Origin of the sequence: Nocardioides caeni (assembly GCF_004912195.1) — a bacterium.
Classification (GTDB): domain Bacteria; phylum Actinomycetota; class Actinomycetes; order Propionibacteriales; family Nocardioidaceae; genus Nocardioides; species Nocardioides caeni.
In genome coordinates this window covers 55880-113550 of record NZ_STGW01000010.1, presented here as the reverse complement: position 1 = coordinate 113550, position 57671 = coordinate 55880, and the positions used below count along the sequence as shown (strand labels likewise).

The 57671-nt window shown below is 71.5% G+C and carries 49 protein-coding genes (2 of these 49 running past the window's edge); 18 read left to right on the top strand and 31 right to left on the bottom strand.

The features are described from left to right. Window positions 1-1468 carry the 5' portion of a hypothetical protein gene (locus E9934_RS14470; protein ID WP_136563601.1) on the bottom strand. Its footprint begins 272 nt before the window's first position, so 1468 of the gene's 1740 nt are visible here — the first part of the coding sequence; its start codon is at window positions 1466-1468; the stop codon falls past the left edge of the window. Window positions 1469-1618: 150 nt separating this feature from the next. On the opposite strand from E9934_RS14470, the gene E9934_RS14465 reads away from it, so the two are divergent. The 6 genes from E9934_RS14465 (at window position 1619) to E9934_RS14435 (ending at window position 9068) form a co-directional block, all read left to right on the top strand. Further along, on the top strand, window positions 1619-1885 hold the full coding sequence (locus tag E9934_RS14465) for an LPXTG cell wall anchor domain-containing protein (RefSeq protein ID WP_136563600.1): 267 nt from the start codon (window positions 1619-1621) through the stop codon (window positions 1883-1885). Window positions 1886-1888: 3 nt separating this feature from the next. Continuing rightward, window positions 1889-3250, top strand: coding sequence for a glycosyltransferase family 2 protein (locus E9934_RS14460; RefSeq protein WP_136563599.1), 1362 nt, complete (start codon window positions 1889-1891; stop codon window positions 3248-3250). 2 nt (window positions 3251-3252) lie between these two features. Beyond that, complete coding sequence (locus E9934_RS14455; protein ID WP_136563598.1) at window positions 3253-3831, top strand: exosortase/archaeosortase family protein; 579 nt, start codon at window positions 3253-3255, stop codon at window positions 3829-3831. Next, window positions 3828-4937, top strand: a complete 1110-nt coding sequence (wecB, locus tag E9934_RS14450) for a non-hydrolyzing UDP-N-acetylglucosamine 2-epimerase (RefSeq protein WP_202977317.1) — start codon at window positions 3828-3830, stop codon at window positions 4935-4937. Before E9934_RS14455 ends, wecB begins: the two co-directional genes overlap by 4 nt. Before the next feature lie 1369 nt (window positions 4938-6306). Continuing rightward, window positions 6307-7842, top strand: a complete 1536-nt coding sequence (locus tag E9934_RS20545; protein ID WP_158295013.1) for a LuxR C-terminal-related transcriptional regulator — start codon at window positions 6307-6309, stop codon at window positions 7840-7842. Continuing rightward, complete coding sequence (locus E9934_RS14435) at window positions 7839-9068, top strand: MFS transporter (RefSeq protein ID WP_136563595.1); 1230 nt, start codon at window positions 7839-7841, stop codon at window positions 9066-9068. The genes E9934_RS20545 and E9934_RS14435 overlap by 4 nt, the downstream gene beginning before the upstream one ends. Window positions 9069-9204: 136 nt before the next feature. Here E9934_RS14435 and E9934_RS14430 read toward each other — a convergent pair whose 3' ends face one another. Both E9934_RS14430 and E9934_RS14425 read right to left on the bottom strand, forming a co-directional pair. Then, on the bottom strand, window positions 9205-11406 hold the full coding sequence (locus tag E9934_RS14430; RefSeq protein WP_136563594.1) for a 3-hydroxyacyl-CoA dehydrogenase NAD-binding domain-containing protein: 2202 nt from the start codon (window positions 11404-11406) through the stop codon (window positions 9205-9207). Between the two features lie 130 nt (window positions 11407-11536). Continuing rightward, on the bottom strand, window positions 11537-12748 hold the full coding sequence (locus tag E9934_RS14425) for an acetyl-CoA C-acetyltransferase (protein ID WP_136563593.1): 1212 nt from the start codon (window positions 12746-12748) through the stop codon (window positions 11537-11539). Window positions 12749-12879: 131 nt separating this feature from the next. On the opposite strand from E9934_RS14425, the gene E9934_RS14420 reads away from it, so the two are divergent. After that, window positions 12880-13629 carry a MerR family transcriptional regulator gene (locus E9934_RS14420; protein ID WP_158295012.1) on the top strand — a complete coding sequence of 250 codons (750 nt, stop codon included), beginning with the start codon at window positions 12880-12882 and terminating at the stop codon, window positions 13627-13629. A gap of 81 nt (window positions 13630-13710) precedes the next feature. Here the strand turns inward: E9934_RS14420 and E9934_RS14415 are convergent, their stop codons facing one another. The 9 genes from E9934_RS14415 to E9934_RS14375 form a co-directional block, all read right to left on the bottom strand. Next, window positions 13711-15222 carry a DEAD/DEAH box helicase gene (locus tag E9934_RS14415; RefSeq protein WP_136563591.1) on the bottom strand — a complete coding sequence of 504 codons (1512 nt, stop codon included), beginning with the start codon at window positions 15220-15222 and terminating at the stop codon, window positions 13711-13713. 433 nt (window positions 15223-15655) lie between these two features. After that, complete coding sequence (locus E9934_RS14410) at window positions 15656-16819, bottom strand: CaiB/BaiF CoA transferase family protein (RefSeq protein WP_136563590.1); 1164 nt, start codon at window positions 16817-16819, stop codon at window positions 15656-15658. A 220-nt stretch (window positions 16820-17039) separates the two neighbouring features. Further along, entirely contained in the window at window positions 17040-18242 is a 1203-nt protein-coding gene (locus tag E9934_RS14405; protein ID WP_238694967.1) for a M15 family metallopeptidase, read from the bottom strand. A gap of 154 nt (window positions 18243-18396) precedes the next feature. Continuing rightward, window positions 18397-18969, bottom strand: coding sequence for a TetR/AcrR family transcriptional regulator (locus tag E9934_RS14400; RefSeq protein WP_238694966.1), 573 nt, complete (start codon window positions 18967-18969; stop codon window positions 18397-18399). Between the two features lie 103 nt (window positions 18970-19072). Continuing rightward, on the bottom strand, window positions 19073-19267 hold the full coding sequence (locus tag E9934_RS14395; protein ID WP_136563588.1) for a ferredoxin: 195 nt from the start codon (window positions 19265-19267) through the stop codon (window positions 19073-19075). 3 nt (window positions 19268-19270) lie between these two features. After that, window positions 19271-20779, bottom strand: a complete 1509-nt coding sequence (locus E9934_RS20580; RefSeq protein ID WP_136563587.1) for a fatty acid desaturase — start codon at window positions 20777-20779, stop codon at window positions 19271-19273. A 106-nt stretch (window positions 20780-20885) separates the two neighbouring features. Beyond that, window positions 20886-22040 carry an alkaline phosphatase family protein gene (locus E9934_RS14385; RefSeq protein ID WP_136563586.1) on the bottom strand — a complete coding sequence of 385 codons (1155 nt, stop codon included), beginning with the start codon at window positions 22038-22040 and terminating at the stop codon, window positions 20886-20888. 21 nt (window positions 22041-22061) lie between these two features. Next, complete coding sequence (locus E9934_RS14380; protein ID WP_238694965.1) at window positions 22062-23456, bottom strand: cytochrome P450; 1395 nt, start codon at window positions 23454-23456, stop codon at window positions 22062-22064. Then, window positions 23443-23763 (bottom strand): hypothetical protein, encoded by a 321-nt coding sequence (locus tag E9934_RS14375; protein WP_136563585.1) that lies wholly within the window; start codon window positions 23761-23763, stop codon window positions 23443-23445. Before E9934_RS14375 ends, E9934_RS14380 begins: the two co-directional genes overlap by 14 nt. A 185-nt stretch (window positions 23764-23948) precedes the next feature. Here E9934_RS14375 and E9934_RS14370 point away from each other — a divergent pair, with 185 nt between their 5' ends. After that, a complete protein-coding gene (locus E9934_RS14370) occupies window positions 23949-25223 on the top strand; it encodes a sensor histidine kinase (protein ID WP_136563584.1) in 1275 nt (424 codons plus the stop codon). Next, on the top strand, window positions 25220-25921 hold the full coding sequence (locus tag E9934_RS14365) for a response regulator transcription factor (protein WP_136563583.1): 702 nt from the start codon (window positions 25220-25222) through the stop codon (window positions 25919-25921). The genes E9934_RS14370 and E9934_RS14365 overlap by 4 nt, the downstream gene beginning before the upstream one ends. Window positions 25922-26091: 170 nt before the next feature. On the opposite strand, the gene E9934_RS14360 is transcribed toward E9934_RS14365, so the two are convergent. Together E9934_RS14360 and E9934_RS14355 are read right to left on the bottom strand one after the other, a co-directional pair. Next, window positions 26092-27615 (bottom strand): flotillin family protein, encoded by a 1524-nt coding sequence (locus E9934_RS14360; RefSeq protein ID WP_136563582.1) that lies wholly within the window; start codon window positions 27613-27615, stop codon window positions 26092-26094. Between the two features lie 69 nt (window positions 27616-27684). Continuing rightward, the gene (locus tag E9934_RS14355; RefSeq protein WP_136563581.1) at window positions 27685-28182 is read right to left on the bottom strand and encodes a hypothetical protein; all 498 of its coding nucleotides are present in this window, start codon (window positions 28180-28182) and stop codon (window positions 27685-27687) included. A 109-nt stretch (window positions 28183-28291) separates the two neighbouring features. On the opposite strand from E9934_RS14355, the gene E9934_RS14350 reads away from it, so the two are divergent. Together E9934_RS14350 and E9934_RS14345 are read left to right on the top strand one after the other, a co-directional pair. After that, window positions 28292-28891 carry a TetR/AcrR family transcriptional regulator gene (locus E9934_RS14350; protein ID WP_136563580.1) on the top strand — a complete coding sequence of 200 codons (600 nt, stop codon included), beginning with the start codon at window positions 28292-28294 and terminating at the stop codon, window positions 28889-28891. 54 nt (window positions 28892-28945) lie between these two features. Next, complete coding sequence (locus tag E9934_RS14345; RefSeq protein ID WP_136563579.1) at window positions 28946-31318, top strand: MMPL family transporter; 2373 nt, start codon at window positions 28946-28948, stop codon at window positions 31316-31318. 301 nt (window positions 31319-31619) lie between these two features. Here the strand turns inward: E9934_RS14345 and E9934_RS14340 are convergent, their stop codons facing one another. The 4 genes from E9934_RS14340 to E9934_RS14325 form a co-directional block, all read right to left on the bottom strand. Then, on the bottom strand, window positions 31620-32099 hold the full coding sequence (locus tag E9934_RS14340) for a glutathione peroxidase (protein WP_136563578.1): 480 nt from the start codon (window positions 32097-32099) through the stop codon (window positions 31620-31622). Then, complete coding sequence (locus E9934_RS14335; protein WP_136563577.1) at window positions 32096-32581, bottom strand: DUF3592 domain-containing protein; 486 nt, start codon at window positions 32579-32581, stop codon at window positions 32096-32098. Before E9934_RS14335 ends, E9934_RS14340 begins: the two co-directional genes overlap by 4 nt. Then, on the bottom strand, window positions 32571-33218 hold the full coding sequence (locus tag E9934_RS14330; RefSeq protein ID WP_136563576.1) for a nitroreductase family protein: 648 nt from the start codon (window positions 33216-33218) through the stop codon (window positions 32571-32573). Before E9934_RS14330 ends, E9934_RS14335 begins: the two co-directional genes overlap by 11 nt. 498 nt (window positions 33219-33716) lie before the next feature. Then, window positions 33717-35327 carry an RNA polymerase sigma factor gene (locus E9934_RS14325; RefSeq protein ID WP_158295011.1) on the bottom strand — a complete coding sequence of 537 codons (1611 nt, stop codon included), beginning with the start codon at window positions 35325-35327 and terminating at the stop codon, window positions 33717-33719. Between the two features lie 201 nt (window positions 35328-35528). Here E9934_RS14325 and E9934_RS14320 point away from each other — a divergent pair, with 201 nt between their 5' ends. Beyond that, a complete protein-coding gene (locus tag E9934_RS14320) occupies window positions 35529-36305 on the top strand; it encodes a hypothetical protein (protein ID WP_136563574.1) in 777 nt (258 codons plus the stop codon). Window positions 36306-36339: 34 nt separating this feature from the next. Here the strand turns inward: E9934_RS14320 and E9934_RS14315 are convergent, their stop codons facing one another. Both E9934_RS14315 and E9934_RS14310 read right to left on the bottom strand, forming a co-directional pair. Then, complete coding sequence (locus E9934_RS14315) at window positions 36340-37002, bottom strand: LuxR C-terminal-related transcriptional regulator (RefSeq protein ID WP_136563573.1); 663 nt, start codon at window positions 37000-37002, stop codon at window positions 36340-36342. Next, the gene (locus E9934_RS14310) at window positions 36933-38105 is read right to left on the bottom strand and encodes a sensor histidine kinase (protein ID WP_202977316.1); all 1173 of its coding nucleotides are present in this window, start codon (window positions 38103-38105) and stop codon (window positions 36933-36935) included. Before E9934_RS14310 ends, E9934_RS14315 begins: the two co-directional genes overlap by 70 nt. 148 nt (window positions 38106-38253) lie before the next feature. Between E9934_RS14310 and E9934_RS14305 the strand changes: the two genes are divergently transcribed. Then, window positions 38254-40434, top strand: a complete 2181-nt coding sequence (locus E9934_RS14305; protein WP_238694963.1) for an MMPL family transporter — start codon at window positions 38254-38256, stop codon at window positions 40432-40434. Window positions 40435-40511: 77 nt separating this feature from the next. Here the strand turns inward: E9934_RS14305 and E9934_RS14300 are convergent, their stop codons facing one another. The 6 genes from E9934_RS14300 to E9934_RS14275 all read right to left on the bottom strand — a co-directional run bounded on the left by E9934_RS14300 (window position 40512) and on the right by E9934_RS14275 (window position 48383). Further along, window positions 40512-41147, bottom strand: coding sequence for a TetR/AcrR family transcriptional regulator (locus tag E9934_RS14300; RefSeq protein WP_136563572.1), 636 nt, complete (start codon window positions 41145-41147; stop codon window positions 40512-40514). A 13-nt stretch (window positions 41148-41160) separates the two neighbouring features. Further along, window positions 41161-43338: a 3-hydroxyacyl-CoA dehydrogenase NAD-binding domain-containing protein gene (locus tag E9934_RS14295; protein ID WP_136563571.1), complete on the bottom strand. Its 2178-nt coding sequence runs from the start codon at window positions 43336-43338 to the stop codon at window positions 41161-41163. A 32-nt stretch (window positions 43339-43370) separates the two neighbouring features. Then, the gene (locus tag E9934_RS14290; RefSeq protein WP_136563570.1) at window positions 43371-44582 is read right to left on the bottom strand and encodes an acetyl-CoA C-acetyltransferase; all 1212 of its coding nucleotides are present in this window, start codon (window positions 44580-44582) and stop codon (window positions 43371-43373) included. 35 nt (window positions 44583-44617) lie between these two features. Then, the gene (locus tag E9934_RS14285) at window positions 44618-45796 is read right to left on the bottom strand and encodes an acyl-CoA dehydrogenase family protein (protein ID WP_136563569.1); all 1179 of its coding nucleotides are present in this window, start codon (window positions 45794-45796) and stop codon (window positions 44618-44620) included. A gap of 7 nt (window positions 45797-45803) precedes the next feature. Beyond that, a complete protein-coding gene (locus tag E9934_RS14280; protein ID WP_136563568.1) occupies window positions 45804-47591 on the bottom strand; it encodes an AMP-dependent synthetase/ligase in 1788 nt (595 codons plus the stop codon). 159 nt (window positions 47592-47750) lie between these two features. Further along, window positions 47751-48383: a TetR/AcrR family transcriptional regulator gene (locus tag E9934_RS14275; protein WP_158295010.1), complete on the bottom strand. Its 633-nt coding sequence runs from the start codon at window positions 48381-48383 to the stop codon at window positions 47751-47753. A gap of 87 nt (window positions 48384-48470) precedes the next feature. On the opposite strand from E9934_RS14275, the gene E9934_RS14270 reads away from it, so the two are divergent. The 5 genes from E9934_RS14270 to E9934_RS14250 are packed head-to-tail and all read left to right on the top strand — an operon-like array spanning window position 48471 to window position 54390. Further along, complete coding sequence (locus E9934_RS14270; protein WP_202977315.1) at window positions 48471-49382, top strand: metal-dependent hydrolase; 912 nt, start codon at window positions 48471-48473, stop codon at window positions 49380-49382. Further along, a complete protein-coding gene (locus E9934_RS14265) occupies window positions 49382-50455 on the top strand; it encodes a PDR/VanB family oxidoreductase (RefSeq protein ID WP_136563566.1) in 1074 nt (357 codons plus the stop codon). The genes E9934_RS14270 and E9934_RS14265 overlap by 1 nt, the downstream gene beginning before the upstream one ends. 19 nt (window positions 50456-50474) lie before the next feature. Beyond that, entirely contained in the window at window positions 50475-51965 is a 1491-nt protein-coding gene (locus E9934_RS14260; protein ID WP_136563565.1) for a flavin-containing monooxygenase, read from the top strand. Continuing rightward, window positions 51962-52837 carry an SDR family NAD(P)-dependent oxidoreductase gene (locus E9934_RS14255; protein WP_136563564.1) on the top strand — a complete coding sequence of 292 codons (876 nt, stop codon included), beginning with the start codon at window positions 51962-51964 and terminating at the stop codon, window positions 52835-52837. The genes E9934_RS14260 and E9934_RS14255 overlap by 4 nt, the downstream gene beginning before the upstream one ends. After that, window positions 52834-54390, top strand: coding sequence for an aldehyde dehydrogenase family protein (locus E9934_RS14250; RefSeq protein ID WP_136563563.1), 1557 nt, complete (start codon window positions 52834-52836; stop codon window positions 54388-54390). The genes E9934_RS14255 and E9934_RS14250 overlap by 4 nt, the downstream gene beginning before the upstream one ends. A gap of 19 nt (window positions 54391-54409) precedes the next feature. On the opposite strand, the gene E9934_RS14245 is transcribed toward E9934_RS14250, so the two are convergent. The 5 genes from E9934_RS14245 to E9934_RS14225 all read right to left on the bottom strand — a co-directional run. Beyond that, window positions 54410-54679: a DUF7218 family protein gene (locus E9934_RS14245; RefSeq protein ID WP_136563562.1), complete on the bottom strand. Its 270-nt coding sequence runs from the start codon at window positions 54677-54679 to the stop codon at window positions 54410-54412. 77 nt (window positions 54680-54756) lie between these two features. Further along, a complete protein-coding gene (locus E9934_RS14240) occupies window positions 54757-55620 on the bottom strand; it encodes an SDR family oxidoreductase (RefSeq protein ID WP_136563561.1) in 864 nt (287 codons plus the stop codon). A 192-nt stretch (window positions 55621-55812) separates the two neighbouring features. Beyond that, window positions 55813-56682 (bottom strand): sigma-70 family RNA polymerase sigma factor, encoded by an 870-nt coding sequence (locus tag E9934_RS14235; RefSeq protein ID WP_136563560.1) that lies wholly within the window; start codon window positions 56680-56682, stop codon window positions 55813-55815. Between the two features lie 211 nt (window positions 56683-56893). Then, a complete protein-coding gene (locus E9934_RS14230; RefSeq protein ID WP_136563559.1) occupies window positions 56894-57622 on the bottom strand; it encodes a GAF and ANTAR domain-containing protein in 729 nt (242 codons plus the stop codon). Next, window positions 57619-57671, bottom strand: the 3' end of a protein-coding gene (locus tag E9934_RS14225) for a hypothetical protein (protein ID WP_136563558.1). Its footprint extends 181 nt past the window's final position; 53 of the gene's 234 nt are visible here — the last part of the coding sequence; its start codon lies beyond the right edge, outside the window — the gene reads right to left on this strand; its stop codon occupies window positions 57619-57621. Before E9934_RS14225 ends, E9934_RS14230 begins: the two co-directional genes overlap by 4 nt.

Below are 57671 nucleotides of genomic sequence, written 5' to 3'. Positions count from 1 at the left end.
GGACCACCACGCCGACGCCGGCGGCCTCGAGGTCGCTCGCGCCAAAGGTCCCCTGCACGACACGAAGGTTGGTCCGGCCTTGGAGCTCGACGACATCGGTGTCCTGGGCGAACGAGAGGGCGCCGGCGTCGGCGACAGCGACCGTGGCGCCCGCTTCGTGGATCGCCACCCCGATGGCCTCGTGGGCTGCCGCGAGACGGTGCCGATAGGTCGCGACCGAGATCAGGTGGTCGACAGGCATCCACGACACGATCACGACCAGACCGAGGGCCGCGATGCCGGTCGCGCCGTGGTCCTTGCTGACCAGCCGGGTGCCGGCACCCACGATCACCATCACCATGCCGGCGAGGACGACGGTCTGCGACGCGGCAGCGGAGCCGAGCGACTGCATGCTCGCCACAGCTGTCACGGCAACGGCGCCCAGGGCCCAGCCGTCGCCGCCTCGCAGGCTGCGTTGCAACAGGTCGGTCCGCACGGGCCGCGACAACACGACTGCGGCGACCGGGAAGGCCGCCTGCCACAGGTAGCGGTTCGCAAAGTCGGTGGTGAGATCGAAGACGCCGTAACCGAGGAGGACGCCGGCACTCGTCAACGCCAGCACGAGCGGGGTCATGTCCTGCCGTGAGGTCCGAGCATCTGGCGTCTGGTCGTCCGCGGTCGCGGACGTGGATCCCCTGCTGAGCACCAGCACCAACACGAGGAGAGCGACCAGCACGACCCCCGTCAGCGCTGCGACCAACGGCGTCTCGACCTGGTCGGCGATCGATCCGCCGGAGGTCGCCGCGCGGAGGCTGTCGGGCCACAACGACCCATAGAAAGCCCCCCGCGCCGTCCAGTACGCCGCCGCGAAGCCCCCCACGGTCAGCACACCGACCGCTCGTGCGCGCCCGCGTCGGACCGCCAGTGCCCAGGCCACGGCTGCCAGAGCGAAGACGAGACCCTCGGGGCGCAGCAGGACGAGCAGGCAACAGAGCAGGTGCCCCAGCGGCCCGAGTCCTCCGCGCACATAGAGACGCGCGAACACCACCGCGATCACGACCGCGAACGGAACTGACTCGATCCCGGAGAAGAGCTGGATGAAGAACACGGGGCTGAGCAGTGCTGCTCCGCGCAGCACAAGGAGCTGCCGCCGACCCAGTCCGAGCTGTCTGGTCCAGAGGAGATAGCCCGCGAGAGTCAGGACGCCGACCAGCTTGAAGAAGAGTTCGGTCGAGATGCCGACCAGAGCCGGCACCGCAGCGAGCAAGGCGTGGACCGGACTGGTGTAGCCCTCGGTGCGCGGCCCGTTCGGGTTCCAGCACCAACAACCCCGCTCGACCAGCTGTTCGCCGTAGCGCCAGGTGATGAAGGCAGTGTCGTCGGTGAACCTGACGAACACGAACGCCAGCACCAGTCCGACGAGTGCGACCAGCCAGCCGGCGGGCGATCCCGCGCTGAGCCGTCTCAGGCGAGGGCGAGGCATCTTCACCGCAGCACGCTGGCATCCGCGGATGGCAGTGTCCGTCGAAGGGGATCGCGTTCATCCCGAGCTTCATCCTCCCGCCCCTCGGGATGAAACCCGGCTGAAAGCCTGACCGAGGCAGTCACCCCCACCCCGGGGCGCTGTTTGCCTCGGTGGGTGCGGCGTTACCCCGGGACGCCCGACGACGTGGGAAGCAGGGACATCGGCATGTACGGCGGCAAGGGGCCACTCGGCGCGGTCGGAGGCGTGGCAGCACTGCCGGCGACGGGTGTCGGCTTCTCCCCGGTCCTCTTCATCGCACTGGCGCTCGCCTTGATCCTGGCAGGACTGCTGATCGTGCGCTCCCACCGCATCGCCATCGCGAATGCGGCCGCATCGAGCGCGACCGTCGAACTGTCGGCAAGGCCCTGGCGCAAGGGGTAGAGGATGCAGCTGTTCCGGTCGGCCGAGGCCACGTCGCTGTTGCTGGTGGTCATCTTCCTCACCTACTTGACGTCGATCGTCGTGTCCTACTTCCGGCAGGGCCGCAACCTGCCGGGCAACGTCGAGGACTTCGACTTCCACATGTTCGTCCCGGCACGCGACGAGGAGGCCGTGATCGGCCAGACCATCGACCGCCTACGTGAGGACTTCGAGACAGCCCACGTGTGGATCGTCGATGACGCGAGCGACGACCGGACCGGGGACATCGTGCGCGGGCGGGCCGCTCACGACCCACAGGTGCACCTGGTCTCCCGCGTGCGACCCGATGCCCGCACCGGCAAGGGCGACGCGCTCAATGCCGCCTACGCCCGGCTGGACGAATTCCTGCCGGCCGACACCGACCGCACCGCGCTGGTGGTCTGCGTCGTCGACGCCGACGGCCACCTCGCGCCGGACATCCTCCATCACGTCGCCTCCGACGCCGTGATGGGCGATCCGAGCGTCGGCGCGGCCCAGGTCTCGGTGCGGATGCGCAATCGTGATGACCGCACTCCGCTGCCGGGCCGCGGGCGGGTTGCCAACTTCCTGTCCCGCTATCTCGTGCGGATGCAGGACGTCGAGTTCCGTACGGCGATCGCGGCCATGCAGGCGCTGCGGGCTCGCACTCGATCGGTCGGTCTGGGCGGCAACGGCCAGTTCACCAGGCTCTCGGTGCTCGACGAGATCAAGCAGCACTACGGCGAGCCGTGGCACGGGTCGCTGCTCGAGGACTATGAGCTCGGCGTGCACGTGATGCTCGCGGGCTACGAGAACAAGTACATCAACGACACCTACGTCAGCCAGGAGGGCCTCACGGACTTCCGCCGGCTGGTGACCCAGCGGACCCGCTGGTCGCAGGGCAACATCCAGTGCATCAAGTACTTGCCCGAGATCGTCCGTTCGCGGCACTTCACCTCGGCTGCGGTGCTCGAGGCCGGCTACTACCTGCTGCTGCCGCTGATCCAGCTCCTCGGCATGGTCGTCTGGCCGATCGTTGCCTGGTTCCTGGTGCAAGGCACCCTCGATCAGGGCTCCACGGGGATCGTCGAGTGGGGCCGTGACTCGTGGCCGCTGATCCTGCTGATGGTCGTTCTCGGTGTGCTGCCGTTCGCGATGTGGGGCCCCGTCTACAAGGTGCGGTGCGAGCCCGACGCGAGCTGGCTCAAGGCCTGTGCCTGGGGCATCGGCATGTTCGTCTACATCTACTACCTCTACCTGACCGTGCCCCGTGCGATGTATCGGGTGATGCGCGGCAGGTCGGGCTGGGCGAAGACCCGCCGCAACGCCGAGGACCTGACCGTGGGTGTCACGGCCCTGGAGGCCTGACCATGGCTGAGCGCTACCGCCGTCCCGCGTCAGCCGAGGTCCACGAGGTCGGTCCTCTCGCACGCGCCGGTCGCTGGGTGTTCGCGCTGAGCCTGGTGGGCGCCGCCGTCTTCGGCGCACTCCAGGAGGCCCGCTTCCGAGTGCTGGAGGCGACGATCGCCCAACAGTGGATGGGCGGGCCGCTCGAGGGCAGCGTGCGCCGGTTCGAGGACCTCCTCTACTTCCCGTGGGTCAATGGCCCGGCCGTCGGCCTGCAGATCACCTCCGAGTGCACCGTCATCCTCCTGATCGCCCCCGTGGTCGTCGTCGCCGCGGTGCTGTGCGCCCTCACCCGCTTCCAACTGCTCCGCGTGGCGGGCGGCCTCATCGCCGGAGTCGCCCTGCTGATGATCGCCAACCAGATCCGGCTCCTCGTGATCGCCTTCTCGGTCCAGACGTGGGGCTGGGCCGGCTACGACGTCAGCCACAAGTTCGTCGGCACGGTCATCGGGCTCGTCGGCTTCACCCTCGCCGTGCTCCTGATGCTCCGCGTCGCCGCCGGATCAGATCGCTCTCGTCGCCGCGATCGGAGCCTGGCGTGAGCGGCGACCTGGCCGGTCGGGTGGCCGTGGTCCTCGGCACCCGCCCCGAGATCATCAAGCTCGCCGGTATCGTGCGCGCGCTCGGAGATCGAGGCTACGTCGCTCACACCCAGCAGCACTACGACCCGGGCCTGTCGAACGTCTTCCTCGACGGCTTCGACCTGCCGCGACCCGAGATCACGGTCACCGGCGTCGGCGGATCCGGACGCGCCAGCCAGTTCGCGCGGATCCTCGACCAGCTCACTGCGGCGTTCGAGCACCAGCCACCGGCGGCAGTGATCGTCCAGGGCGACACCAACACGGCTGCAGCCGCCGCGCAGGCGGCGCACTTCCTCGCCATCCCTGTCGTCCATGTCGAGGCAGGCCTGAGGTCGTTCGACCGGGCCATGCCCGAGGAGATCAACCGGATGTTGATCGGTGTCATGGCCGACCTGCACTGCGCTCCGACGGATCAGGCGCGGGTCCACCTGCTCGCCGAGGGAGTCGACCCCGCGCGGATCGTCGTCACCGGCAACACCGTCATCGAGGCCACCCTCGAGATGCTCCCCGACGCCGCGGAGAGGGCGAAGGTGCTGTCCCGTGTGGGCGTCGCGGACGAGGGGTTCGTGCTCGCCACCATCCACCGCCCCGAGAACACCGACTCACCCGAGCACCTCGCAACGATCCTCGGCGCGCTGCAGGGCATCGGCCTTCCGGTCGTCATGCCCCTGCACCCCCGCACGCTCGCACGGGTCAACTCCTTCGGTCTGCGTGACCTGCTCGGCGGCATCAACGTGATCGAGCCCACCGACAGCGCGACCTTCCTCGCACTTGCTGCACACGCTCGCCTCCTCGTCTCCGACTCCGGCGGCGTGCAGGAGGAATGCACCGTGGTGAAGCGTCCGCTCATCGTGATCCGCAACAGCACCGAACGACCTGAGGCCATCGATGCCGGGTTCGCCCGGCGCCTGCTGCCCGACGGCTCCCTTGCCACCGGCCTGCGCGAGGCCGCGAGTGATCCGGAGTGGATCCGGTCACTGGCCGACCTGGAATCGCCGTACGGCGACGGGACGGCAAGCGCGCAGGTCGTGGCGGCCCTCGACGCCTTGCTGCGCCAGCGCGCCTGACGCGTCTCCGCCCCGACCAGACCGGGTGGAGGGGCAGCGGGACCGAGCCGCGATGAAGGCCGGGATGAAAGCCAGGATGAAAGCCGGGCCATCATCCGCGTTTTCACCCTTTACTTTCCCTTGCGCGCGAAGATGGTCCGGTCGGCCGCGCCCAGACGGTCCCCGCGCACGAAGGCAACGCCCTCCCCCATGCTCGCTCTCAGCCCCGTTCCGGCGGACCGCCCGGCTCGCTCCAGTGGGAGCCGACCGTGAGCGACCAGACCCTGCGGCGCAACCGTCTTCTCGACCGCCTCGAGGACACCTCGTGGCAGATGTACGTGCTGTCCGCGCCGAGCGGATTCGGAAAGACGACGCTGCTGCGCTCATGGGTCGGCGACATCGGTTCCTCCGTGCCGGTGGCGTGGGTGTCCCTCGCCGCCGACTCCGACAATGTGGCTGGCTTCTGGCGCCGTGTGGTGAGCACTGCCCGACGGCTGGGGCAGTTCGAGGATCGCGAACTCGCGGAACTCATCGACAGCACCGAGGACCCGGTGCCCGCGGTCGGTCGCTTCATCGACGCGGCCGGGCCCCGCGTGCTCGTGCTCGACAGCTACGAGAACCTCCGCGGAGCCACCGCCCAGATCGACGTGGACCTGCTGCGGTTGCTCGATCATGCGCCCGAACTTCGGGTCGTCATCACCACCCGCGGCCGCACCGGACTCGCCGACGGGGGTGCGGCACTGGACTCGCGGCTCCGGCTGCTGACCGAGCGCGAGCTCGCCTTCACTGCCGACGAGACCGCGGCCTTTCTGAGGTCGGCCGTGAGCCCCGAGGACAGCGAGAGTCGGATCCTGCGAGCCCATCTCGACACCAACGGATACCCCCTCGCCCTGAGAGCCACGCGCCTCGCGTTGACGCGACGCGCGGACCTGCCGACGACGGAGACCGTCGACTGGCGAGCAATGGTCGCCGACTATCTCAAGCAGCAGCTCGCCGGATCACCGGCCCACGAGTTCGTGCGACGCACGTCGGTGCCGCCGTACGTCGACGCGGAGCTCGCCGAGCATCTCGGCGGCGCCGACGCGGCAGCCCTGATCGCCGACCTCGAGTGGAACGGGTTCGGCCGATGGATCCCCTACGCGCGGGGGAGGTCGGTGTTCCAATACGTCGAGTCGGTGCGCGACGTCTTCCTGACCGACCTGCGCGAGAACGACCCGAGGACCTTCTACCGCTCGGCCAGCATCTCCGCCTCGTGGCTGCTTGCCAACGACGAGCACGAGTTGGCCCTGTCACTGGCCATCGACGCCACGAACTACGCCTTGGCCGAGTCGATCTTCTTTTTTAATGATACGGCGACCACCGAGATNCCATCGACGCCACGAACTACGCCTTGGCCGAGTCGATCTTCCGCACGGTCGTGGTGGCGAACCCCGAGAGCTACACGACGGATCGTCTCGGCGCCCACCTCAGCCGGATTCCGCGCTCGGTCCTGCTCCGATCTCCGGTTCTCGCCTTTGCCTACGGTCTGGCGCAGCTGAGCAATGTCGGGACACGAGCGGGAGCGGCCGAGGCATTGCGGACCCCGGCGCTGCACTCCGTGGAGCGTCAGGCGGGCCTCTCCGCCACTGAGGTCGCACTGCACCACGTCTTCAAGGCAGGCAGCCTGCGTTGGATCGGTCGTTTCGCGGACTCCGCCGCTGCGGCGGACGTGGGCATGGCTCACTTCCATTCGCTGGGACGTGATGATCGCGACGCGCTCGGCGAGGTGGGGCCGGTGGCGCTGCGCCACCACGCCTACTCGCTTTTCCAGGTCGGCCGTTTCGCCGAGGCGCAGCGGATCGTCGACCTCGCCATCAGTGCAGCCGGCCGCCCGTGGAGCCGCAACTACACGTTGGTCTACGGCCTCGGGCTCAGCGCGTTCGAGGGCCGTGTTCCCGCCGCTCGCGCCACCGCGAGCCTGATCGATCCCGACAAGTGGCCGCACGATCACGCCCACTCCTACATGAACGCGCTCGGCCGGATCGGGCAGGCCACGCTCCTCCTCGACGACTTCGACTTCGACGGCGCCCTCGCTCAGTTCGACGACTGTGAGGCGTTCCTCCACACGGCCGAGTTCTGGCCGCTCATCAACTGGGTCTTCGCCCACGCCCGGCTCGGTCTCGGCGCCGTCGGCACCGAGACTCACCGCCTCCACGAAGCGGTCTTCGCCGCACAGCCCCCTCCCGGGATCGGTGACAGCGTCGCCACGGCTGCCCTGCTCAACATTCTCGCGATCTCCTGGTTCGCGGCCGGCAACCGCAAGCAGGCACTCGACGTGCTGAAGCAGCGCCAGACCCACAACGGCCAGCTCGCGCCGGCCGAGGCCCTGTCCCGGATGACAACGGGCAACCCTGATGCCGTGCTTCGCGACCTGCCCGCGCTCGAAGCCAGGACCGGCCACACCGTCCGCTCCACACTGGCCACCCTCACCGTGGCCGCGGCGGCCGCCGTGCAGACCGAGCGCGCGGAAGTGGCCGCCACGCTGCTGCGTCGCATTGCCGCGCTGCACGAGTGCCATGGCCCGCGCCTGCAGTTGATGTACCTGTCCTCGGACGACCTCGCGGCCCTGCGTGCGTTCGCCAGCGACCTGGGCGAGCCGGCTGCGGTGGCCCACTTCGCGGGCCGGGTCTCTCCGGGCATCGCTCGGTGGCAGCTGGTCGAGCCGGCCACCGCGGCATTGAGCCGGCGCGAGCAGATCGTGCTCGAGGCGATGTTGCGGTTCGACTCCCGGGCCGATCTCGCTGAAGCGCTCCACGTCTCCGAGCACACGGTCAAGAGCCAGCTCCGCTCGATCTACAAGAAGCTGGGCGTCAACAACCGCGACGCGGCCATCGAACGCGCGATCACCCTCGGTCTCTTCGGCGACCGTCGCCGGGAACTGCGGTGACGGACCCGTCACAGCGACAGCTGGTCCTCACTCTCTGCGTCGCTGAAGTCTTCCTGCTCGGCTGCTCCTTCTCCGGCGCCACTGTCGCGCTGCCGGTGCGCATCGACGACATCAGATCGTCGATGCGAGCGGAGTCGATCCTGGGCCTGACGCTCGCGGTCGGCGGCCTGGCCGCCATCCTGTCCGCTCCGATCTTCGGGTGGCTCAGCGACCGGACCTATCGCACTACGGGGCGACGCACGCCATGGATCGTCGGCGGCACCGCTGCGGCGACCCTCGCCCAGGCCGCCCTGATCGCCGCGGACTCCCCCGCCGCGATGGTCCTTGCCTGGACCGCGACCCAACTCGGCATCACCGCCGCCGTCTCAGCGCTCTACGGCGCTGTCCCCGACCTTCTCGGCAGGGCCGCGTGGCCCCAGGTGGCAGCGTGGTTCGCGGGCTCGGCGACCGGTTCGATCGCGCTCGGCGCGGGTGTCGCGGCCGTGCTGCCGAAGGAGCCCGTCGTGCTGTTCACGGCTCTTCCGATGGTCTCCCTGGTCGTGGTCGCGGCGTGCGCGCTTCGCCTGGGACGCGTCTCCCGTGCACGCCGGCGCTCGCTTCCGGCCCGCGTGCGCGGCAAGATCAGCGCTCCGGACGGCTTCTGGCGACTGTGGGTCCAACGCCTCGTCGCCCAGAGCGGGTGGGCCGCGACGGCTCTGTTCGGCGTCCACCTGTTGGAGAGGCGTGCCGGCCTGGACACCGACAGCTCGGCGACGATCGTCGGGATCGCGGGCATCATCGCTGCCCTGCTCGGGCTGCTGGCTGCGGGCCTCCTCGCCCGGTGGATCGTCGCTCACGTCGGCTACCGTCCCGCGCTCGTGACCGGACTCAGCGTCATCGTCCTGGCGTGCATCGCGCTGTCCTTCACGACGTCGGCGCCCGGCTACATCGCGGCGACGTCACTGGCCGGGATCGGCGTCGGGATCTTCAACGCCCTCGATCTCACCCTGGTGCTCCACGTGCTCCGGGCCGGCGAGGAAGGACGGTTCCTCGGAATCTTCAGCGTCGCGCGCACCCTGCCGCAGTCGCTCGTCACTGCCGGCGCGCCCGTCGTGCTCTCCATCGGACCGGACCTGGTGGGCCACGACCGCAGCCAGAACTACTGGCTGCTCTACACGGCCTGCGCGGTGCTCACCGCCTGCGCCATCCTGCTCGTACGACGGCTACCGGTGCCCGAACGGACCTGACCGCCGTGACGACCAGGACGCCATCGGCACAGCGCGGGAACCCGGCACGATGTTCCCGGCCCGGGAGACGCCGCACGGCCCGGCTCGCCGAGGCGAGCCGGGCCGTGCAGGTGGAACGGGTGGAGCAGAGCAGAGATCAGGCAGGGAAGCCCTTGCCCGAGGCAGCGAGCTCGCGCAGCCACGGCGTGGCCTGGAAGCGCTCGCCGTAGGCCGCGGCCAGCTCGTCGGCACGCGCGAGGAAGGCGTTGAGGCCGATCTCGCCGGACTCCTTGTCCTCGTAGCCCGTCATGAACTGGGCCGCACCACCGGTCATCGGCGGGAAGCCGATGCCCATGATCGAGCCGATGTTGGCGGCCGCGGCGGAGGTGATGACACCCTCCTCGAAGCACTTCGCGGTCTCGAGCGCCTCGGCGAAGAGCATCCGGTCGCGGATGTCCTCGATCGGGATCTGCGTCTCCGACACCGGGAAGAGGTCGGCCAGACCGGCCCAGATCGAGCCGCGCTTGCCGTCGACGTACTCGTAGAAGCCGGCGCCACGGAGACGACCGGGACGACCGGCCTCCACCATCTTGTCGACGACGGACGAGCCCGGGTGATCGGCGTACGACGTGCCGTCGCGCTCGGCGGCGTCGCGGGTGGCCTTGGCGATCTTCTGCATCAGCTCCATGTTGAGCTCGTCGGTCAGCTGCAGCACCGGAGCCGGGTAGCCGGCCGAGGTGGTGCCCCGCTCGATGCTCCACGGGTGGATGCCCTCGGCGAGCATCGCCAGGCCCTCGTTGACCATGTAGCCGATGACGCGCGAGGTGTAGAACCCACGGCTGTCGTTGACCACGATCGGCGTCTTGCGCATCTGCAGGACGACGTCGTAGGCCTTGGCGAGCGCCTCGTCCGAGGTCTCCTTGCCGGCGATGATCTCGACCAGCGGCATCTTGTCGACGGGGCTGAAGAAGTGCAGGCCGATGAACCGCGGACGGTCGGCCTCGTTCTCCAGACCGGCGGCGAGCTCGGTGATCGGCAGCGTCGACGTGTTGGAGCACAGGACGGCGTCGGGCGCGAGGTGCGGGAGGACCTCCGCGAACACCTTGGCCTTGAGGGCCGGGTCCTCGAACACGGCCTCGATGACGATGTCGGCACCCGCGGCGTCCGCCGGGTTGTCCGTCGCGGTGATCCGGCCGAGCAGCTCGGCCTTCTTCTCCTCGGTGGACTTGCCCCGGCTGATCGCCTTGTCGAGCAGACCGGCGGAGTAGGACTTGCCCTTCTCGGCGGCCTCGACCGAGATGTCCTTGAGGACGACCTCGGCACCGGACTTGGCCATGACGTAGGCGATGCCCGCGCCCATCATGCCGGCGCCCAGCACGACGACCTTCTTGGCGGTGTACTTCTCGGGGCCCTGCGGACGCAGCGAGCCGGAGTTGATCGCCTGCAGGTCGAAGAAGAACGCCTGGATCATGTCCTTCGAGCCCTGGTTGACGATCAGGTTCGCCAGGTAGCGGGACTCGATGCGCGAGGCGGTGTCGAAGTCCACCTGCGCACCCTCGACCGCGGCCGCGAGGATCGCGCGGGCGGCGGGATAGACGGCACCCTTGGTCTGCTTGCGCAGCAGGGCCGGGAAGGCCGGGAGGAAGGCGGCCAGGGCGGGCGACTTCGGCGTACCGCCGGGCATCTTGTAGCCCGGGGCGTCCCACGGGTTGAGGGCCGACTCGGGGTTGGCCTTGATCCATGCCTTCGCCGCGGGGACGAGCTCCTCGCGGGTGGCGACGACCTCGTCGATCAGGCCCTTCTTGAGAGCGGCCTGCGGGTTGAACTGCGCGCCCTGCAGCAGGATGTCCATCAGCGCGGTCTGGATGCCGAACATGCGGACGGTGCGGGTCACGCCGCCGCCGCCGGGCAGCAGGCCCAGGCTCGCCTCGGGCAGGCCGATCTTGACGGAGTTGTCGTCGACGGCGATCCGGTGCTGGGTCGCCAGGGTGATCTCGCAGCCACCGCCGAGGGCGGCGCCGTTGATCGCGGAGACGACGGGCTTGGGGAACAGCTCGAGGCGGCGGAGGTCGGCCTTGACGTTCTCGCTCATCGACATCACGTCGGCGGCGTCGTCCCGGGTCGCGGTGACCATGCCCTTGAGGTTGCCGCCGGCGAAGAAGGTCTTCTTGGCCGAGGCGATGACGACGCCGGTGACGTCGTCCTGCTCGTCGTAGAGACGGTCGACAGCGGCCTTCATCGAGCTGATGTAGAGCTCGTTCATCGTGTTGGCGCTGGCGTTGGGGTCGTCAAGGGTCAGGGTGACGATGCCGTCGGCGTCACGCTCGTAGCGCACGGCGGTCTGGGTGTCGGTGCTCAATGTTGTGTCCTGTTCAGTGAAGTCTGGTTCGAAGACGACTGGGTCTCGATACGCGCCGTCGCGGCTTCGTTCCTCAGCCGCGGGCGCTACTCGACCTGGCTCGTTCCTGAGTTCTGCGCAAGCGCAGAGCTCAGACGAGCTCAACGATCGTGGCGATGCCCATGCCGCCGCCGACGCAGAGCGTGGCGAGGCCGCGGCGCAGCTCGCGACGCGCGAGCTCGTCGATCAGCGTGCCGAGGATCATCGCGCCGGTCGCACCGAGCGGGTGGCCCATGGCGATGGCGCCACCGTTGACGTTGGTGATCTCGTGGCTGATGCCCATGTCGCGCATGAAGCGCATCGCGACGGCGGCGAAGGCCTCGTTGATCTCGAACAGGTCGATGTCCTCGACGCCGAGGCCAGCGACGGCGAGCGCCTTGCGGGCGGCCGGCGCGGGTCCGGTGAGCATGATGATCGGGTCGGCGCCGGACACCGCGGTCGCGATGATGCGGGCGCGCGGGGTCAGGCCGAGGTCCTTGCCGACCTGCTCGTTGCCGATCAGGGTCAGGGCCGAGCCGTCCACGATGCCCGAGCTGTTGCCGGCGTGGTGGACGTGGTTGATCTTCTCGAGCCAGTGGTACTTCTCGAGCGCCACGTCGTCGAAGCCGGCGTCGGCGCCGAGCTGGGCGAAGGACGGCTTGAGGCCGGCGAGACCCTCGACCGAGGTGTCGGGGCGGACGGTCTCGTCCCGGTCGAGGATGGTGACACCGTTGAGGTCCGTGACGGGCACGATCGCGCCGTCGAAGTAGCCGTTGGCCTGGGCCTTGGCGGCCCGGTGGTGCGCCTCGGCGGCATAGGCGTCGACGTCCTCGCGGTTCCAGCCCTCGATCGTGGCGATCAGGTCGGCGCCGATGCCCTGGGGCACGAAGCCGGCCTTGAAAGCGGTCGCCGGGTCGGAGGCCCAGGCGCCGCCGTCGGAGCCCATCGGCACCCGGCTCATGGACTCCACGCCACCGGCGATGATGAGCGACTCGAAGCCACCGCGGACCCGGCCCGCGGCCTGGTTGACGGCCTCGAGGCCGGAGGCGCAGAAGCGGTTGAGCTGGACACCGGCGACGGTGTCAGGCAGACCGGCAGCGATCGCGGCGGTCTTGGCGATGTCGCCGCCCTGGTCGCCGATCGGCGAGACGACACCGAGGATGACGTCGTCGATCCGGTTGGTGTCGAGACCCGGGTTGCGCTCCTGCACGGCGTCGAGCAGACCGACGGCGAGGTCGACGGGCTTCACCTCGTGGAGGGATCCGTTGGCCTTGCCGCGTCCACGCGGGGTGCGGAGGTGGTCGTACACGAATGCTTCTGCCATGACCGTCCTTGTTTCGGATGACTGGTGCGGTGCCAGTGGAGTGGCGGTGGAGTCCGGCGAGGATCCGGCCGGAGGCCGGGCGCGCCGTTCGGGGGAAGTGTCCCTGCTCCGATTGTGACACTATTACTGTCATGGTCAAGAGCGAGGGTCCAACTGGTGACGTGCACCACACCGGCCGAGACGCAGGCGGGGACCATCTGCTCACCCTCGACGAGCTGACGCAGCGCGTCGGGCTGAGCGTCCGGACGGTGCGCTTCTACACGACCAAGGGCCTGGTGCCACCGCCGATCCGCCGCGGCCGGTCGGGCTACTACTCCGCGATCCACATCGCGCGCATCGAGCTGGTCCTCGAGCTCGCCAACCACGGTTTCACGCTCTCCGCGATCGAGCGCTACGTCGCCGGCATCCCCGACGACGCCACCCCCGAGGACATCGCCCTCGCCCGCACCATGCTCGCGCCCTGGCAGTCCGACCTCCCGGTCGAGATGGACCACGGGCAGCTCGAGACCCGCGCGGGACGGGCGCTGTCGGGCGACGACCTCGCGACCCTGCAGGCCCTCGGCGTGATCCGGGTCCGCGACGGCATCTATCTCGTCGCCAGCAACCAGCTCGCCATCGGCATCCGGCTCCTCGAGCTCGGCTTCCCGCGCGACGTCGCCGTCGCCGCCGCCGCCGTCTATCAGGAGCACGGGGAGCAGATGGCGCGCGAGCTCTATGCGGTCATCCACGAGCGGCTCGCACCGCTCTATGACGACGAGGAGTCCGAGCACTTCCGCGAGGTGATGGAGCGGCTCAAGCCGCTGTCCGTCGGCGGACTGGTGACGGCCTACGAGGCCGCCGTCGCGCGAGCGGCCCGCGCGCCGCGGCGGGTCGTGGGCTGACGGCCGGGACGGTGCGACTCACCAACCGTATTTGTCGTCTGAGGGGTCCCCGGACGACAAATATGGTTGGTGGACCGGAGATCAGCGGCGGCCGGAGCTGAAGCCGGCGGCGCTGTGGCCACCGCCCGCGCCACCGGATCCACCGGTGCCGCCGCGGCGGCGGTTGCGCTGGCGGTTGCCGCCCTGGCCGCCGGCCTTGGGCGCGCCCTGGCCGCCCTGGCCGCCCTGCGACGAACGCTGGCCGGGCTTCTGGGCCGACTTCTGGCCGGGCTTCTGACCCTGCCGCTGACCGCCACCCTGCGCGGCGCCGCCCTCGGCGCGGGAACGGGCCCGGGCCCGGCTGCCGGGTCGGTTGCCGCCCGAGCGCTTGGCACCGCTGCCGGGAGCGCCGACCGGCGCGGTCAGCTCGATGCCGCCCGGCCGGGAGCGCTCACCGGGAGCCAGCTCCTGCAGCACCGGGTGCTGGGCGTCGTTGAGGCGGGTCGTCGTCGGCTTGATGCCGGCGGCCCGGGTCAGCTCACGCACGTCGCCGCGCTGGTCCGAGGTCATGAGCGTGATGACCGTGCCCGCGGCGCCGGCGCGCGCCGTACGGCCGGAGCGGTGGAGGTAGGCCTTGTGCTCGGCCGGCGGGTCGGCGTGGACCACCAGGGACACGTCGTCGACGTGGATGCCGCGGGCCGCGATGTCGGTGGCGACCAGGGTGGTCGCGGCGCCCGAGTGGAAGGCATCCATGTTGCGGGTCCGGGCGTTCTGGCTGAGGTTGCCGTGCAGGTCGACCGCCGGCACGCCGTTCTTGTTGAGCTGGCGGGCCAGCGCCTTCGCGCCGTGCTTGGTGCGGGTGAACACGACCGTGCGGCCGGGGGCGCTGGTCAGGTCGAGCAGCACGGGCAGGCGGTGGTCGCGCTCGATGTGCAGCACGTGGTGGTCCATCTTGGCGACCGGCGACTGCGCCGAGTCGGCCTCGTGGACCGCCGGGTTGCGCAGGAAGCGCTTAACCAGCACGTCGATCGCGTTGTCGAGCGTCGCGGAGAACAGCATCCGCTGGCCGTTCTTGGGCGTCTGGTCCAGCAGGCGCCGTACGGCGGGCAGGAAGCCGAGGTCGGCCATGTGGTCGGCCTCGTCGAGCACGGTGATCTCGACGTCGGCGAGGGAGCAGTGGCCCTGGCCGATCAGGTCCTCGAGCCGGCCGGGGCAGGCGATGAGGACGTCGACGCCGTTGCGCAGCGCGGTGACCTGCGGGTTCTGGCCGACCCCACCGAACACGACGGTCGTGGTCAGACCGGCGGCCTGGGCGAGCGGGGTGACGGTCGCGGAGATCTGGGAAGCGAGCTCGCGGGTCGGGGCGAGCACGAGAGCGCGCGGCCGGCGCGAACGCGGCTCACGGCCACCATCGGCGAGCAGGCGGGCGACCAGCGGCAGCCCGAAGGCGTAGGTCTTGCCGGACCCGGTGCGTCCGCGGCCGAGCACGTCGCGGCCGGTGAGCGAGTCGGGCAGCGTCGCCGCCTGGATCGGGGTGGGGACGGTGATCTGCTCCCGCTCGAGGACGGCGAGCAGGGAGGTGGGTACGCCGAGGTCGGCGAAGGTGTGCGTCACGGAATTCTCTCCGGGGACGCGCGAGCAGAGCGGCGCGACCCCTCATCTGGGGCGTCTCGCCGTGCTGTCCCGTCCGGTGACGGGAGCGGTGAAGCGGTGCCTCTCTCAGGCGCGACCACGGTCCGTGGGCTGGTGCGGTGCGCGGGGACCCGGGGCAAGACTGGCCGGATCGCTGTGACGAGCCTAGGGGGCGGGACGCCGTACGACGGAATCGGCGAGCAGGTGTCCTGCGCCACGTTCGTTACGGTCCGGCGGGTGGGTGCGGCCGCTCGGGCGGTGCTGTAACACGCTGTTAACCGATCTCGGGTGCCCGCGCCGGATGTTCACGACCCGTGCAGCGCGCGAAATCGCCGGCACGGGTCGTGAAGGTCGCGCAACAACGTGTTACAGCGCACACCCCGGCGAGCCCCGGGGGCTCAGACCCGGATCCGGGTCAGACGTCGATCTGGACCGCGACCCCGCGCTCGACCAGGCCGTCGACGTCGGCGATACCCCAGGCGGCGAGGGCCTCGCGGGTGTGCTGACCGGCACCAGCGGCCGGGGGGAGGGACAGCGTCGCGCCGGTGCGGGAGAAGCGGGGCGCGGGCTGCGGCTGGGTGACGCCCTCGTGGTCGACGAAGATCTCGCGGGCCTTGATGTGCGGGTGCTCGGCGGCCTCGCTCATCTTCAGGATGGGAGCGACGCAGGCGTCGGTGCCGTCGAAGATCGCGCACCACTCGTCGCGGCTCTTCGTCAGGAACGTGGTCGCGATGAGCTCACGCAGCTCGCCGGTCTTCTCGAGGTCCCAGCGGTCGGGCGCGGTGTCCTTGATGCCGAGCAGCTCGACGAACAGGTCGTAGAACTGGGGCTCGAGGGCGCCGACCGACATGTGCTCGCCGTCGGCGGTCTCGTAGATGTCGTAGTACGGCGCTCCGCCGTCCAGGAGGTTCGCGGCCCGCTCCTCCTTGAAGCCGCCGCCGGCGAGGAAGGCCGCGGTCATGGCGTTGAGGTTGGCGGTGCCGTCGACGATCGCGGCGTCGACGACCTGGCCCTGGCCGGAGACCTTGGCCTCGAGGAGGGCGGCGAGGATCCCGATGACGAGGTACGTCGAGCCGCCACCGAAGTCGCCGACGAGGTTGGCCGGGAACTGGGGCTTGTCCTTGACCTGGCCCAGGCCGTGCAGGGTGCCGGTGATGGCGATGTAGTTCATGTCGTGCCCGGCGGCCTGCGACCAGGGGCCGTCCTGGCCCCAGCCCGTCATCCGGCCGTAGACCAGGCGCGGGTTGCGCTCGTGGCAGACCTCGGGACCGAAGCCGAGCCGCTCCGCCACCCCGGGACGCATGCCCTCGACGAGGACGTCGGCATCGGCGACCAGCTCCAGCACCGTCGCCACGGCCTCGGGGTCCTTCAGGTTGAGCGCCACGCTCGGCCGACCCCGGTTGAGCAGGTCGTGGGAGCCGCCGGCCAGCATCTGGCCGCCCGGACGCTCGACGCGGATCACGTCCGCGCCGAGGTCCGCCAGGATCATGCAGGCGTGCGGGCTCGGCCCGATGCCGGCGATCTCGACGACCTTGAGGCCCTGGAGCGGACCGGTTCCCTGACCGAGTGCGTACGTCATGGGCGGCATCATGGCACGGATCGTGACACCAGTGGTGTCACGGTCCCTACCGTCCAGTAGCCGCCGCGCACCGTCTTGCCGCCAGACCGAGGCAGGACCTCCCCGAGCCAACCGCGAGCGCGGCAGCGCGGCGCCCGCGCCGAAGGCGCGTCGTGCGATACCCGCGGCCCGAGCGCAGCGAGCGGCCGTGCGGTCTCGCACGACCGGCGACTCGCTCGCGCTAACCAGGGTTGACGATCTTGGCGAGCTCGAAGTGCATGGGGTCGGTCCAGGCCCAGTCGCCGCCCCAGGCGAAGCCCCAGTACTTGAAGATCGCGACGACCTCGCGGTTCATCTCGCCGACGGTGCCGCGCTGGTTGCCGGGGACGTTGAAGTCGAGCGCGAGGCCGAACGAGTGGTTGGAGAGGGTGGAGGAGCCGGCGATGAAGCGCGGGTAGTAGCACCCGGCGTACTCCTCGCGGTGGATCTCCTTCTCCAGGCCCCGGCTGACGACCTCGGCGAGGGCGGCCTTGAGCTGCGGCATCATGAACTTGTTGCACGTGACGGAGCCCAGGATCGGCACCTGCTCGGTGACGATGTGGGAGCTCACCCAGGCCGGGTCGGGGGCGATCCGGCCGCCACCGATGGGCGTGTAGCGGAAGACGCCGACCGCGTCGCTGAAGCCTCCGACGGGCACGACGGTCTGGAAGGTGTCGAGGTCGAGGCCACGTTGGGCGACGATGTCGAGGGCGGTGATCGAGAAGCGCTCCTTGCCGAAGACCTTCACGATCCGGTCCCGGACCGCCTGCGGGGAGGCGATGCCGGTGTTGATGAGGATCGCGTTGCCCTCGCGCAGCCCCAGCTCCTCGCCCCACTTCGCGTTGACCATGGCGTCGACACCGTCGACCTCGCTCGGCGACCAGGCACCGACGTGGATGCGCTGCTTGCCGACGGTGAGGTAGCCCTCGCCGTCGACCGGGAGCTCGCGTTGCATCGCCTGGGCGACCGCGACCTCGCCGCCGGCGATGCGGTCCCACTGCTCGTCGAACTCGGCACTCGTCTGCCCGGTGAAGCCGCGGAAGCCGTCGGCGTCGACGGCGGCGATGTCATAGAGCTTGCCGTCGACGGTGAAGTTTCCGTAGGACAGCGCGGTGTGGGCGGCGATGCCCTTCTTGCGGTCCTTGCCGGTGCCGACCGTGACGTCGAGGAGCTGCTTCAGCTCGTCCTCGGGGATGGTGTCCTCGCTCACCAGGAGCAGGTCGTCACCGAAGAGCGTGCCGTCGAACGCGGCCGGCGCGGCGACGGCGTGGTCGGGGTCGGCGGCGTTGGCGGGGATCTCCTCGGCGGCGCGGGTGGGGTCGGCCTTCTCCTCGGCGGTGCCGGCCGATCCGGCGCAGGCGGTGAGGCCGAGGGGGAGGACGACGAGCAGGGCGGAGGTCGCCACGACACACCGCTTCGCGGTCCGTCGCGCGCGTCGCTGCGCAGCTCGTGCCACTGCCATGGCCCCTTCCCCGCCACCGGCCCACCCGGCAGTCCTCCCGAGGTCAGCGTAATACGCACCACATCGGCCGTCCGGCGAAGCACCCGGTTGGCCTCGCTCAGCGCAGGACGCGCTCGACGATCCAGGCGATGTCGTCGGCGGTCTTCGCCGGCTCCGCCGACGGCTGCATGACGTGGCTGAGCACCAGCCGCACCACCATGTCGATGCAGGCCTCGAGCCGCTCGGCCCCGATCCCCACGTCGTACGACGCCACCCGCTCGGAGATGACGCCCTTGGCTCCCTCCAGCAGGAACTCGGCGTGGGTGGTGAGCAGCGGCAGGAGCTCGGTGTCGGCGCCATGGGTGGCGGAGACGACGGCGTGGAGGAGCGCGTTGTCCTGCGCGTACTTGAGGACCCGGCGCGCGGAGTCGCGGATGGCGGAGGTGAGGTCGTCGGGGTTCTCGTCGAACGAGCGGGTCACTCCGGCGAGGAACTGGTCGAGCTCGCGGAGGATGACCGCGGTGGCGAGGTCGTTCTTGGTGCCGATCTCGTTGTAGACGGTCTGTCGGCTGACGCCGACCTCGTCGGCGAGGCGGCTCATGGTGACCTTCGCCCATCCGACGGTCGAGGTCAGCCGGACGGCTGCCTCGAGCATCCGGCCGCGCAGGCTCGACGGGCTGGTGGAGGTCACGGCGGACAGTGTGCCCGCCCGCGCCCGGTCGGACCGAACCGCCGCAGGCCTGCGGAGCAGCGCTGCCGGACCGGGACCGGAGCGGTCCGGCAGCCTCACCGGCTCATCCCTCGAGGGTCAGCGCGAGGACGGGGCAGGCCTGCACGGCGGCGTAGACGTGCGCCCGGTCGGACTCGTCGGGGGTGTCGTTGAGGACCTCGACCTGGTCGGTGTCCTCGTCGACCTCGAAGTAGTCGTTGGCCATGGACTCGCACATGCCGAGTCCCTCGCACTTGTCGAAGTCGACGGTGATCTTCATGGCTCAGGCCTCCACCTTGTCGGGGTCGAACGGGACGAAGTCGATCTTTTCGCGGACTCCGCAGTCGGGACAGAACCAGTCCTCCGGGATGTCGGCCCAGGCTGTGCCGGCGGCGAACCCCTGGTGCTCGTCGCCGGCGGCCACCTCGTAGGTGTAGCCACAACCGGGGCACCTGGCGGCGAGGATCTCGCCGGTCTGGACCTGGGCGAAGTTGTCCTCGTGCAGGCGGTGCTCGGCGGGCGGCGGGAACTGGGCGTAGTACTTCGCCTCCTTGCCGGGGGCGATGTTGGCCAGCGTGATGTCGCCGTCGAGGTGCTCGACGACGCGGTGGTCCATGACCTTGCGCCACAGGGGCGGGACCAGCGCGAGGTTGATCATGCCGGCGTAGCCGGTGGGCAGGGCCGGGGACTCCTTGAAGTCGCGCAGTGCCTGGTAGCGCCGCGTGGGGTTGGCGTGGTGGTCGCTGTGGCGCTGCAGGTGGTAGAGGAAGATGTTGGTGACGATGTTGTTGCTGTTCCAGCTGTGCATCGGCAGCACCCGCTCGTAACGCTGCTTCTCGCCGACCCGCTGGCGCTTGAGGCCGTAGTGCTCGAGGTAGTTGACGACCTCGAGGAGCGAGAAGCCGAAGACGACGGTGATCGGGATGTAGACCGCGACCTGCCAGCCGTTGAGCGCGATGACGGCGGCCCAGAGGACCACTGACATGGCCCAGGCGTTGAGGACGTCGTTGCCGACGTGGAACGGGTGCGTGCCCTTGCGGCGGTAGCGCTTGGCCTCGACCTCCCACGAGCTCTTCAGCGAGCCCCAGACGGTGCGCGGCCAGAAGCGGTAGAGGCTCTCGCCGAGCCGGGACGACGCCGGGTCCTCGGGGGTGGCGACACGGACGTGGTGGCCGCGGTTGTGCTCGATGTAGAAGTGGCCGTAGAAGGTCGGCGCGAGGGTGATCTTGGCGAGCCAGCGCTCGACGGACTCCTTCTTGTGGCCCAGCTCGTGCGCGGTGTTGATGCCGATGCCGACGACGCCGGCGATCGAGAGCGCCCACAGCGCCTTCTCCCACCAGGGGAGCTCGAGGTGGTCGGCCATCAGGTTGGCGCTCAGGTGGGCGTCGCCCCAGTCGCCCAGGCCGACGGTGTTGAGCAGCCACGCGACCGGGTTGCCCTCGCCGATGATGTAGTAGCCGGCGAAGACGAGCGCGAACATCATCGGCACGTAGGCGAAGACGACCCAGCGGTAGTACTTGTCGTTCTCCAGGTCCTCGATGACCTCGTCGGGCGGGTTGCTCTGGTCGGTCCCCATCGCGAGGTCCATGAGCGGGATGAGGAAGTTGATCAGGAAGGGCGCGACGAGGGTGAAGCCCCACCAGCCGCCGGAGGCGATGTAGGCGACGGCGAACAGCACACCGAAGCCGGGGACCATCAGTCCCCAGAGCCACAGGTAGCGCTTCTTGTCCCGCCACTGCTCGGTCGAGCCGTCGGGGACGGTCCCGAGATCGGGGGTGCCTGCTCCGGTCATGGTGTGCCTCCTCGCGCGGCCGCGTCGCCGCTTGACAAGACGGTACGACTTGTAAAGCCCGTTTGACAAGAGGAAGGTACTTGTAAAGTTCCGCCGGCGGGCGTGGTCAGCGGAGGTCGAGGTCCTGGTCGGTGTCGATGAGGCTGCCGGGCACCGCCCCGAGGCCCAGCAGGCGGGTCACCAGGTTGGCGACCGAGGCGTTGCGGACGGGTCGCGGTCCGTCGTACGACGGCTGGCCGCTGCCCGGATCGGCGTAGTCGTCGGCGTTGAGCCGGTAGAGGTCGCCGTGGACGACGCCGGGGCCCCACACCACGAACGGGATCGTGTAGTCCTCGGCCGCGCCGGCGTCGCCATGCCGCTTCTGGCCGCGCAGTCCGCCGTGGTCGGCGGTGACGACGACGATGGTCTCGCGGGCCCGCCGGGGGTCCGCCTCGATGGTCTGCACCACCTGTCCCAGCGCCGAGTCGGCGCGACGGACGGCGTCCTCGTAGGCCGGGGATCCCCAGCCGTGGGCGTGTCCGGCGACGTCGGTCTCGGCGATGTGGAAGAAGACGAGGTCGCGCCGGTGCTGCTGGAGATCGGTGACGGTCGCGTCGGTCAGCGCGTCGAGCGACTCGTCGACCACCAGCTCGTCGATGGTGCCCGGCCAGGACCGGCCCCACATCTCGAACTTCTCCTTGCCGGTGAAGACCGCGCTCTCGCCCCCGGCCGCCGCGATGGTCGTGAACACCGAGTCGACGCCGGAGCGCACGTTCTGCGACGTCGGGTCGTTCCACGTGACGCCGTGCCCGCCGAGCGCGGTGAGGATCGGGCGCCCGGTCACCATGCCGGTGTGGTTGGGCAGCGTCACCGTCATCTCGACGGCGGTGCGGGCGTTGAGGGTGCCGGCGCCGGAGTCGAGCAGCCCCTTCAGGACGGGGGTCAGCTCCTCCGTCACGGCGTACGACGCCAGGCCGTCGATCGACACGACGACCACACGCGCGTCCTTCGGCAGCTCCGGGATGACCGGCAGGTCCGACGGTGCCGGGTCCGCGGGGCGGGTGGCCCGGGTCGGGTCGTCCGCGCCCGTGCGGCCGGCCGACTCGGTCGCGGCGGGCGGGCCGGACGCCGTGGCGCTCGGGTCGGGAGCCGTGGCCTGCTGCGGGTCGCCGTCGCGGCCGGTCCACCAGAAGGCGCCGACCAGCAGGGCGACGACGAGGGCGGCCAGGGCAGCGGTGGCCAAGCGGCCGGCGCCGGGCTTGGCCGGCTCGAGGTGCGACACGCTCGCACCCTAGTGGTGAGATCAGCCGCTGTTGACCGCTTCCCGGGAAGTCACGGACGCCCGCACGGGCAGCCGCTCGTAGCCGCGCAGGACCCGGGTCGGGCGCCGCTCGGGCGTGCCGCTCACGTGCAGGTCACCGAAGCGCTCATAGAGCGCGCGCAGCGCGACGGCGGCCTCGAGCCGCGCCAGGCTGGCCCCGAGGCAGTAGTGCACGCCCGCGGAGAAGGCCAGGTGCGCGTCGGCGTTGTCGCGGGTCACGTCGAAGTCGTCGGGGTCCGTGAACACGGCGGGGTCGCGGTTGGCGCCACCGAGGTAGAGCAGGATCCCGTGGCCCGGCGCGAAGTGCTTGCCGGCCACCTCGGTGTCGCGCAGGGCGATCCGCAGCGTGAGCTGCACGGGCGACTGGTGTCGCAGCACCTCGTCGACCGCGTTGCCCCAGCCGTCGGGGTGGGCCAGCAGCCACTGCAGCTGGTCGGGGTGGCGGTCGAGCAGCGCGACCGCGTTGCCGATCAGGTTGACCGTGGTCTCGAAGCCGGCAGCGAGCACGAGGAGCCCGACCTGGTGCAGCTCGACGGGGTCGAGCCGGTCGTCGCCGTCGAGCAGCACCAGCTGGCTGATGAGGTCGTCGCCGGGGTTCGCGATCAGCGACTCCACGTGTCCGCGGAACCAGGTGTGCATCTCCCGCAGCGCCCGCTCGGCCTGCCGGAACTGCGGCCAGGTCAGGCCCGGGTCGAGGGTGATCGCGGCCTCGTTGCCCAGCTCGAGCAGCCGCCCGCGGTCCCTCTCGGGCACGCCGAGCAGGTCGGCGATCACGGTCACCGGCAGCTGGGAGGCGTAGCGGTCGATGAGGTCGAAGTCGTCGGCGCCCGCGGCGGCGATGTCGTCGAGCAGGGCCGCGGCGACGTCCTCGACGCGGTCGCCCATCCGGCCGACCTTGCGGGCGGTGAACGCCCGCGCGACCTGCTTGCGATAGCGGGTGTGCAGGGGCGGGTCGACGGCGAGCATCGACGGCGGGTCGACCGGACCGAGGGTGTCGGGGTCGATGACCTTGTGGTGCAGCCACTGCAGCGGCTTGGGCAGCTCGCCCTGGCCGCCGGCGGTGCCGAAGGCGTCGTTGCGGAGGACCTCGTTGCACACGGCGTGGTCGACGCTGGCCGAGATCAGTCCGTTGGCGCTGATGACGCCCCGGCCGCGCAGCTCCTCGTAGGCAGCGAACGGGTCGGCGCGCAGGGAGGGGTCCATCACCATCCGGCTGATCAGGTCGCCCTTGCGCGCACCGCGCTGGATCAGGGCCCGCTGCAGGCCGTGGGCCAGGGTCCACGCCGCGAACGACCGCGGCGTGTCGAGGAGCTCCCGCGTCCGGCCGCGACGGGACGCCGCGGGGGCCGGCAGGGCGCGGGGGTCAGGCGACGACACGCGTCACACCCTCCCCCGCGGGCGGCACCGTGTCCAGCAACCGCAGCACTCCGCGCGAGCGCAGCAGGAGCCGGTGGCGCTGCTCCTCGACGACGTGCTCGGGCAGCTGCTGGTCCAGCTGCGTGCTCGCGGCCAGCTCCCACCGGTAGCGGAGCGCGGCGATCAGTCCGGCGCGGTCGCCGAACAGCTCGTCGTACTCCGGGGTCCAGGGCAGTCGCGGCGCCTCTCCGTCGAGCAGCTGCTGGTTGAGCAGCTCCTCGACGGCACGCAGGATCTGCCAGCGGCGGTGCGTCTCGGTCCAGGTCATCGTCCTCACCGACCTCTCGGCTGTGGTGTCGTTGGTGTGACAGCGACGACGCTACGGATCCGCCGACCCCGCGGGCATCGGTCGACAGCAGGCAATCGCGACCCTCGGGTCTCCTACCTGGGGAGGAGGCCGTCGCCTGCCCTGGCCGGATGACCGCGGCGACTGCGATCCCTACGCTGGTGGGCATGCTGCGCTGGATCCGTGACGTCGACGCGAGGCTGCACGCCCGCATCGAGTCGTCGATGGCGCGGCGCGGCATCCTCTATCCGTGGTGGATCCCCACCGTGTGCGTGGTCGGACAGCTCGTCGCCGTCCTCGTGGCGCTCGCCCAGCGCGACGCCCTGTGGACGCCGACACCGCTGGTCGCGACCGTCCTGCTCGTCGCGATCTCCCCGGTCATCCACCTGCTGCTCGGCGGGTGGCTGCCCTGGTGGCTCGACGGGCTCGGCACGCTCCTCGCCGCGGTCCTCCTCATGGCGACACCGGTGACCTCCGGCATCGACCTGGCGCCGGCGATCCTCGCGCTGCTCTCCGCCGAGGCCGTCGCGCGTGACGGTGTCCTCCCCGGGGGGCTGACGGCGATCGTGAGCGCCGTCGTCATCGTCGTCACGACCGCGACGGTCGGTCTGGCCGATCCCGGCGTCTATCTCCTCGAGGTCACCCTCGGGGCGGTGGTCGGGGCCATGCTGTGGTGGCAGATGCGGGCACTGGCGGCGGAGCGGCAGGCGCGCGCCCGGGCCTGGGACCAGGCGACGACCGCCGAGCGGGAGCGGATCGCCCGCGAGATCCACGACCTCGTGGCGCACTCGCTGAGCGTCTCCCTGCTCCAGGTCACCGGCGCCCGGCACGCCCTGCGCGACGTCACCGACGCGCCCGACGTCGCCGAGGCCGCGCGGGCCGCCGCTGAGGTCGACGCCGCGCTCGCCGACGCCGAGAGCGTGGGCCGGCAGGCGATGGCCGACATCCGTCGCACCGTGAGCACGATGGCGCAGGGCCCGAGCGAGCGGGTAGCGCTGCCCGTCGCCGCCGACATCGGCGCCCTCGTCGCGCAGGTGTCCGCGGCCGGCCTGCCCGTCGAGTACGACGAGCAGGGCGACCCCGCCGCGCTGTCGGCCGCCACCGGGCTCGGTCTCTATCGCATCGCCCAGGAGTCACTCGCCAACGTCGCCAAGCACGGCGCCGGCGGGCCGGTGCTCGTGCGGCTCGCCGTCACCCGCTCCGGGTCCCGCCTCCAGGTCCGCAACCCGCTGCCCGCGGGCCGACCACGCGGCGACGGCGCCGGATCGGGCCTCGCCGGCATGCACGCGCGCGCCGGACAGCTCGGTGCCGCGTTCACGGCCGGGCCCGACGGCGAGGACTGGGTCGTCGACGTGCGCCTGGGAGCCGCGCCCCGCGGGCGTGCCTTCGAGCTGCCGTGCGGTCGCACCGTCGGCTCCCTCGGGCAGGCGCGGACGGCATGAGCACCGAGACCTCGACGACGGGGCTGGCCAGACTGATCCGGGTCGTCCTGGTCGACGACCAGGAGCTGGTCCGCTCCGGCCTGCGCCGGATCCTGCGCCGGCGCGACGGCTTCGAGGTGGTCGGCGAGTGCACCGACGGCTCCGAGCTGCCCACGCTGTTGGCCACCACCGCGGCGGACGTCGTCGTGATGGACCTGCGGATGCGGGTCGTCGACGGGATCACCGCGACCGCCGAGCTGACCGCCCGCGGCGACGGCCCGCCCGTGCTGGTGCTGACGACCTTCGACGACGACGAGATGCTCTCCGGAGCACTCCGCGCCGGCGCCGCCGGCTTCCTGCTCAAGGACTCCTCCGCCGACGACCTGATCCGCGCGGTCCGCACCGTCGCGGAGGGCGGCAACTGGCTGGACCCCTCGGTGACCGGCCGCGTGCTCGAGCGCTATCGGACGACGCCGCCGGTCGTCGTACCGTCGGGGCGGGGGGAGGCCTGCGACCTGCTCACCGCCCGCGAGCTCGAGGTGCTGCGCGCCATGGCCCTGGGCCGCAGCAACGGCGAGATCGCCGCCGAGCTGGTCATCTCCGAGCTGACCGTGAAGAGTCACGTCGGGCGGATCTTCACCAAGCTCGACCTGCGCGACCGCCCCGCCGCCATCGTGTTCGCCTACGACAACGGCCTCGTGTCACCACACCGCGGCTGACCCTCGTCGGTTGAGGTGCCGCGAGCGAGGAACGAGCGAGTGGCCTCGAAACCTCTGTGGTCACCTGGCGGAGGTTGGCCCGGTGGTTTCGAGGCTCGTCGCTGGCGCTCCTCGCACCTCGACCACCGGCTGGCTCGCCGCTGACGCTCGCTCCTCGATGACCGGGGAGGTCAGGCCTGCTCCTCCGACGCCTCCACGGCCGGCCGGCCACCCATGCCGCTGGCGGCCCGCTCGACGGAGCGGTGGATGAGCGACTCGAGGTCGAGGCCGGTGGAGGTCTTGAGCATCTGCAGGGTCTGCACGACGTTGTCGGTGACCTGCTTGGGCAGGGCGCCGGCGCCGTCGGTGGAGAGCACCGTCAGCTGGTCGATGGCGGCGATCGGGGAGGCCACCTCACGGGCGATCTGCGGGAGCACCTCGATCAGCATCTGCAGGACGGCGGCGTCGTTGTAGTGCGCGAACGCCTCGGCCCGCTTGTCCATCGCCTCCGCCTCGGCCTGGCCGACGGCCAGGGTCGCGGCGGCCTGGGCGTCACCCTCGGCCCGGGTCGCCTCCGCCTCGGCGACACGACGGGCCTTCTCGGCCTCACCGCGCTTGGCGCCCTCGATGGCCTCGGCCTCGGCGAGCGCGGCACGACGCGACTTCTCGGCCTCACCGGTGAGTCGGGCCTCCTCGGCCTGGGCCTCCGCGGACGCGATGGTCGCGGCCTTGCGGGCCTCCGCCGCGGCGATCTCGGAGTTGCGACGCCCCTCGGCCTCCTGCTCGACGCGGTAGCGCTCGGCGTCGGCGGGCTTGCGGACCTGGGTCTCGAGCTGGCGCTCGGTCAGCGCTGCCTGTCGTACGGCGACCTTCTCCTGCTCGAGCAGGATCGCTTGGTCGCGGTCGGCCTGGGCCAGCGGGCCGGAGGCGGCCGCCTGGGCTGCCGCGGCGTCGGTCTCGGACTTGATCTCGGCCTGCTTCAGGGCGAGCTGGCGCTGGGCGACCGCGATCTCCTCCTCGGCCTTGATCCGCGCCTGCTCGGCGGCCCGGCGAGCCTCGGCCTCGGCGATGGAGGCGGCCTGCTCGATGCGGGCGGCCTCGGGGCGGCCGAGGTCGGCGAGGTAGGTGCCGTCGTCGGTGACGTCCTGGATCTGGAAGGCGTCGAGGATCAGGCCCTGGCCGGTCAGGGAGCTCTCCGACTCGTCGGCGACGCGCTGGGCGAAGGCCGCGCGGTCCCGGATGATCTGCTCGACGGTGAGGCCGCCGACGATCGAGCGCAGGGCACCGGCGAGCACCTCCTGGGTGAAGGGCTCGATGTCGGCCTGCTGGGAGAGGAAGCGCTGCGCGGAGAGCCGGATCTGGTCGGCGTTGCCGCCCACCTTGACGATGGCGACGCCGTCCAGGTTGAGCTTGATGCCCTGCCCGGACACGGCGCCGCGGATCTGCACGGAGATCCGTCGGCTGGACAGGTCCATGGTGGCGAGCTTCTGCACGAACGGGATGACGAAGACACCGCCGCCGAGGACGACCTTCTGGCCCGACAGGTCGGTCGACAGCTCACCGGTCTCCGGGTTGATCACCGCCTTGCCCTTGCGGCCGGTGACGATGAAGGCCTGGTTGGGACCGGCGACCTTGTAGCGGCTGGTGACCAGCAGCACGAGGAGGACCAGGAGGACGACGATGCCGGCGAGCGGCAGCCAGATGGCTGAGGACATGGTGTCGACTTTCGTTCGTGGGCGGGCGGTCGGACGTTCGGGACCCGAGGCAGGTGACCTGCCCCGTGGTCAGGGGCGCCACACCTCGGTGACGTTGACGGCGGTCGGGGACAGGACGCCGGTGACGTCGACCTCGCGCCCCGCCTCGATCGGGAGGGCGGCGGAGGCGTTGAGTTGCAGGGTGTGACCGCCGACGTTGACGCGCACGACGCCGTAGCCCTCACCGGGGATCGAGGTGATGACCTGTGCGCGGAGACCGACCGCGTCGGAGATCGAGACGGTGCCGTCGCTGGGGCCGTCCTTGACCAGCCGGGTCAGCCACCACGCGAACCAGGCGACGACGACGCCGGAGCCGCCGGCGATGGCGAGCGTCAGCGGTGTCGCCAGATCTGCCCCGTCCGCGGCCGCGCCGGCGAACCCGAAGGCCGAGACGAAGCCGCCGATCGCGGCGGTCGAGATCCAGTCCGCCTCGAGTGCGTCCCAGGCGCCGTCGAGCAGGTCGCCGACCAGGAGGGAGAGCGCGAGCACGACGAGACCCGCGATGCCGAGGACGACGTAGATGCTCACGAGAACCCTCCCTGTGCCGGAGATGGACCGAACGCTAGCCCACCAGCCCGGGCTCCGCAGGATGTGAGGGGGGTCACAAAGTTGCACTGAAGTGCATTTCGATGCAAAGATGCACTCTATGACCGAGCTGTGCATCAACCGTCGAGAGGCCAAGCGTCTCGAGACCGCGCACCGCTTGCAGGCGTGCGCCGTGCAGCTCACCCTCGACCACGGCTTCGACAACTGGACGATGGAGGACCTCGCCGCTGCGGCCGACGTCTCCCGCCGCACGGTGTTCAACTACTTCGCCGGCAAGGCCGAGGTCATCCTCGGGCCCGAGATCGAGATCGACCCCGCCCACATCGAGACCTTCGTCGGGGGCGGACCGACCGGTCACCTCTTCGACGACCTGGTGCTGATGGCCCACGAGGTCACGGCCGAGAAGACGACCCCGGACCTCGCGATCACCGCGATCCGCGAGGCGATCATCACCGAGCCGCGCCTCATCGCTTTGGTGCACGAGCGCTTCGAGGGGGCCGCCGAGCTGCTCGGCGACGCTGTCCGCCAGCGCGAGGGCGCCGACTTCCCGGAGGTCCGCATCCGCCTGATGCTCCGCCTCCTGCTGACCTGCTTCGACGACGCCCTGGACCGCACGGCCCAGGACACCAGCCACACCTTCAACGAGCACTTCGACGCGACGGTCGCCGACGCCCGTACCGCTCTCGCCTGACCCCTTCCCCGCGCCGGAGACCCCGGCACCATCCCTCACCCCAGGAGACCTCACATGGCCCGCCTGCTCTATCGCCTCGGCTCGACCGCCTATCGGCGCTGGCCGCTGTTCATCGCCGGATGGCTGGTGCTGGTCGTCGCTGTCGGCGCGATCGCCGCGACCGCCTCCAAGCCCTTCAGCGACGAGTTCACCATCCCCGGCATCCCGTCGGAGGAGGCCGCTGACATCCAGCAGGAGCTCTTCCCCGACGCCGGCAACGCCTTCGACGACGCGACCGTCAACGTCGTGGTCGCCGCACCCGAGGGCCACACGCTCGACGAGGCCCCCTACGAGGCCGCCATCGCCGACCTGATCGACGCCATCCACGGCCTGCCCCAGATGGACCCCGACGCCGTCCAGCCCGGCCTCGTCGACCCGACGGCCGCCGCCGAGGACCAGCGCCAGATGTACGTCGACGCTGCCACCGAGTCCGGCGGTGACGTCACGGCTGCCGAGGCCGACGCCGCCGCTGTCTCCCCACTGTCCGAGGACGGCCGGATCGGCACCATGTCCTTCGAGTGGGACCTCGAGACGGTCGCCGACCTCGACGCTGCGTCCGTCGACGCCTTCAAGGAGCTCCTCGCCGAGACCACCGACGAGACCGGCCTGATCGCCGAGGCCAACGGCCAGGGCATGGCCGTGATGGAGGCGCCCGGCGGCACCGCCGAGCTGATCGGCCTCGGGATCGCGCTGTTCGTCCTCCTGCTGACCTTCGGCTCCCTGATGGCGGCCGGGATGCCGCTGCTCAACGCGATCTTCGGCGTCGCCCTCAGCATGGCCGGCGTCAGCGCGATGACCGCCGTGATGGATCTCAGCTCCTCCACCACCGCCCTGTCCTCGATGATCGGCCTCGCCGTCGGCATCGACTACACGCTCTTCATCCTGGCCCGCTACCGCACCGAGCTGCACCACACCGACGACCGCCAGCACGCAGCCGGCATCGCGGTCGGTACGGCGGGCTCCGCGGTCGTCTTCGCCGGTCTCACCGTCCTGATCGCGCTGTCCGCCCTGTCCGTGGTGGGCATCCCCTTCCTCACGAGCATGGGCCTCGCCGCCGCCGCGACGGTCCTGATCGCCGTACTCGTCGCGCTGACGCTGCTGCCCGCCCTGCTCGGCGTGACCAAGTCGAAGGCGTTCGGCGGCCAGGTCCGCAAGTACCGTCCGACCCGCGACGACCACGGTCGCGTGCTCAACAACGGCGTGCGCTGGGCGCGGGTCCTCGCCAAGGCGCCGGTGGCCTGGGTGGCGGGCGTCGTCATCGTCCTCGGCGCGCTCTCCCTCCCGATCGGTCAGATGTACCTGGCGTTCCCGAGCGACAGCACCGCCCCCTCCGACACCACCCAGCGCAAGGCCGCCGACCTGAGCGAGGACGCCTTCGGCGCCGGACGCCAGGGCACCTTCGTGGTGGTGGTCGACGGTCGCGACATCGCCGACGACGGCCAGCGCGACGAGGCCTTCGAGCAGGTCGTCGACTGGGCCGCCGGCCAGGACGGCGTCGCCAACGCCCAGCTGGTGGCGACCAACGCCCCGCGCGACGACACGGGTGCCTCCAACGGCCCGGCGACCGGTGCGATCATCCAGCTCACGCCGTCCTCCGGCCCCGACGACCCTGCCACCCTGGACCTGCTCGACGACCTGCGGGCCGGCCAGAGCTCGATCGAGGACCAGACCGACACCGTCGTGGGCGTGACCGGCCTGACCGCGATCACCACCGACGTGTCCGACCAGCTCAACGGCGCCCTGCCGACCTACCTGGCGGTCGTCATCGGCCTCGCGTTCCTCCTGCTGGTGCTGGTGTTCCGCTCGATCCTGATCCCGCTGACCGCGACCCTCGGCTTCCTGCTGTCGGTCCTGGCCACGCTCGGCGCGACCGTCGCGGTCTTCCAGGAGGGTGCCTTCGGGATCTTCGACGGCCAGCCGCTGGTCAGCTTCATCCCGATCTTCGTGATCGGTGTGGTGTTCGGTCTCGCGATGGACTACCAGGTCTTCCTGGTCACCCGGATGCGCGAAGCCCACGTCCACGGCCTCTCCACCCATGAGGCGGTCGTCGACGGCTTCCGCAACAGCGCCCGCGTCGTCACCGCGGCCGCGGCCATCATGATCGCCGTGTTCTCCGGCTTCATCATGGAGGACGACGCGATCATCAAGTCGATGGGCTTCGCCTTGGCCATGGCCATCGTGTTCGACGCCTTCATCGTCCGGATGGTCCTGATCCCGTCGCTGCTCTACATCCTGGGCGACAAGGCCTGGTGGCTCCCCGCCTGGCTGGACCGGATCCTCCCCAACGTCGACATCGAGGGCGAGTCGCTCGAGCGCGACTCGGCGCCGCTCAACATCGCCGACCTCGACGACGACCTCGACCCCGACCGCGAGCTCGCGAGCGTCTGACCTTCGTCACCCGTCGCACCGCTCACATCGAACGCACCGCGCCCCCCGACCGCCGATGGTCGGGGGGCGCGGTGCGTTGCCGGTGGGGCTGATGGGGCTGTCGGGACTGTCGGGGGCTTTCAGGCCTGTAACACGTTGTTGATCGATGTAGGCGACCCGTGTCGTCGGATTTCGCCGCTGCACGGGTCGTGTACATCCGGCACAGGCCGCCCAGGTCGGCCGACGACGTGTTACACCCGACGCAGGTCGCATAGAGCCGCCAACAGCGTGTTACAGCCCGAGCGAGCCCCGGAGGCTGGTCTCAGCCGAGGGCCTTCTGGATGTCGCCGCCGAGCTTCTCGGGCTTGGTGGTGGGCGCATAGCGGTCGAGGACCTGGCCGTCCTTGCCGACGAGGAACTTGGTGAAGTTCCACTTGATCTTGCCGCCGAGCAGGCCGCCCTGCTCGTCCTTGAGCCACCGATAGAGCGGGTGGGCGTCGTCGCCGTTGACGTCGATCTTGGAGAACAGCGGGAACGTGACACCGAAGTTGCGCTCGCAGAAGGTGGCGATCTCGTCCTCGGTGCCGGGCTCCTGGTGACCGAACTGGTCGCAGGGGAAGCCGAGGACGACGAGGCCCTGCTCGCCGTACTCGTCCTGGAGCGCCTGGAGTCCCTGGTACTGCGGGGTGAAGCCGCACTTGGAGGCGGTGTTGACGACGAGGACCACCTTGCCGTCGTACGACGACAGGTCGACCTCCTGGCCGTCGATGGACGTCGCGGAGAAGTCGTGGAGACTGGTCATGCCTGCAGTGTGTCAGGTCCCGCGTCGGACCCCGGTGCGTCGTGGACGCGGCGGCGGTGGTGGCGCCAGAGCATCGCGGCGACCAGCAGCAGGACGCCGTCGACCACGCCGACCACGATCAGCCCCAGGGCGCTGGCGCGGGCGCCCTCGACCTCCTGGGTGCCGGGGCGGCCGGGCAGTACCCGGACCCGGATCTCGCCGCTGTCCTCCGCCCGCTGCCAGGACGCACGCGTGACGTCGGCCGGCCAGACCCGCTCCTCGGGATCGACGTCCTCGGGCAGGCGGAAGCGCACGACGTAGTGCGGGTCCGTCTCCTCCTTGAGTACGTCGGTGGCGCTCACCTCCGCGACGACGTCCCGTCCGTCGCGGTCGAGCCGCCACTCCTGCCACAGGTGGTGACCGAGCGGGAGGTTGACGAGCAGCAACGCAACGACGAGGCCGGCAACCACCTTCCCGGTGCGCGGCAGGTCGTCAGGCGCCACCGGGGTCCTCGGCGGCCTCGGCGACCTCGGCGACCGTGGGGCCGGAGGCCTGCAGGCCGGGGAACGGCTCGCCCCACCGCGCGCCGAAGGCGATCTCGGCGAGCGGGAGGCGGCGGCGCTCGCGGTGGTCTCGCTCGGCGTCGCGCTCCGACATCCCGTCCGGTGCGCCGCGCCTCCCGACCGCGATCCCGGTCAGCACCTTCGCGTGCGCCGGCACCTCCAGCGCAGCGGCCACGGCGTCGTGGTCGAATCCCGCGAACTGGTGCGCGTGCAGTCCCATCGCCCGCGCCTGCAGGACCACCTGGCCGGCGGCCAGGCCGACGCCGTAGGCGGGGAAGGTCGGGTCGCCGGGCTCCTCGCCCTCGTCGGCCAGGAGCGCGGTGGCGATCAGGACCGCCGAGGCGCGGGGCACCCAGCCGGAGTTGCCGCGGCTGAGGTGGGGCACCAGGACGTCGTGGACGGCGCTGCCGCGGGGCGCGACGAAGAAGCGCCACGGCTGCCGGTTGCCGCCGCTCGGCGCCCACTGGGCGGCCTCGAGCAGCCGGCTCAGCTCGGCGGTCGTCAGCTCGTGGGTGGGGTCGAAGGAACTCGGACTCCAGCGGGACCGGAGCGGCTCGGCGATGTCGACCGGGTTCATGCCTCCGAGTATCGAGGAGGAGGGGGTCCGGGGAGCAGGCGGGCCCCCCCAGCCACCGCCTGCTCCCCGACCGCTCCCTCCGCCATCGATGTCCGGTTGCGACGGCCACGATGGACCGCGCGATGGGCTCCCGCGCGATCCGACGGGCCCGACGTGGGCCGGCGACGGGTCAGCGCCCGCCACCAGTGGGATCGCCCCGCCGCTCGCTTCCCGGACACCTCAGCCTGCTCTCCGGACGTGCGGCACGCGTGGGGACTGGGACATCGTGCGCACTCCTTCGGTCGGCTGGGCGGACGGGACGTTTCTTTGGCGTCCCTCACCCCATCCGACGGTCGACCCGCCCGCTCCTTACGCGACTTCGGAAAAAAGATTTCAGAAGTTCCGCGACGAGCAGGGCCACCTGCTGGCGGTGGGCCCGGGCTCAGCCGAGGCTCAGCGCCCGATCAGCGCCCGATCAGCGCCCGATCAGCGCCCGATCAGCGCCCGATCAGCGCAGGATCAGGGCAGGATCACGGCGGTGGCGGTGTTGTTGCCGAGCCTCGGGTCGTCGTGGCCGGCGGGCGGCGCGACCCGCGCGGCAAGCTCCGAGCTGCCGGAGGTCATCAACCGGATCGGCAGCTCCACGCTCGCGCTCCGAGCGCCGGTCCACGTGCAGGTGATCGTCGTGGTGGTGGTCTGGAGGTCCCCGTCGGGAAGGCCACCGAGGGCGGCCGGGCAGCGCCAGCCCGCTCCCCCGGCCCAGGCGAGGCCGACGACGTTGGTGACCGTCACGGTGACCACGGAGTCGGTCGGCACGTTGCGCACCGGCAGGACGACCCGCGACAGGGTGTGGCGCAGCACGGCGAGCTGGTCGACGTCGGGCCCACCGAGCGCGACGTCGACGACGGGCGCCGCCGGAGGGGTCGGGGTCACGGGTTCGGTGGGGTCCGCCGGGTCCCTGGGAACAGCAGGGTCGACCGGGTCGACCGGGCGGGGGCGGTCGACCGACCCGCGGCCGACGGTCGGGGCCGGGGCGGGCTCGACCGTCGGTGTCGGCGCAGCATCGACCGGCTCGACCGGCGCCGGTCGGGCGGCGTCCTCGACGGCGTCGGTGGTGTCGGTGGTGTCGGCGGGGTCAGCGGTGTCCGGCGCCGCGGCCGATGACGCCGACGCCGGGCGCTCGTCCGACTCCCCGGCGACGAGAGGCACCGCGACGGCGGCACCGACGCCGACGACCGCCACGGCCGCGGCCAGCGCCCAGCGCGACCCGTTGCTGACCAGGCGTCGGCCCCAGTCCACGACACCCAGCCACCAGGCGCCGATCGCGGCCCAGAGCCCTCCGGCGCCCGCGGTGAGGGCGAAGCCGCCGGCACCAGGGCCCAGCACGACCGGCAGGAGCAGGGCACCGAGGCGCCGATTGACGTCGTCGAGATCGGCGAGCGCGGCAGCGCAGCACACGCACTCGTCGAGATGGGCCGTCAGCCCGGCCTTCTTGCGACGGTCGACGGATCCGCGGGCGTGGGCGGGCAGCAGCGGCGCCCACGTGCTGCAGGCGGGGTCGGCGGCGTCGGCGATGTGCGAGCTGAGGTACTCCTTGCGCAGGCCCTCGCGTGCCCGGAAGTTCAGCGCGGCGACCGCGTTGGGCTTGATGCCCAGCAGGTCGGCGACCTCGCCGTGCGGGAGGTCCTCGACCGCGGTGTACCAGAGCACGGCCTGCCACCGCTGCGGCAGACGCTCGAACGCTTCGGCGACCGCACGGTCGTCGAAGCGCTTCTCCGGATCGTCGACGAACTTCAGTTCCTCGGTCGGGGGGAGCGTCTCGTAGTCGTCGATCAGGTCATAGCGTCGCTCGGCCCGCAGCGTGTTGATCCACACGCTCCGGATGGAGGTCAGCAGGTAGGAGCGGAACGACACGGTCGGCCCGAGGTCGCGCTGCAGCGCGTCGAGGACGCGGGCGAACGCCTCGGCGACGAGGTCCTCGGCGTGGTCGGCGTCGGCGAGCCGGGTCGCGAAGCTGACGGCTGAGGCGCGGTGACGGGCGAAGAGCTGGGCGTAGGCGTCCTGGTCCCCCTCGCGCGCGCGGCTGAGGAGCGCGCGGTCGTCGTCGAGTTCCGAGAGTGCAGCCGTCACGAGAGGTCCAACGGACGAGACCGTGGATAGTGCCGGTCGGCCTCGGGACATGACGCGCACCACACGGCGCAGGCCGGCGTCAGACCGGGCCAGATCCGATCCCGGGTGTCGCGTCATCAACCGGCGGTTGCGGTGTCAGGTCACTGTCAGGTCATCGTCAGGCCTGTCCAGAACCGAGCGCCCCGGAAAGGCGGAGGGACCATGGACCAGCAGCCCGGAAGGCACCGCGCCGTCCCACCGCAGCCGCTGCCCCGCGCGGTCATCCCGGCGGGTGGCCGCGCCCTCGCTGCCGTCCTGATCACCGCCAGCCCCGACGGTGTCCCCGACGCCGTCCTCGGCGTCGCGGCGGAGGAGTTCGGGACGACGTACGCCCTGGAGGGGGAGAGCCTCGACGTCTGCCTGCGCGACCTGGACGCCACGCTGATGGCGATCGACGGGATGCCCGCCCCGCCCGATCTCGTACGACGAGCCGCGCTCGCCTGGGGGGATGCGGTCCAGCGGCACTACACGTGCCTCACCTGCGCCGACCCGCTGACCGGCCTCGCGACCCTGCACCACCTCCAGGCCCAGGTGGCCGACCTCTACCGCGCGGCGGCCGACGGACACACCTCGGAGCGCGAGGTGTCGCGGACCCACGGTCTGGTGGTGATCGAGCTCGCCTCCGGCGCTGCGGGGAGCACCGACGGCGCTGAGAGCACGGGGAGCACCGCGTCGCTCGGTGCGCTCGAGGACGCCATGCGCCGCGCCGCGGCCGCCGACCTCCTCGAGCAGCAGCTGCCCGCCTGCGGCACGGCTGCCGAGGTGACGCCGCGCCGTCTCGTGGCCCTCGCGCGCCGCTCCCCGGAGCTCAACCCCCACCTCGACAACCTGTCGGCCAAGCTCGACGAGCGGCTCTCGACCCGCTGCCGGATGTGGGTCGAGGAGCTGCCGCTGCAGCCCGCCGATGCCCGGGAGCTGGTGGCGGCCCTCGCTCGCTGACCGCGAGCGCGGCACTCCACCGGTCGGGTTCGGGTCAGACCCGCAGCCATTCCAGGACCGCGCGGACCCGGCGGTGGTCGTCGGCGTCGGTCGGCAGGTCGAGCTTCGCGAAGATGCTGTTGATGTGCTTGGCCACCGCCTTCTCGGTGACCACGAGCGACTGCGCGATGCCGGCGTTGGCGCGGCCCTCCGCCATCAGCGCCAGGACCTCGCGCTCGCGGGCCGTGAGCCGCTCGACGGGGGCATCACGGCGGCGGTCCAGCACGGCCGCCACCACGGAGGGATCCAGGACGGTGCCGCCGGCCGCCACCCGGTGCAGGGCGTCGACGAACTCCGTGACGTCGCCGACCCGGTCCTTGAGGAGGTAGCCGACGGCTCCCTCGCCGGAGGCCAGCAGCTCGCGGGCATAGAGCTGCTCGACGTACTGCGACAGCACGAGGACCGGGAAGCCCGGCCGGGCGGCGCGCGCCTCGATCGCCGCGCGCAGGCCCTCGTCGGTGAACGTGGGCGGCATCCGGACGTCGACCACGGCTGCGTCGGCACGCGGGTCGGCGAGCGCCCGCTGCAGCTCCGGCAGGTTGTCGACCGCGGCGAGGATCTCGAAGCCCTTGGCCTCGAGCAGCTGGATCAGGCCGGCGCGGAGGAGGGCATGGTCCTCGGCGAGGACGAGGCGAGCGGCGGGCACGGCACCTCCCATCGGACGACGGTCGGGCCACCGGGCGGGCTCGACACCGCCATCGTGCCGTCGAAGGCAGCCAGCCGCGTGGCGATCCCCTGGAGTCCGCTGCCGCGCCGTGGGTCGGCGCCCCCGCGGCCGTCGTCGGCGACACTGCCCGCGAGCACCCGGCCGTCGTGGTGCAACGAGAGGTGGACACTGTCGGCGGCGGCGTGCTTGCCGACGTTGGCGAGGCACTCGGCGACGACGAAGTAGACCGCCGACTCCACGGGAGCCGGCAGCCGCGGGACGGCCGACTCGACCTCGACGGGCATGGCCATGTCGATGGCGAGGGCCCGCACGGCGCCGTTCAGCCCGCGGTCGGCGAGGACGGGCGGGTGGATGCCGCGGACGACGTCGCGCAGCTCGACCAGTGCGGTCGACGTCGTGGCGCGGGCCTCGCCGATGAGCCGCCGGGCCGTGACCGGGTCGGTCTCGAACAGGTCCTCGGCCAGCCCGAGGCTCAGCGCGGCGGCGGCCAGCCGGGCCTGGGGGCCGTCGTGCAGGTCGCGCTCGATGCGCCGCAGCTCGGCGGCGGAGTGGTCGACGACGTCGGCCCGCGACTCGGCGAGCGCGTGCACCCGCTCCTCGAGGCGGTCGGTCCGCCCGACGGTGAGGATCGCCCGGTCGACGGCCGCCCGGATCCGCATGACCGGCGGCGAGCCGAAGAACCACACCGGGAAGGTGACGACGGCGAGGAAGACCACGACCACCACCACGGCGAGGACGAAGCCGCCCGTCATCGCCCACAGCAGCCAGAGCAGGTCGCGCCACGTCGCGGTGTCGGTCGCGCGCACCCGCAGCGCGGCGAGAGCTCCCTCCGGCAGCGGTGCGTACGGCGCGGGCACCGGACTGCCGAGCGTGCGGGCCGCCATCCGGCGGTGCAGGTCGGCGATCCACCGCAGGACCGGCAGCAGCACGAGGAGCAGGGGGATCCCGATCCACGCGACGACGAGGACGGCGCTGACCACCGTCAGCACGAAGAGCACGATCGCGAGCGGGAACAGCAGCACCTGCGCGACGGCGTACCCGGTGACCCGGAAGGGTCCGGCGGGTCCGGGCGCGGTCGATGCAGTGGCAGGCACGTCCCCATCCTGCCCGTCCGCAGCCGTCGGGGCAGTGGTGCAGGCACCACCACTCCTCGGGTCGCACCACCCCTGACCGCGACGCCCCGGGACGGGAGCGTGGAGACATCCCTCCCCCCGAGTCCCAGGAGCCATCATGAGGAGATCCATGAGGAGATCACTGTCCGCCCTGCCCGTGCAGGCGGCACGCTGGAGCGCGACCCACCCCTGGCGGGCGATCGGCGGCTGGCTGCTGTTCGTCGCCATCGCCGTCGGCCTGGCTGCCACCGTCCCCACCAACGAGGCGACCGACGCCGACTATCGCATCGGCGAGTCCGGCCGGGCCGCCGAGCTGCTCGAGGACGCCGGACTGGAGGAGGCGCCGTCGGAGCTGGTGCTCATCACCGCCCGCGCCGGTGACCTCGACCCGGGCGCAGCAGCCGCGGCCGCTGCCGACGTGACCGCCGCGATGTCCGGACTCTCCGGGGTCGCCGCCATCGCGGAGCCCGTGACGAGCGCGGACGGCCAGGCGGTCTTGGTCGCCGTCGAGCTGACCTCCGACGAGGTCGACGCCGAGCCCCTGCTCGACGCCACCGCCGGCGTCCGGACCGACCATCCCGACCTCCTCGTCGAGGAGACGGGCGACGTCTCCATCGGCGCCGCGATCGACGAGCGGGTGGGGGAGGACCTGCGCTCCGCGGAGGTGATCAGCCTGCCGGTGACCCTGCTGCTGATGCTGCTCGCCTTCGGGGCGCTCATCGCGGCCGGCCTGCCGGTCCTGCTCGCGGCCACCAGCGTCGGCGCGACGATCGGTCTGACCGCGGCGATCTCCCACGTCGTCCCGGCCGAGCCGACGGTCTTCTCGATGGTCGTGCTGATCGGCATGGCCGTCGGCGTCGACTACTCCCTCTTCTACCTCAAGCGCGAGCGGCAGGAGCGCGCCGCCGGCCGCTCCCACCTCGACGCCGTCGCGATCGCCGCCGAGACCTCGGGGCACGCGATCCTGGTGTCGGGCGCCGCCGTGATCGCGTCCATGGCCGGACTCTTCGTGCTGACCGACGTCACCTTCAACTCACTCGCCGTCGGGTCGATCGTGGTCGTCGCGGTCGCCGTGCTCGGCTCGATCACCGTGCTCCCCGCGCTGCTGGCCAAGCTGGGCCGCTGGGTCGACCGGCCGCGGATCCCGCTGCTGTGGCGGATCACGCGGCGGATGGGCACCGGCGCGATCAGCGGCCGGCTCGTCGGACCCGTCGTGCGGCACCCCGTCGCGGCGCTCACGCTGTCCGTCGTCGTGATCGGCGCCCTCGCCGTCCCCGCGCTCTCGATGCGGACCCACCAGGCCAGCGCGGAGACGCTGCCCGACGACCTGGCCGCCGTGCAGGCATGGCAGCGGGTCACCGACGCCTTCCCCAACGAGGGCACCTCCGCCCGGATCGTCGTCCACGGCGGCGACCGGATCGCCCGCGAGGCCGCTCTGGACGAGGTCGCCGCGTCCGCGGACGACGCGTCCGCCGTGCGTACGTCGAGCGACGGCGCCACCTCGGTGCTGGAGCTCGCGCTGCCGTGGGACGAGTCCGACGACCGGGCCACGGAGGCGATCGAGCTGCTGCGCGGCGAGACCCTGCCGGACGCGCTCGGCGACCTCGACGGGTCGGAGTGGGCCGTCGGCGGCGGCGCGGCCGACTCGCTCGACTACACCGACAAGCAGTCCGAGCGGCTGCCGATCCTGCTGGCGTTCGTGCTGCTGCTGACGATGCTGATGATGGTGCTCGCCTTCCGCAGCACCCTGCTGGGCGTGGTGTCGACGGTGCTCAACCTGGCGTCGGTCGGGGTCGCCTTCGGCATCCTCGCGATCGTCTTCCAACACGGCGTCGGCGAGGGCCTCCTCGACTTCTCCAGCCCCGGCTTCGTGATCGACTGGATCCCCATCTTCGTGCTGGTCGTGCTCGTGGGCCTGTCGATGGACTACCACGTGTTCGTGCTCAGCCGGATCCGCGAGCTCGTCGACCGGGGCGTCCCGGCCCGCGAGGCCGTCCGCCGCGGCGTGACCGACACGGCCGGCGTGATCACCAGCGCGGCCGCGGTGATGGTCTCGGTGTTCGCGATCTTCGCGACGCTCTCGATGCTGGAGATGAAGATGATGGGCGTGGGCCTGGCGGCGGCCATCCTCGTCGACGCGACGTTGATCCGGCTGGTCGCGCTCCCGGCGATCCTGGTGCTCCTCGGCGAGCGGGCCTGGCCGCGGCGACAGCGCCCGGCGGCCCCGACGCTCCCGGGCGACTCGGCGGCGCCGACCGAGTGGGCGTCACGCGACGGCGTGCTGGTGCCGGTGACCGCTGGCTCCCGGTGACCCCGTGACCCGGTGACCCGGTGACCCCGTCCGTCGCCCCCGGCTCGACGTCGAGCCGGGGGCGACGTGCGGTCCAGTCAGTCCAGCCCTTCGAGCCCGTTGAGGTCGTCGAGGTCGTCGAGGTCGTCGAGCATCGCCTCGAGCGCCGAGGACAGCAGGCTCCGAGCCTGGTCGCCGGTGAGCGAGCGGCGCTCGACCAGCTCGCGGCCCATCGCCTTGGCCAGGCCGCCGAAGGCGCGGACCGCGGCGTGCGCGTCGCGCAGCTGGGCGGCATCGCCCGCGAAGCCGAGGTAGTCGAGCACCCGCTCGGCGGCGAGGTCGTCGGCCTCGTCGAGCACCGCCTGCACCTCGGGGTCGCCGGCGCCGCTCCCCGCCATCGCCAGCCAGCTGCGACCGTGCTGCTCCACCACGTCCATCAGCCAGCCGACGATCGCCCGGATCCGCTCGGGCCGGCCGACGTCGGTCGGCAGCGCCCCGTCGAGGGCGGGCACGAACATCATCGCCCGCACCGACGCCAGGTAGAGCCCGCGCTTCGTGCCGAAGTAGTGATGCACCAGGGCGCGGGTGACCCCGGCGTCCTCCGCGATCGCCGCGATCCCCACCTCGGGGAACGGCCGGTCGGTGAAGTGCCGCACGGCCGCGACCAGGATGTCCGTGCGCCGCGCGTCCGGCCCGAGCCGGCGCCAGCGCGGTTCAGTCGTCTCGGCGCTCACATCCCGGAGCCTGTCACAAATAGCAACGGTCGGTCGCCGCGAGCTCCCGCAGCCCGGGCGGTACGACGAAGCGGTCGCCGTAGCGCGCGCGGAGCTCGTCGGCGCGGGCGACGAAGCCGGCCGGCCCGTTGCCCAGGGGGCCCTGGTAGCCGTTGACGTACTGCAGGGTCCCGCCGGTCCAGGCCGGGTAACCGATGCCCATGATCGAGCCGATGTTGGCGTCGGCGACGGTGCGCACGATCCCGGTCTCGAGGCACCGGGCCGCCTCGAGCGCGGCGGCGACGAGCAGCCGCTCCTTCATGTCCTCGAAGGGGATCTCGACCTCGGGTCGGTGGTGGTGCTCGAGGAGACCGGGCCACAGCCCGATCCGCGAGCCGTCCTCGGCGTAGTCGTAGAACCCGCGCCCCGCGAGGCGTCCGGGCCGGTCGAGCTCCTCGACCATCCGCTCCTGGATCGGCGTGCCGGGGGTCGTGACGTAGTCGCGTCCCTCGGCCTCGGCGGCCGCGACGGCGCCGCGCTGGATCTTCAGGGTGGTGCGCATGTTGACCTCGTCGAGCAGCGCCAGCGCACCGGTCGGGAAGCCCGCCTGCGCAGTGGCCTGCTCGATGCTGGCGGGGTGGGCGCCCTCGCCGAGCATGGACACCGCCTGGTCGACGAACTCGCCGATGACGCGGTTGGCGTAGAACGCATAGACGTCCTTGACCGCGATCGGCGTCTTGCGGATCTGCTGGGCGAAGTCGAAGGCCCGGGCGACGGCCTCGTCGCCGGTCTCCTCCCCGACCACGATCTCCAGCAGCGGCATCCGGTCGACCGGTGAGAAGAAGTGCAGCCCGATGAAGTCGCGGGGCCGGGACACGGCGGTGACCATCTCGCTGAGCGGCAGGGCGGAGGTGTTGGTGGCGATCAGTGCGTCGTCGGCGAGGTAGGGCTCGACCTCGGCGAAGACCTTCTTCTTCAGCTCCAGGTCCTCGAAGACGGCCTCGACGACGAAGTCGGCGCCCTTGACGTCGGCCACGTCGTCGGTGGCGAGGATCCGCGCCAGCACCTCGTCACGCTTGTCGGCGGTGATCCGTCCCTTGGCGACCGCCTTGTCGAGCAGAGCCCGCGAGTAGTCCTTGCCGCGCTCGGCGGCCTCGACGCTGACGTCGCGAAGCACGACCTGGGCGCCGGACTGGGCCACGACGTACGCGATGGCGGCGCCCATCATCCCGGCGCCGAGGACGGCGACCTTCTCCGCCGCACGTCGCTCGAATCCGGCCGGCCGCGAGGCGCCCTTGTTGATGGCGTTGAGGTCGAAGAAGAGGGCCTTGATCATGTTGGTCGAGACCTGGCCGCAGATGAGGTTCGCGCAATAGCGGGTCTCGATCGCGAACGCCGTGTCGATGTCGACCTGCGCGCCCTCGACGGCGGTGGCGAGCACGGAGATCGGAGCCGGAATCGGCGATCCCTTGAGCTGCTTGCGCAGATTGGCCGGGAACGCCGGGAGGTTCGCGGCCAGCGCCGGCGAGGCGGGTGTGCCGCCGGGGATTTTGTAGCCCTTGCGGTCCCACGGCTGGGCGGCGTCGGGGTTCGCAGCAATCCAGGTCTTGGCGGCGGCCATCATCTCGTCCTCGGTCGCGACGACCTGGTCGATGATCCCGACCTCGAGAGCCTTCGCGGGCTTCATCCGCTGACCCTGGCCGACCACGTTGAGGACGGCATTGACGATGCCGATCATCCGTACGACGCGGGTGACGCCCCCCGCGCCCGGCAGCACGCCGAGGGTGACCTCGGGCAGACCGAGCAGCGAGCCCTTCCTGTCCAGCGCGATGCGGTGGTGCGCCGCGAGGGCCACCTCGAAGCCACCGCCGAGCGCGGTGCCGTTGATCGCCGCGACCACCGGCTTGCCGAGCGTCTCGATCGCCCGGAAACACTCCTTGTAGGCGTCGAGCCCCTCGCTGATCGCAACCACGTCGTCCGGGCCGGCGTTCATCAGCAGGTTGAGGTCACCGCCGGCGAAGAAGGTGTCCTTGGCCGAGGTGATGATGACGCCGTCGTAGGAGTCCTTCTCCGCCTGCAGGCGGGCGACGGTCGCGCGGAGATCGGTGATGCACCGCTCGGTCATCGTGTTGGTGGGCTGGGTCGGGTCGTCCATCGTCAGGACCAGCACGCGGTCCGCGCCGATCTCCCAGCCGAACATGTTGTCGCTCATGAGTTCGTTTCCTTCGCTGAAGAGTGGGGCGCTCAGACGCGCTCGATGACGGTGGCGATGCCCATCCCGCCGCCGATGCAGAGGGTGATGAGGGCTCGGCGGGCGCCGCGGCGCTCCAGCTCGTCGACCATGGTCCCGGTGATGATCGCGCCGGTGGCGCCGAGCGGGTGGCCCATCGCGATCGCGCCACCGTTGACGTTGAGCTTCTCGTCGGGGATCGCGAGCTTCTTCTGGAAGTTGAGCACCACGGAGGCAAAGGCCTCGTTGAGCTCGAAGAGGTCGATGTCGTCGACCGTCAGGCCGGCGAGGGCGAGAGCCTTCTCGGTCGCGGGCACTGGGCCGGTCAGCATGATCGTGGAGTCGGCGCCGCTGACCGCGGCCGAGACGATCCGGGCACGCGGCGTGAGCCCCGCGGCCGTCCCCGCGGCCTCGTTGCCGATCAGCACCAGCCCGGCGCCGTCGACGATGCCCGAGGAGTTGCCGGCGTGGTGCACGTGGTCGATCCGCTCGACCCAGGGGTACTTCTGCAGCGCGACGGCGTCGAAGCCGCCCATCTCCCCCATCGCCGCGAACGACGGCTGTAGGCCGGCGAGCGACTCCAGCGTCGTGTCGGGCCGCACGAACTCGTCGTGGTCGAGCAGGATCGTGCCGTTGAGGTCGCGGACCGGCACGATCGACTTGGTGAAGTAGCCGCCCGAGATGGCTGCGGCGGCACGCTGCTGCGAGCGGACGGCGTAGGCGTCGACGTCCTCGCGGCTGAAGCCCTCGACGGTGGCGATCAGGTCCGCCGAGACGCCCTGCGGGATGAAGTAGGCGTCGTAGTTGGTGATCGGGTCGAGCGCCCACGGGCCGCCGTCGGCGCCGAGCGGCACGCGCGACATCGACTCGACGCCCCCGGCGACGATCAGCTGGTCCCAGCCCGATCGCACCCGCTGCGCGGCGGTGTTGACGGCCTCCAGGCCCGAGCCGCAGAAGCGGTTGAGCTGGACGCCGGAGACCGTGTCGGGCAGGCCCGCCTTGAGCGCGACGGCCTTGGCGATGTCGGCGCCCTGGTCGCCGACCGGCGACACCACGCCGAGCACGATGTCGTCGATGAGGCCCGGGTCGAGGTCGGGGAAGCGGACCCGCAGCTCGTCGACGAGCCCGACCACCAGGTCGATGGGCTTCGTGCCGTGCAGCGAGCCGGACTTCTTGCCCCGGCCCCGGGGCGTGCGGATGGCCTCGTAGATGAAGGCGTCGGACATGGAGGATCTCCTGGAGATTTCTCGAAGATGGAGGGTCAGAGGAAGCGGGCGATGAGGTCCTTCATGACCTCGTTGGCGCCGGCGTAGATCCGCGAGATCCGGCCGTCGACGTACATCCGGGCGATGGGGTATTCCTCCATGTAGCCGTAGCCGCCGTGCAGCTGCAGGCAGCGGTCGAGGACGTCGGTGAGCTGCTCGGAGCACCACAGCTTCACCATCGCGGCCCGCTTGACGTCGAGCTCTCCGCGCACGTGACGGGCGACGGCGTCGTCGACAAAGGAGCGCAGCACCTCGAGGGTGGTGGCGATCTCGGCCAGCTCGAAGCGGGTGTTCTGCAGGGCGAAGAGCGGCTTGCCGAACGCGTGCCGCTCGCGCACGTAGGCCAGCGTGTGCTCGTAGGCGCCCTCCACCGCACCGAGGGCGGCGGAGCCGATGATCAGGCGCTCCTGCGGCAGCTGCTCCATCAGCTGGAAGAAGCCCTGACCCTCGGCGCCGCCCAGCAGGTTGGCGGCCGGGACCCGGAGCTCGTCGAAGAAGAGCTCGGTCGTGTCCTGACCCTTCTGGCCGATCTTCTTGAGCTTGCGGCCCCGCTCGAAGCCGGTCACGTCGCCTGCCGCCGGGCCGACCTCGGCCACCAACAGGGACAGGCCGGAGGCGCCCTGCGACGGGTCGGTCTTGGCGGCGATGATCAGCAGGTCGCAGGTGGCGCCGTTGGAGATGAAGGTCTTGGCGCCGGAGATGACGTAGTCGTCGCCGTCCCGGATGGCCTTGGTGGCGATGGCCTGCAGGTCCGAGCCGGTGCCGGGCTCGGTCATCGCGATCGCGCCGATCCACTCACCACTCGCGAGCTTCGGCAGCCACCGCTGCTTCTGCTCCTCGCTGGCATAGGACAGCAGGTAGTGCGGCACGATGCCGGAGTGCACGCCGAGCTGCATCGACAGCTCACCGGACCGGGCCTGCTCGACGAAGAGCACGGACTCGTGGGCGAAGGTGGCGCCGCCCCCGCCGTACTCCTCGGGGATCGACATGCACAGCAGGCCGAGCTCGCCGGCGCGGCGATAGAGCGCCCGGTCGGGCTCGCCGGCCGCGGCGAACTCCTCATAGCGGGGCGCGACCTCCTTGGTGAAGAAGTCGCGGGCCAACTCGGAGACGGCGGCCAGCTCGGCCCGGGTGTCCTCGCTGGTCAGGTCGATCTGACGATCTGCGACGGTCATCGGATCCTCACTTCGTGTAGAGCGCGTCGATCTGCGCGGCGTACTTGTCGTTGATGGGGCTGCGCTTGAGCTTCATCGTGGGCGTGAGCTCGTCGCCCCCCGGCAGCCAGTACGACGCCAGCACCTCCCACGTGCGGATGGACTCGACGCGGGAGAGTCGGGCGTTGGCGGCCTCGACGGCCTGCCCGATGGCCGCCTGCAGGGCGGGATGGGCGACGACCTCGGCCAGCGACTCGGGGCCGGGCTCGGCGAGTCCGACCTTCGTGGCGAAGGCCGCGACGGCGTCCGGGTCGAGGGTGATGAGCGCGGCGACGTGCGGGCGGTCGTTGCCGATCGCGACGGCCGAGCCGATCAGGGGGCTGGCCGCCTTGAGGGCTCCCTCGATGTTGGAGGGTGACATGTTCTTGCCGCCGGAGTTGATGATCAGCTCCTTCTTGCGGTCCACGATCGACAGGTAGCCGTCGACGAGGGTGCCGATGTCGCCGGTGTGGATCCAGCCGTCGGCGTCGAGGGTCTCGGCGGTGCGATCGGGATCGTTGCGATAGCCGCGCATCACGCCGCCGCCACGGACCAGGACCTCGCCGTCGTCGGCGAGGCGCACCTCGGTGCCGGGGATCGCCGTGCCGACGCTGCCGTAGCGGGGCGCGCCGACCGGGTTGACCGTCGTGACCGCGGAGGTCTCGGACATGCCCCAGGCCTCCATGACGGGCACACCGAGCGCGAGCATGAACTCGAGCGCTGCGACGTCGATGGGTGCGGCGCCGGAGACGGCGGCGGTGAGCTCGTCGAAGCCGAGGGACGCGCGCACCTTCGCGAGCACGAGCCGGTCGGCGACGACGTACTGCACCGCGTCCAGCGGGTGCACGCTGCGGCCGGCGACGATGGCCGCGGCGCGGCGCTGACCGACCGCGAGGGCCCACTGGGCGAGCGCGCCCTTCACGCCCTCCTCGGCGGCGATCTTCGCCTCGATCGCGCCCTTGATCTTGTACCAGAGCATCGGCACGGCGACGAAGAACGTCGGGCGCACCTGGCCGAGCACCTCCACGAGGGTCTTCGGGTTGTCGACGTCGGTGACGGTGCTGCCGAAGTACATCGGCGCGTACTGGCAGATCCAGCGGTTGATGAGATGCGCGTCCGGCAGGTAGGCGATCACCCGGCCGCCGGTGAGGTCGCCGACGACGTCGGTGACGACCTCGAGCTGGTAGAGCAGGTTGCCGTGGGTGAGCTCGACGCCCTTCGGGTTGCCGGTGGTGCCGCTGGTGTAGATCAGGGTCAGCACGTCGTCGCGGCCGACGGCCTGCCAGGTGGCGTCGAAGTCGAAGCCGTCGGACGCGGACGCCTCCACGTCGTCGAGGCCGATCGTGCCGGCCGGCTGCTGGTCGATGCAGACGATGGTCTCGACCTTCGTGCCGGCCGCCGCCTCCAGGACCCGCGGCAGGAACTGCGCCTCCGTGACCACGATCCGCGGCTCGGCGTTGGTGAACAGGTAGGCCACCTGGTCGGCGGCACTGGTGTTGTAGACCGAGAAGCCGACGCCGCCCAGGTGCATGACGGCCGCGTCGACGACGTGGAACTCGGGCCGGTTGGTCAGCATCATGCCGACCACGTCGCCCCGCCCGACCCCGAGGCCGGCGAAGCCCCCAGCGAGGGTGCGGACCCGGTCGCCGTACTGCTGCCAGGTGAGCTCGGCGGACTCACCGCCGGAGCCGTCGGTGCCGTCGGGCCGCCGGATCGCGACCTGGTCGCCCCGGCTGGCGACCTGCTGCTGGAAGTGGGCGCACAGACTCGCCGCCATCTCGGACCTCCTCGTCGGCGCCGGCATCGCGACGCGTGAGCCTATTTGTCTCAGGGACAGATAGTGCACAGCATTTGTCGTGGAGTCAACAAGCGACCGACAGCGGTGCGGCCGACGACGCGACGCTGCACCCGCCCGATGGGGGTCAGACCCGGAGCGTCAGGTGCGGAGCAGACGCTCCAGGCCCGCGGTCGCCACCTCGACGACGGCCTCGACCAGGTAGTCCGCGGAGACGTCGATGGCGCCGGCGTTCCACTCGAGGAAGAGGTTGACGATCGCGCCCGACAGCGCGGTGACCGTCAGCTGGATCTCCTCGGGGCGCAGTGCCGCGGCCGCCACCGGATCGACGGAGGCGACCATCGTGCCGAGCACCAGCTCGGGCAGGCGGCGCCGGGCGTGCCGGCGCAGCAACGGGTCGGCCAGCGTCTCGTTGAGCATGACCCGGCCACGCGCCGGCCGCTCCTCCAGCCAGCGCGCCACGACGAGCAGGGCGGCACGGATGCGGGAGGCGAAGTCCTCGGCGGCCTCGGCGATCGCGCCCTCGACCAGCTCCGCGACCTCGGCGTACTGCTCGTCCCAGACCGCGATCGCGAGCGCGTCGCGGTCGGCGAAGCTCTCGTAGAAGAAGCGCGGACTCAGCCCGGCGGCCCGGGTGACGGCCCGGACGGTCAGGGCCTGGGCGCCGCCATCGCCGAGGATCCCCAGCCCGGCGGCGAGCAGCTGGTCACGGCGCTGGCGGGCCCGCTCGTCCGCGGTCGTCCCGCGCCACGCCTCCTCCGCACTGCTTGACACGAGGCCCGAGCCTAGCCGACCATCAGTCATCAGAAACATGCGTTTCCTTTGATCGGGATTCCGTCAGCGACGACAGAGAGGTCCCCCGTGCCCAGTGAGCCGAGCAAGGCGTACGACGACGAGGCGCTGGCCATCCAGGCCCGTGACATGGACTTCTGCTGGGACGACGTGCCACTGCACTACATCCCCGGCCGGATGGTCGCGACCCACGTCTACAACTGCATGCACCTGCTGCTGCCCGAGGGCGAGAAGGCGATGTCGGCAGCGCTCGCCCAGGCGCTGCCACTGATCGAGGACCCGCGGCTGAAGGAGGAGGTCGTCGGCTTCATCGGCCAGGAGGCGACCCACGCCGACAGCCACGGTGGCGTCCTCGAGCGGCTCGTCGAGCTCGGCCTCGACGCCCGCCCGGTACTGGGCCGACTCGACCAGCTGCTCACCGTCATCATGGGCGACGTCGCGGACGAGCGGATCCGCCACCAGCTGCTGTGCGAGCGACTCGCGCTCTTCTCCGCGCTCGAGCACTACACGGCGGTGTGGGGGAAGTTCTTCCTCGAGTCCGAGGGCCTGTCCGGCAGCGGCATCCACCCGATGGTCCTCGACCTGCTGAAGTGGCACGGCGCCGAGGAGGTCGAGCACCGCAGCGTCGTCTTCGACGCCTACCAGCACGTCGACGGCAGCCATGCCCGGCGCGTCCGGATGGGTGTCCTCGGCAGCGCCGCCCTCGCCGCCGCCGGCTTCCTGACCCTCGGCTACCTCGTCGCGAAGGACCCCGCGCGCACCGCCACCCGCAACCCCTGGAAGCGGTACGTCGCCCCGGTCGCCGAGTTCGTCGGCGCCACCCGTGACGGCGTGATCCCCAACATGCTCGGCTTCCTGACCGAGATCCCGGTCTACGTGCGGCCCGACTTCCACCCCTCGCAGCTGCCGGGCATGGAGCTGGCCGTGCGCTACCTCGCCGAGGCGCCGATCCGCCACCACGACGCCGCCGCGGCCAGCTGATGAGCGCCCTCCTCGACCCCGCCGTGGACCTGGCGCTCGCCGGCTACCGCGGCTACCTCAAGGTCTTCGCCGCCAGCCCGCTGGCCGAGCGGCTGTCGCCGCCCGCGCCCGTGCGGCGCACCGGCTTCGACCTCGAGGTCACGGTGGCGGAGCGGACGCTGCCCTGTCCGGACGTCGTCGCGCTGATCCTGCGCCGGCCCGACGGCAGCGACCTGCCGGCCTGGACGCCGGGTGCCCACCTCGACGTCGTCCTGCCCTCGGGGGCGCAGCGCAGCTACAGCCTGTGCGGCGACCCGGCCGACCTGTCGTCGTACCGGATCGCCGTGCGGCGCGTGCCGGATGACCTGGGCGGTGGTGGCGGGTCGGCCGAGGTCCACGAGGCGATCGCGGCCGGCGACCGGCTGACGGTCCGCGGGCCGCGCAACGCCTTCTGGATGGTGCCCGAGACGAGTCACCTCTTCGTCGCCGCCGGCATCGGGATCACCCCGATCCTGCCGATGGTCGCGCGGGCCGAGGCGGCCGGCGCGAGCTGGCGGCTGGTCTACCTCGGCCGCGACCGGGCGACGATGCCCTTCCTCGACGAGCTCGCGACGTACGGCGAGCGCGTGGTCGTGCGCACCGACGACCAGCACGGCATCCCCGCGGCCGCCGACATCCTCGACCTCGGTCGCGCGCCCGACGGCACGCTGCCCGCGGCGGTCCACCTGTGCGGCCCGCCGGCGCTGATCGACGCCGCCCGGGCGCTGATCCGGCCCCTCGCGCCGCACAGCCGGCTCTACAGCGAGCGTTTCTCCGCGCCGCCGGTGCGCGGCGGCGCACCCTTCACCGCCACCCTCGCCCGGTCGGGGCGCACCGTCGAGGTCGGCGCGGACGAGTCGCTCCTCGCGGCGCTGCGGCGCGAGGTGCCCGGCATCGCCTACTCCTGCCAGCAGGGCTTCTGCGGCACCTGCAGGCTGCGCGTCCTCGACGGCGAGGTGGAGCACCGCGACACCCTGCTCCTGCCGGAGGAGCGCGCGGAGTCCGTGCTCACCTGCCTCTCCCGCGGGCGTGGTCCGCTGGTCCTCGACGCCTGACCCCTCCGAAAGGCCACCCATGAGCACGACCCACACCCCGGTCCTCGTCGTCGGCGCGGGCTTCGGCGGCATCGGCCTCGGCGCGCGGCTGCGCCAGGCGGGCATCACCGACTTCACGATCATCGAGCGCACCGACGACCTCGGTGGCACGTGGAGCCGCAACACCTACCCCGGCGCCGCCTGCGACGTGCCCTCGACGCTCTACTCCTATGCGTTCGCGCCCAACCCGGAGTGGTCGCGCAAGTACGGCACGCAGCCCGAGATCCTCGCCTACCTGCGCCGGGTCGCCGACGACTTCGGTGTCACCCCGCACGTCCGGCTCGGCACCACGCTGACCGCCGCACGCTTCGACGAGGACACCCGGCGCTGGGAGGTCTCGACCGACCGCGGCGACTTCACGGCCGACGTTCTCGTGTCGGCGGTCGGCGCGTTCGCCGAGGCGTCGATCCCCGACCTGCCGGGCCTGTCCTCCTTCGGCGGCGACCTGATGCACACCCTGCACTGGGACCACGACCTCGACCTGAGCGGCAAGCGGGTCGGCGTCATCGGCACCGGCGCGACCGCCGTCCAGGTCATCCCCGAGGTGCAGCGGGTCGCCGACGAGGTCGTCGTCTTCCAGCGCACGCCGCCCTGGATCGTGCCACGCCTGGACCGCGCGATCACGGCCGTGGAGCGCGGGCTCTACCGCCGCCTGCCGCTGAGCCAGCGCGCCACCCGGGCCGCCTGGTACGGCGCCATCGAGTCGTTCGGGCTGCCGGGCTTCGTCAACACGGCGTTCCGGCACCCCTTCGAGGCGCTCGGCCGGCTCCAGCTGCGCCGGCAGGTGAGCGACCCCGTGCTGCGCGCCCGCCTGACGCCCGACTACATGATCGGCTGCAAGCGCGCGATCTTCTCCGACGCCTACTACCCCGCCCTCGCGGAGCCCAACGTCGAGCTGGTGACCGAGCCGATCGACGAGGTCGGCCCGACGGGTGTGGTCGCGGGTGGCGCCCTGCACGAGGTCGACGTCCTCATCCTCGCGACCGGCTTCACGGCCCTGCCGGCCCTGACCGAGGTGGTCAGCGGCACCGACGGCCGCACGATCGGCGACCGTTACCGGGAGCGGCCGCAGAGCTACCTCGGCGTCGCCAACGCGGGCTTCCCCAACATGTTCACGGTGCTCGGCCCGTTCGGCGCGGCCGGCAACCAGTCGGCGGTGGTGATGATCGAGGCGCAGATCGACTACATCGTCGACGCGTTGACCCGGGTCGGGCGCTCGGGGATCTCCCGCTTCGAGATCCGCGCCACGGAGCAGGACGAGTTCGTCGAGGAGATGCACGCCCGCTCCGGCCGCGGCACCTGGCTCAAGGGGGGCTGCGTCAGCTACTACACCAACGGCTCCGGCCTGAACTCCGGCCTCTTCCCGGGCTGGTCGTTCGAATACCGCTCGCGCACGCGGCGGTGGGACGCCGACCGCTATGACGTCCAGCACGAGCGCCGCGGGGCGGCCACGGAAGGAGCAGGTCGATGAAGGGACTCGACATCAACGGCAAGATCAACGGCAAGATCAACGGCAAGGTCGCGCTGGTGACCGGTGCGGGCGCCGGGATCGGCCTGGCGACCGCGCGACTCCTCGTCGCGCGCGGTGCCTCGGTCGTCCTGGTCGACCGCGACGAGGTCAGCGTCAAGGAGGCCGCTGCCGAGCTGGGCCACCGGGCCCTCGCGGTCACCGCGGACGTCACCGACGCCGACGCGATGGCGCAGGCCGTCGCCCGAGCGGTGGAGGACCTCGGCGGCCTCGACCTCGTCGTCGCCAACGCCGGCATCACCCCCCGGCCCGCGACCCTGCGGCACCTGCCCCCGGACGAGTTCGCCCGCGTGCTCGCGGTCAACGTGCTGGGCGTCCTGCACGCGGTGCAACCGGCCGCCGCCCCTCTCATCGCCGCGCAGGGCCAGGTCGTGGTCGTGGCGTCCGCGGCGGCGTACTCACCACCGCTGGGCGGGGCGGCCTACATGGTCAGCAAGGCCGCGGTCGAGGTGCTCGCTCGCGGCTTCCGTCTCGAGCTCGCCCCCCACGGTGTCGGCGTGACGACCGTGGCCTTCGGCTTCGTCGACACCCAGCTCGCCCGCGCCACCCTCGACGAGCACGAGGTCGGTCGCCAGCTCGACGGCCTGATGCCGGCCGTCCTGCAGAAGCGGATCTCCGCCGACGAGGCCGCGGTCGCGATCGTCGACGCCGCCGTGCGCCGAGCCGCGCGGGTCACCCGCCCCCGCGCCTGGGCGCCGCTCGGCGTGCTGCGCGGCGTGCTCTCGCCGGCGCTGGACGCGGTGCTCGTGCGCTCACGTCGTACGACGGACCTGATCTCCCTGCTCGAGCGCTCCGACGAAGGGTCGACCCGATGACTGCGCCCACCACCGACGACGCCGTCCACTTCGAGGTCCACGCCCCCGCCGACGGCCGGGTCCTCGACCTGGTGCGGACCGACGGCCCCGACGACGTCGCAGCGGCCGTGAGCCGGCTGCGCGGCGCACAGGGCGGGTGGGCCGTCCTGACCGTCGCGGAGCGCGTGGCCTGGCTGGCCCGTTTCCGCGACTGGATCTATGCCCACGCCGACGAGCTCGACGCGCTGCTCGCCGAGGAGACCGGCAAGCCGCGTGCCGAGGTCGGGATCGAGCTGGCGTCCAGCCTGGGCGTGCTGCGCTACTACTCCCGCCGCGCCGAGCGGATCCTCGCCGACGACACCCCGCGGCCCAGCAGCCTGCTCACCTCGCTCAAGAGGATGCGCGTGCGCCGCGTGCCGCAGGAGGTCGTGGGGATCATCAGCCCCTGGAACTTCCCCGTCGCGATGTGCCTGTGGGACGCGTTCCCGGCCCTCCTCGCCGGCAGCGCGGTGCTGCTCAAGCCCTCCGAGCACACGCCGCTCACGACCAACGCGCTCGTCGCCGGGTGGGCAGCGATCGGCGCGCCCGCGGTGTTCGCCGCCGTCAACGGCGCCGGGGAGACCGGCTCCGCGGTCGTGGACCACGTCGACCAGGTGCACTTCACCGGCTCCACCCGCACCGGGCGCCTCATCGCCGAGCGCGCCGCGCGCCGGCTGATCCCGGTCAGCCTCGAGCTCGGCGGCAACGACCCCGCGCTCGTCCTCGCCGACGCCGATCTCGACCTCGCCGCCGCGGGCATCGTGTTCAACGGACTGCTCAACTCCGGCCAGATGTGCGTCGCCGTCGAGCGCGTCTATGCCGTCGCCGAGATCCACGACGAGCTGGTCGGCCGCGTCGTCGACCGGGTCAGCGCGCTCCGTTCGACGGGCGAGGGCTTCGACCGCGACGTCACCGGCCTGATCACCCCCGAGCAGCACGCGATCGTCACCGCCCACGTCGAGGACGCCCTCGCCAAGGGCGCCACCGCCCTCGTCGGCGGACGCCCCGGTCCCGGCCACCACTACCCGCCGACCGTGCTGATCGACGTCGACCACACGATGGCGGTGATGACCGAGGAGACCTTCGGCCCGGTGCTCCCGATCATGCGCGTCGCCGACGTCGACGAGGCGGTCCGCCTGGCCAACGACTCGCCCTACGGGCTCTCGGCGAGCGTCTGGTCGCGCGATCGCGCCGCCGCCGAGCGGGTGGCCGAGCGCCTCGAGGCGGGCACCGTCGACGTCAACGACGCCGCCACGCACATCCTGTGTCACCCGCTGCCGCAGTCGGGATGGAAGGCGTCGGGCCTCGGGGCCCGCCTGGGCGGCGACCAGGGCCTGCTCAAGTACACGCGTCCCCAGGCGATCACCGCCAACCGCGTCGACCTCCCGGTCGTGACCGCGGTGGCCGGCTTCCCCTACTCCTCCGCCAAGAGCGGGCTGCTCGACCGGGTGGGTCGGCTCACCGACGGCGGCCGGCTCGACCGCCGACTGGGCATCGACGCGCTGCTGGATCGGGCGCTGCGGCGCAAGGACTGAGCGGCCGGCTCGGCTTGGCTCAGTGGTTGCGGAGGGCGGAGATCAGCTCGCCCTTGCGCATGCTGCTGCGGCCGTCGATGCCGATCTCGGCGGCCCGCTTGCGGAGCTCGTCGACGGTCCAGTCGTCGTAGTCGCCGGCCTTGCCGCCGCGACGCCCGACCGTCTTGCGACCCTCGGCGGCGCTGGCGTTGGCGATCCGGGCCGCCTTCTCCTTGCTCGCGCCCTCGTCGCGGAGCGCGTCGTAGGTCTTGTTGTCCTTGATGCTCGGTCCGTGCTTGCCGGCGGGCATGGGTCTCCTCCGTCTCCTCGATGGTGTGTCGTCAGCGGTACCCGGTGGCGAACCCGACAGTCAGATCCGGATCCGGGTCAGAAGACCGGCTTGCCCCCGGTGACGCCCAGCACCGTGCCGGAGACGTACGACGCGTCGGCCGGCGAGGCGAGGAAGACGAAGGCCGGCGCCACCTCGGCCGGCCGTCCGGCCCGTCCCAGCGGGGTGTCGGCGCCGAAGTGCTTCACCTTCTCGGTCTTCTGGGTCGCGGGCTGCAGGGGCGTCCAGATCGGCCCGGGTGCCACCGCGTTGACGCGGATGCCGTCAGGTCCCAGCTGTCCGGCCAGGTTGACCGTGAAGTTGTTGATCGCGGCCTTCGTCGCGGCGTAGTCGAGCAGGCTGTCGGAAGGGTCGTAGGCCTGGATCGAGCTGTTGTTGATGATGCAGCCGGGCCGCTTCCTCAGGTGCGGGATCGCGGCCCGCGACAGCCACAGCAACGCATAGAGGTTGGTCTTGAAGGTCCGGTCGATCCGCTCGTCGTCGTAGTCCTCCAGGGTGTCGTCGCGCGCCATCTGGTAGCCGGCGTTGTTGACGAGGACGTCGAGACCGCCGAGGTCGGCCACCGTCCGCTGGACGGCTTCGTCACAGGTGGCGCGCTCGCGCAGGTCGAGGGCCAGCGGCAGGGCCCGGCGACCCGCTGCCTCGACCAGGTCGCGGGTGGCGTCTGCGTCCTCCTGCTCCTCGGAGAGATACGTGAAGGCGACGTCGGCGCCCTCACGGGCGTAGGCGATGGCCACTGCCCGACCGATGCCGGAGTCACCGCCGGTGACGAGGGCGACCTGGCCGGCGAGACGGTCGTGGCCGACGTAGGAGTCCTCGCCGTGGTCGGGGACCGGGTCCATCGCCTCGGTCGACCCCGGGGGCTGCTGCTGCTGGGCTGGGAACTGGAGGTCGTCGTCCATGACCCACCGATACCCGTTGAGCCGGTCGGGAGTCGGGCCGCGAGCCCGGGCGCCCCGGGCGGAGGGCCGGTGACCGTGGTGCCCTCACACGGCGTACGGGAGGGCGCCACGGTCACCGTGGCCCCGGACGCCGGCGCTTCCCCACACAGCGCCGGCGCCCTGCTCAGGTACCCCGCCCGGCGGGGGACAGCCTCAGCCTGTCGCGGCGATCTCCGTGGTGTGGCCGCCGCTGACGCGGCGGGGGGCGGACGTGGCCGGCTCGTCCTCGCTGTCGATCGAGCGGCGGAGGTCGCGCAGGATCCGCGCCAGCAGACGTGAGACCTGGGTCTGCGTCACGCCCAGGGAGTCGGCGATCTCGCGCTGGGTCAGCTGCTCGAAGAAGCGCATCCGCAGCACCTGCTGGTCGCGTGGCTTGAGCCGGTCGATCGCGGGCCGCAGCATGACCCGTGCCTCGGCGGCCGCCTCGCCGTCGCCACTCGTCGGGTCCTCGAGCAGGTCCGCCAGCCGCAGGTCGTCGTTGTCGCCGACGGTCACGTCCAGCGAGCGTGGGACGAAGCAGCCCTGCATGGCCAGCACGTCCATGACCTCCTCGGCCGGCACCCCCAGCTGGTCGGCGATCGACCTGCCGGTCGGCGTCTCGCCAGTGGCCGTCTGCCGGTCACTCTCGGCCCACACCAGCGGGCGCAGCTCCTGCAGTCGCCGGGGCGGACGCACCACCCAGCCGTGGTCGCGGAAGTGGCGGCGCAGCTCGCCGCGGATGCTGGGGACGACGTAGGACAGGAAGTCGCCGCGCTCCGGGTCGTAGTGGTGCGCCGCGCGGACGAGGGCGGCCTGGGCCACCTGCTCGAGGTCCTCCAGCGCGATGCCGCGATCGCGGTAGCGGCCGGCGATGGAGCGCGCCACGCAGACGTTGAGGAGGATGATCTCGTCGATCAGCGCAGAGCGCTCCTCGCGCCCCGCGTGCGGGACCTCGGCCCACAACTGGGCGGTGAGCCGCCGACGGTCCTCGCGACTGATGTCGTCGTAGGAGGTGGCAGAGGGGTGGGACTCATTACGAACCATGGCGCACTCCCGAGAGGGTGGGCGGGATGGCTCGCCGGTGGCTGCAGCGAGTGGGGAAGACACCTCCGACGAGCGGTGGTGTCGCCTCGAACCTAGTCCTGCTCGCGGGCAAATGACCAGACGTATGTTTCGGCCGCGCTCGGGCATCGAGCACTGAATGTGACCGCCGTTGTCGATCGCCGAAGCGACGGACTCAGCCGCCTCAGCCGCCTCATCCGCGGGGTCGCGCGTTGTCGGCCTGCGGCAAGCCGCCCTCGGCGACGATCTCCGCGGCGACGTCACGCAGCTTGGTGTTGCTCTCGCTCGCACGGCGCTCGAGCAGACCGAAGGCGGCGTCGGGGTCGATGCCGAAGCGCTGCATGAGGATCCCCTGGGCCAGCCCGATCCGGTGCCGTGACTCGACGGCCTCGTCGAGGCCGCGGGCGAGGCGGGTCAGGGCCAGCGCCTGCGCGGCGGGGACAGCGAAGAGCCGTGCGCGACGCAGGTCCTCCTCGCTCAACACCCCTCGCTCCCGGCAGTAGATGTTGATCGCACCGAGCGGCTCCGGGCTGCGCTGCCAGGGCGGTGCCTTCAGCTGGACACTGACGATTCCGTGCGCGCCGAGCTCGGCGACCTTCGGGCCCCACCGGGGCCATCGCGGGTCGGTCGCGGTGGAGGGCACGAGGAAAGGCTGGTCCTCGAGGGCCGACTCCATGCACGGGCCTTCGCCGAGCTCGTATTGCAGGGCGTCGCACTGTCCCGCCAGCTCGTCGGTCTCCGCCAACGTCTCCAACCGCCCGCGCCGCCGCCGGACGGTGAGGCTGCAGAAGTCGCCCGCCGGGACGGTGACCAGTGCCAGGCGGCACACGCGCTCGCCGGTGGCCTCCGGGTCGAGGTCGGGCAGCAGGTCGGCGCTCAGCCGCGCGAAGTGCGCTGCCTCCCGGGATCCCTCGTCCGTCATCCGCCCGCCTCGTGCGCGGCGCTCTCGGCGGTGGCAGGTCCGTCGGGCG

What these genes read in the sequence shown, in the direction of transcription:
- E9934_RS14460 (WP_136563599.1), top strand. Translation starts at nt 1,889, where the DNA reads ATGCAGCTGTTCCGGTCGGCCGAGGCCACGTCGCTGTTGCTGGTGGTC.
- E9934_RS14455 (WP_136563598.1), top strand. Translation starts at nt 3,253, where the DNA reads ATGGCTGAGCGCTACCGCCGTCCCGCGTCAGCCGAGGTCCACGAGGTC.
- E9934_RS14425 (WP_136563593.1), bottom strand. Translation starts at nt 12,748, where the DNA reads ATGGCAGAAGCATTCGTGTACGACCACCTCCGCACCCCGCGTGGACGC.
- E9934_RS14420 (WP_158295012.1), top strand. Translation starts at nt 12,880, where the DNA reads ATGGTCAAGAGCGAGGGTCCAACTGGTGACGTGCACCACACCGGCCGA.
- E9934_RS14410 (WP_136563590.1), bottom strand. Translation starts at nt 16,819, where the DNA reads ATGACGTACGCACTCGGTCAGGGAACCGGTCCGCTCCAGGGCCTCAAG.
- E9934_RS14395 (WP_136563588.1), bottom strand. Translation starts at nt 19,267, where the DNA reads ATGAAGATCACCGTCGACTTCGACAAGTGCGAGGGACTCGGCATGTGC.
- E9934_RS20580 (WP_136563587.1), bottom strand. Translation starts at nt 20,779, where the DNA reads ATGACCGGAGCAGGCACCCCCGATCTCGGGACCGTCCCCGACGGCTCG.
- E9934_RS14375 (WP_136563585.1), bottom strand. Translation starts at nt 23,763, where the DNA reads ATGACCTGGACCGAGACGCACCGCCGCTGGCAGATCCTGCGTGCCGTC.
- E9934_RS14370 (WP_136563584.1), top strand. Translation starts at nt 23,949, where the DNA reads ATGCTGCGCTGGATCCGTGACGTCGACGCGAGGCTGCACGCCCGCATC.
- E9934_RS14365 (WP_136563583.1), top strand. Translation starts at nt 25,220, where the DNA reads ATGAGCACCGAGACCTCGACGACGGGGCTGGCCAGACTGATCCGGGTC.
- E9934_RS14360 (WP_136563582.1), bottom strand. Translation starts at nt 27,615, where the DNA reads ATGTCCTCAGCCATCTGGCTGCCGCTCGCCGGCATCGTCGTCCTCCTG.
- E9934_RS14350 (WP_136563580.1), top strand. Translation starts at nt 28,292, where the DNA reads ATGCACTCTATGACCGAGCTGTGCATCAACCGTCGAGAGGCCAAGCGT.
- E9934_RS14345 (WP_136563579.1), top strand. Translation starts at nt 28,946, where the DNA reads ATGGCCCGCCTGCTCTATCGCCTCGGCTCGACCGCCTATCGGCGCTGG.
- E9934_RS14340 (WP_136563578.1), bottom strand. Translation starts at nt 32,099, where the DNA reads ATGACCAGTCTCCACGACTTCTCCGCGACGTCCATCGACGGCCAGGAG.
- E9934_RS14330 (WP_136563576.1), bottom strand. Translation starts at nt 33,218, where the DNA reads ATGAACCCGGTCGACATCGCCGAGCCGCTCCGGTCCCGCTGGAGTCCG.
- E9934_RS14320 (WP_136563574.1), top strand. Translation starts at nt 35,529, where the DNA reads ATGGACCAGCAGCCCGGAAGGCACCGCGCCGTCCCACCGCAGCCGCTG.
- E9934_RS14315 (WP_136563573.1), bottom strand. Translation starts at nt 37,002, where the DNA reads ATGGGAGGTGCCGTGCCCGCCGCTCGCCTCGTCCTCGCCGAGGACCAT.
- E9934_RS14305 (WP_238694963.1), top strand. Translation starts at nt 38,254, where the DNA reads ATGAGGAGATCACTGTCCGCCCTGCCCGTGCAGGCGGCACGCTGGAGC.
- E9934_RS14295 (WP_136563571.1), bottom strand. Translation starts at nt 43,338, where the DNA reads ATGAGCGACAACATGTTCGGCTGGGAGATCGGCGCGGACCGCGTGCTG.
- E9934_RS14290 (WP_136563570.1), bottom strand. Translation starts at nt 44,582, where the DNA reads ATGTCCGACGCCTTCATCTACGAGGCCATCCGCACGCCCCGGGGCCGG.
- E9934_RS14285 (WP_136563569.1), bottom strand. Translation starts at nt 45,796, where the DNA reads ATGACCGTCGCAGATCGTCAGATCGACCTGACCAGCGAGGACACCCGG.
- E9934_RS14280 (WP_136563568.1), bottom strand. Translation starts at nt 47,591, where the DNA reads ATGGCGGCGAGTCTGTGCGCCCACTTCCAGCAGCAGGTCGCCAGCCGG.
- E9934_RS14265 (WP_136563566.1), top strand. Translation starts at nt 49,382, where the DNA reads ATGAGCGCCCTCCTCGACCCCGCCGTGGACCTGGCGCTCGCCGGCTAC.
- E9934_RS14260 (WP_136563565.1), top strand. Translation starts at nt 50,475, where the DNA reads ATGAGCACGACCCACACCCCGGTCCTCGTCGTCGGCGCGGGCTTCGGC.
- E9934_RS14255 (WP_136563564.1), top strand. Translation starts at nt 51,962, where the DNA reads ATGAAGGGACTCGACATCAACGGCAAGATCAACGGCAAGATCAACGGC.
- E9934_RS14250 (WP_136563563.1), top strand. Translation starts at nt 52,834, where the DNA reads ATGACTGCGCCCACCACCGACGACGCCGTCCACTTCGAGGTCCACGCC.
- E9934_RS14245 (WP_136563562.1), bottom strand. Translation starts at nt 54,679, where the DNA reads ATGCCCGCCGGCAAGCACGGACCGAGCATCAAGGACAACAAGACCTAC.
- E9934_RS14240 (WP_136563561.1), bottom strand. Translation starts at nt 55,620, where the DNA reads ATGGACGACGACCTCCAGTTCCCAGCCCAGCAGCAGCAGCCCCCGGGG.
- E9934_RS14235 (WP_136563560.1), bottom strand. Translation starts at nt 56,682, where the DNA reads ATGGTTCGTAATGAGTCCCACCCCTCTGCCACCTCCTACGACGACATC.
- E9934_RS14230 (WP_136563559.1), bottom strand. Translation starts at nt 57,622, where the DNA reads ATGACGGACGAGGGATCCCGGGAGGCAGCGCACTTCGCGCGGCTGAGC.